45 protein-coding genes and 1 pseudogene (1 of these 46 running past the window's edge) are annotated in these 57,671 nt (G+C 54.5%); 19 read left to right on the top strand and 27 right to left on the bottom strand.

The annotated features are described in order from the left end of the window. On the top strand, nucleotides 1–362 hold the end of the coding sequence (locus HQL52_05910; protein MBF0368979.1) for a response regulator. It extends 1,273 nt beyond the left edge of the window; the window shows 362 of its 1,635 coding nt (coding positions 1,274–1,635); the start codon falls outside the window, past its left edge; its stop codon occupies nucleotides 360–362. Nucleotides 363–975: 613 nt separating this feature from the next. Continuing rightward, nucleotides 976–1,194 (top strand): hypothetical protein, encoded by a 219-nt coding sequence (locus tag HQL52_05905; protein MBF0368978.1) that lies wholly within the window; start codon nucleotides 976–978, stop codon nucleotides 1,192–1,194. A 1,107-nt stretch (nucleotides 1,195–2,301) separates the two neighbouring features. On the opposite strand, the gene HQL52_05900 is transcribed toward HQL52_05905, so the two are convergent. From HQL52_05900 to HQL52_05870, 7 genes are all read right to left on the bottom strand, one after another. Beyond that, entirely contained in the window at nucleotides 2,302–5,133 is a 2,832-nt protein-coding gene (locus tag HQL52_05900) for a response regulator (protein MBF0368977.1), read from the bottom strand. A 504-nt stretch (nucleotides 5,134–5,637) separates the two neighbouring features. Next, nucleotides 5,638–6,315 carry a hypothetical protein gene (locus HQL52_05895; GenBank protein ID MBF0368976.1) on the bottom strand — a complete coding sequence of 226 codons (678 nt, stop codon included), beginning with the start codon at nucleotides 6,313–6,315 and terminating at the stop codon, nucleotides 5,638–5,640. Between the two features lie 21 nt (nucleotides 6,316–6,336). Beyond that, on the bottom strand, nucleotides 6,337–8,067 hold the full coding sequence (locus tag HQL52_05890; GenBank protein ID MBF0368975.1) for a nickel-dependent hydrogenase large subunit: 1,731 nt from the start codon (nucleotides 8,065–8,067) through the stop codon (nucleotides 6,337–6,339). 12 nt (nucleotides 8,068–8,079) lie between these two features. Beyond that, nucleotides 8,080–9,363, bottom strand: coding sequence for a (Fe-S)-binding protein (locus HQL52_05885; protein ID MBF0368974.1), 1,284 nt, complete (start codon nucleotides 9,361–9,363; stop codon nucleotides 8,080–8,082). Continuing rightward, nucleotides 9,360–10,028 carry a hypothetical protein gene (locus HQL52_05880; protein ID MBF0368973.1) on the bottom strand — a complete coding sequence of 223 codons (669 nt, stop codon included), beginning with the start codon at nucleotides 10,026–10,028 and terminating at the stop codon, nucleotides 9,360–9,362. The genes HQL52_05885 and HQL52_05880 overlap by 4 nt, the downstream gene beginning before the upstream one ends. Further along, a complete protein-coding gene (locus HQL52_05875) occupies nucleotides 10,025–11,116 on the bottom strand; it encodes a hydrogenase small subunit (protein ID MBF0368972.1) in 1,092 nt (363 codons plus the stop codon). Before HQL52_05875 ends, HQL52_05880 begins: the two co-directional genes overlap by 4 nt. After that, entirely contained in the window at nucleotides 11,082–11,618 is a 537-nt protein-coding gene (locus tag HQL52_05870; protein ID MBF0368971.1) for a hydrogenase maturation protease, read from the bottom strand. Before HQL52_05870 ends, HQL52_05875 begins: the two co-directional genes overlap by 35 nt. Before the next feature lie 236 nt (nucleotides 11,619–11,854). Here HQL52_05870 and HQL52_05865 point away from each other — a divergent pair, with 236 nt between their 5' ends. From HQL52_05865 to hypE, 6 genes are all read left to right on the top strand, one after another. Further along, nucleotides 11,855–12,100 (top strand): HypC/HybG/HupF family hydrogenase formation chaperone, encoded by a 246-nt coding sequence (locus tag HQL52_05865; GenBank protein MBF0368970.1) that lies wholly within the window; start codon nucleotides 11,855–11,857, stop codon nucleotides 12,098–12,100. A 15-nt stretch (nucleotides 12,101–12,115) separates the two neighbouring features. Next, nucleotides 12,116–12,475 carry a hydrogenase maturation nickel metallochaperone HypA gene (gene hypA, locus HQL52_05860; GenBank protein MBF0368969.1) on the top strand — a complete coding sequence of 120 codons (360 nt, stop codon included), beginning with the start codon at nucleotides 12,116–12,118 and terminating at the stop codon, nucleotides 12,473–12,475. A 165-nt stretch (nucleotides 12,476–12,640) separates the two neighbouring features. Further along, entirely contained in the window at nucleotides 12,641–13,387 is a 747-nt protein-coding gene (gene hypB, locus HQL52_05855; GenBank protein ID MBF0368968.1) for a hydrogenase nickel incorporation protein HypB, read from the top strand. After that, on the top strand, nucleotides 13,384–14,463 hold the full coding sequence (hypD, locus tag HQL52_05850) for a hydrogenase formation protein HypD (GenBank protein MBF0368967.1): 1,080 nt from the start codon (nucleotides 13,384–13,386) through the stop codon (nucleotides 14,461–14,463). The genes hypB and hypD overlap by 4 nt, the downstream gene beginning before the upstream one ends. Then, nucleotides 14,450–16,789 carry a carbamoyltransferase HypF gene (gene hypF, locus HQL52_05845; protein ID MBF0368966.1) on the top strand — a complete coding sequence of 780 codons (2,340 nt, stop codon included), beginning with the start codon at nucleotides 14,450–14,452 and terminating at the stop codon, nucleotides 16,787–16,789. The genes hypD and hypF overlap by 14 nt, the downstream gene beginning before the upstream one ends. Beyond that, the gene (hypE, locus tag HQL52_05840) at nucleotides 16,779–17,786 is read left to right on the top strand and encodes a hydrogenase expression/formation protein HypE (GenBank protein MBF0368965.1); all 1,008 of its coding nucleotides are present in this window, start codon (nucleotides 16,779–16,781) and stop codon (nucleotides 17,784–17,786) included. The genes hypF and hypE overlap by 11 nt, the downstream gene beginning before the upstream one ends. Before the next feature lie 3 nt (nucleotides 17,787–17,789). On the opposite strand, the gene HQL52_05835 is transcribed toward hypE, so the two are convergent. The 7 genes from HQL52_05835 to HQL52_05805 all read right to left on the bottom strand — a co-directional run bounded on the left by HQL52_05835 (nucleotide 17,790) and on the right by HQL52_05805 (nucleotide 24,520). After that, nucleotides 17,790–18,656 carry a CZB domain-containing protein gene (locus HQL52_05835; protein MBF0368964.1) on the bottom strand — a complete coding sequence of 289 codons (867 nt, stop codon included), beginning with the start codon at nucleotides 18,654–18,656 and terminating at the stop codon, nucleotides 17,790–17,792. A gap of 67 nt (nucleotides 18,657–18,723) precedes the next feature. Next, nucleotides 18,724–20,565 (bottom strand): VWA domain-containing protein, encoded by a 1,842-nt coding sequence (locus tag HQL52_05830; GenBank protein ID MBF0368963.1) that lies wholly within the window; start codon nucleotides 20,563–20,565, stop codon nucleotides 18,724–18,726. Nucleotides 20,566–20,567: 2 nt separating this feature from the next. Further along, on the bottom strand, nucleotides 20,568–21,581 hold the full coding sequence (locus tag HQL52_05825; protein MBF0368962.1) for a 4Fe-4S binding protein: 1,014 nt from the start codon (nucleotides 21,579–21,581) through the stop codon (nucleotides 20,568–20,570). Beyond that, nucleotides 21,562–22,371 (bottom strand): CbbQ/NirQ/NorQ/GpvN family protein, encoded by an 810-nt coding sequence (locus tag HQL52_05820; GenBank protein MBF0368961.1) that lies wholly within the window; start codon nucleotides 22,369–22,371, stop codon nucleotides 21,562–21,564. The genes HQL52_05825 and HQL52_05820 overlap by 20 nt, the downstream gene beginning before the upstream one ends. A 75-nt stretch (nucleotides 22,372–22,446) precedes the next feature. Then, nucleotides 22,447–23,832: a cbb3-type cytochrome c oxidase subunit I gene (locus HQL52_05815; GenBank protein MBF0368960.1), complete on the bottom strand. Its 1,386-nt coding sequence runs from the start codon at nucleotides 23,830–23,832 to the stop codon at nucleotides 22,447–22,449. Nucleotides 23,833–23,845: 13 nt separating this feature from the next. Next, the gene (locus HQL52_05810) at nucleotides 23,846–24,286 is read right to left on the bottom strand and encodes a cytochrome c (protein MBF0368959.1); all 441 of its coding nucleotides are present in this window, start codon (nucleotides 24,284–24,286) and stop codon (nucleotides 23,846–23,848) included. 27 nt (nucleotides 24,287–24,313) lie between these two features. Continuing rightward, nucleotides 24,314–24,520: a DUF2892 domain-containing protein gene (locus HQL52_05805; protein ID MBF0368958.1), complete on the bottom strand. Its 207-nt coding sequence runs from the start codon at nucleotides 24,518–24,520 to the stop codon at nucleotides 24,314–24,316. An 855-nt stretch (nucleotides 24,521–25,375) separates the two neighbouring features. Between HQL52_05805 and HQL52_05800 the strand changes: the two genes are divergently transcribed. Next, the gene (locus HQL52_05800) at nucleotides 25,376–25,873 is read left to right on the top strand and encodes a hypothetical protein (GenBank protein ID MBF0368957.1); all 498 of its coding nucleotides are present in this window, start codon (nucleotides 25,376–25,378) and stop codon (nucleotides 25,871–25,873) included. 26 nt (nucleotides 25,874–25,899) lie between these two features. On the opposite strand, the gene HQL52_05795 is transcribed toward HQL52_05800, so the two are convergent. Further along, nucleotides 25,900–27,264 (bottom strand): sigma 54-interacting transcriptional regulator, encoded by a 1,365-nt coding sequence (locus tag HQL52_05795; protein ID MBF0368956.1) that lies wholly within the window; start codon nucleotides 27,262–27,264, stop codon nucleotides 25,900–25,902. A gap of 110 nt (nucleotides 27,265–27,374) precedes the next feature. On the opposite strand from HQL52_05795, the gene HQL52_05790 reads away from it, so the two are divergent. From HQL52_05790 to HQL52_05775, 4 genes are all read left to right on the top strand, one after another. Then, complete coding sequence (locus HQL52_05790) at nucleotides 27,375–28,787, top strand: cation diffusion facilitator family transporter (GenBank protein ID MBF0368955.1); 1,413 nt, start codon at nucleotides 27,375–27,377, stop codon at nucleotides 28,785–28,787. Between the two features lie 38 nt (nucleotides 28,788–28,825). Continuing rightward, a complete protein-coding gene (locus HQL52_05785; protein ID MBF0368954.1) occupies nucleotides 28,826–29,422 on the top strand; it encodes a hypothetical protein in 597 nt (198 codons plus the stop codon). Nucleotides 29,423–29,493: 71 nt separating this feature from the next. Next, complete coding sequence (locus tag HQL52_05780; protein MBF0368953.1) at nucleotides 29,494–29,718, top strand: DUF2892 domain-containing protein; 225 nt, start codon at nucleotides 29,494–29,496, stop codon at nucleotides 29,716–29,718. Between the two features lie 303 nt (nucleotides 29,719–30,021). Continuing rightward, complete coding sequence (locus HQL52_05775) at nucleotides 30,022–30,591, top strand: hypothetical protein (protein ID MBF0368952.1); 570 nt, start codon at nucleotides 30,022–30,024, stop codon at nucleotides 30,589–30,591. Nucleotides 30,592–30,996: 405 nt separating this feature from the next. Here the strand turns inward: HQL52_05775 and HQL52_05770 are convergent, their stop codons facing one another. The 3 genes from HQL52_05770 to HQL52_05760 form a co-directional block, all read right to left on the bottom strand. Continuing rightward, on the bottom strand, nucleotides 30,997–31,308 hold the full coding sequence (locus tag HQL52_05770) for a hypothetical protein (GenBank protein MBF0368951.1): 312 nt from the start codon (nucleotides 31,306–31,308) through the stop codon (nucleotides 30,997–30,999). A 482-nt stretch (nucleotides 31,309–31,790) separates the two neighbouring features. Further along, nucleotides 31,791–32,618 carry a DUF3108 domain-containing protein gene (locus HQL52_05765; protein MBF0368950.1) on the bottom strand — a complete coding sequence of 276 codons (828 nt, stop codon included), beginning with the start codon at nucleotides 32,616–32,618 and terminating at the stop codon, nucleotides 31,791–31,793. A 145-nt stretch (nucleotides 32,619–32,763) separates the two neighbouring features. Next, the gene (locus tag HQL52_05760; protein MBF0368949.1) at nucleotides 32,764–33,417 is read right to left on the bottom strand and encodes a YceH family protein; all 654 of its coding nucleotides are present in this window, start codon (nucleotides 33,415–33,417) and stop codon (nucleotides 32,764–32,766) included. A 67-nt stretch (nucleotides 33,418–33,484) separates the two neighbouring features. On the opposite strand from HQL52_05760, the gene HQL52_05755 reads away from it, so the two are divergent. Next, a complete protein-coding gene (locus HQL52_05755; GenBank protein ID MBF0368948.1) occupies nucleotides 33,485–33,640 on the top strand; it encodes a hypothetical protein in 156 nt (51 codons plus the stop codon). Here the strand turns inward: HQL52_05755 and HQL52_05750 are convergent. Beyond that, on the bottom strand, nucleotides 33,630–34,028 hold the full coding sequence (locus HQL52_05750; protein ID MBF0368947.1) for a hypothetical protein: 399 nt from the start codon (nucleotides 34,026–34,028) through the stop codon (nucleotides 33,630–33,632). The genes HQL52_05755 and HQL52_05750 overlap by 11 nt on opposite strands. A gap of 605 nt (nucleotides 34,029–34,633) precedes the next feature. Here HQL52_05750 and HQL52_05745 point away from each other — a divergent pair. Both HQL52_05745 and HQL52_05740 read left to right on the top strand, forming a co-directional pair. Beyond that, nucleotides 34,634–36,106, top strand: a complete 1,473-nt coding sequence (locus HQL52_05745; GenBank protein ID MBF0368946.1) for a hypothetical protein — start codon at nucleotides 34,634–34,636, stop codon at nucleotides 36,104–36,106. A 47-nt stretch (nucleotides 36,107–36,153) separates the two neighbouring features. After that, nucleotides 36,154–36,465, top strand: coding sequence for an MTH1187 family thiamine-binding protein (locus tag HQL52_05740; protein ID MBF0368945.1), 312 nt, complete (start codon nucleotides 36,154–36,156; stop codon nucleotides 36,463–36,465). Nucleotides 36,466–36,527: 62 nt separating this feature from the next. On the opposite strand, the gene HQL52_05735 is transcribed toward HQL52_05740, so the two are convergent. Continuing rightward, nucleotides 36,528–41,219 carry an S-layer homology domain-containing protein gene (locus HQL52_05735; protein ID MBF0368944.1) on the bottom strand — a complete coding sequence of 1,564 codons (4,692 nt, stop codon included), beginning with the start codon at nucleotides 41,217–41,219 and terminating at the stop codon, nucleotides 36,528–36,530. A gap of 396 nt (nucleotides 41,220–41,615) precedes the next feature. Here HQL52_05735 and HQL52_05730 point away from each other — a divergent pair, with 396 nt between their 5' ends. Beyond that, nucleotides 41,616–42,479: a protein-glutamate O-methyltransferase CheR gene (locus HQL52_05730; GenBank protein ID MBF0368943.1), complete on the top strand. Its 864-nt coding sequence runs from the start codon at nucleotides 41,616–41,618 to the stop codon at nucleotides 42,477–42,479. Between the two features lie 86 nt (nucleotides 42,480–42,565). Here HQL52_05730 and HQL52_05725 read toward each other — a convergent pair whose 3' ends face one another. Together HQL52_05725 and tpx are read right to left on the bottom strand one after the other, a co-directional pair. Next, on the bottom strand, nucleotides 42,566–43,153 hold the full coding sequence (locus tag HQL52_05725; protein MBF0368942.1) for a hypothetical protein: 588 nt from the start codon (nucleotides 43,151–43,153) through the stop codon (nucleotides 42,566–42,568). Between the two features lie 314 nt (nucleotides 43,154–43,467). Further along, nucleotides 43,468–43,968, bottom strand: a complete 501-nt coding sequence (gene tpx / locus HQL52_05720; GenBank protein ID MBF0368941.1) for a thiol peroxidase — start codon at nucleotides 43,966–43,968, stop codon at nucleotides 43,468–43,470. Between the two features lie 238 nt (nucleotides 43,969–44,206). On the opposite strand from tpx, the gene HQL52_05715 reads away from it, so the two are divergent. Further along, nucleotides 44,207–47,047, top strand: a complete 2,841-nt coding sequence (locus HQL52_05715) for a response regulator (protein MBF0368940.1) — start codon at nucleotides 44,207–44,209, stop codon at nucleotides 47,045–47,047. A gap of 402 nt (nucleotides 47,048–47,449) precedes the next feature. Here the strand turns inward: HQL52_05715 and HQL52_05710 are convergent, their stop codons facing one another. The 4 genes and pseudogenes from HQL52_05710 to HQL52_05695 form a co-directional block, all read right to left on the bottom strand. After that, a complete protein-coding gene (locus HQL52_05710; GenBank protein ID MBF0368939.1) occupies nucleotides 47,450–51,034 on the bottom strand; it encodes a response regulator in 3,585 nt (1,194 codons plus the stop codon). A gap of 9 nt (nucleotides 51,035–51,043) precedes the next feature. Beyond that, on the bottom strand, nucleotides 51,044–51,910 hold the full coding sequence (locus HQL52_05705; GenBank protein ID MBF0368938.1) for a hypothetical protein: 867 nt from the start codon (nucleotides 51,908–51,910) through the stop codon (nucleotides 51,044–51,046). A gap of 73 nt (nucleotides 51,911–51,983) precedes the next feature. After that, nucleotides 51,984–52,358 (bottom strand): response regulator, encoded by a 375-nt coding sequence (locus HQL52_05700; protein ID MBF0368937.1) that lies wholly within the window; start codon nucleotides 52,356–52,358, stop codon nucleotides 51,984–51,986. 237 nt (nucleotides 52,359–52,595) lie between these two features. Beyond that, nucleotides 52,596–53,252: pseudogene (locus HQL52_05695) on the bottom strand (IS6 family transposase). Between the two features lie 182 nt (nucleotides 53,253–53,434). Here HQL52_05695 and HQL52_05690 point away from each other — a divergent pair. Next, a complete protein-coding gene (locus HQL52_05690) occupies nucleotides 53,435–56,950 on the top strand; it encodes a filamentous hemagglutinin N-terminal domain-containing protein (protein ID MBF0368936.1) in 3,516 nt (1,171 codons plus the stop codon). A gap of 310 nt (nucleotides 56,951–57,260) precedes the next feature. On the opposite strand, the gene HQL52_05685 is transcribed toward HQL52_05690, so the two are convergent. After that, the coding region (locus tag HQL52_05685; protein ID MBF0368935.1) for a transposase at nucleotides 57,261–57,671 on the bottom strand (411 nt) is incomplete at its 5' end.

Here is a 57,671-nt window from a genome sequence, read left to right as displayed (position 1 = left end):
TGAAAGATATTCTCGCCACCTTGATCGTCAGCGCCAATGCCCGTTCCGCAGCACTTCAAACCACTCTGCAACTCGCCCAGCGGGAGAAGAGCCTCTCCTCCCTTCTCGACTCCCTGGAGAAGGCCGTGGTCGACGTCCGCAACAAACAGACGACCGTCCGGGATCTCAGTGTCGAGCGTTTTTCCAAAATGGTGTGGGAAATCGAGGAGTCCTTCAACCACCTGGGTATCGGCCTCAGCGATGAGCAGGAGCATGCTCTCATGCGGATCATCTCCCGCTGTGAAACGGATATTATGACGCTGAACAACATCGGTCAGGATCTGGAACACCACCTTTTCCAAATAGCCAATAAAGCGGTTTAGCCTGCATATCTGACGGTCCGATTTGACGGCGTGCCAATAGGGGTTCAAAGCGGCTATCAAGACAGGGCAAAATGGGGCCGGTTACAGGATTGGCCTGTTCCCTTTGATTTTATTCGGAAACAAAAAAATTCGCCTCCCACATGCTGGACCAGGATGACGATGGCCTCTTGGTACCAGCGGAAATAGATGGACATCAGATGTGGAAAAAAAGGTTTTTCGCTTTTTGAGCCTGTGAGGAAAAGAGGGATGGCTGTCGATGGCTGTTTTTTTTCCAACGAGGTCGTATCCGGATATGGCGTTACGCGTTTTGCATATCGGCAAACATGATCCCCTGTCCTGCTTAAAACTCAGAATTCGTTGTTTTTATTTCATTTTTATAAACATCCGTCCACCATTTCAGAGGATAAAAAGCCCCCTGCTTTTTATCCTCCAAACTCACACACTTTCCGGCGCGCTGAGTCAGATTGAGCGGCTGGTCGGAAAAAAACCGAAACGGTGTTACGTGGACCGTGGATACAAAGGGCGCGGCGTCACCGATTCCCAGGTTTTTATTTCCGGTTAGCGCCGTGGTGTAACGCCAACACTCAAGAAGAAACTTCGTCGACAAAGCACCATGGAAGCGGTCATCGGACACCAAAAGGTCGAAGGCCGGTTGAATCGGAACTTTCCACAAGGTGTGTTCGGCGACAAGGCCAATACGTTACTGGCCGGGATCGGCTACAATCTGCGCGCCGTCCTGAGGAAGCTCCGGCTTCTTTTTGCCTGGATTCTGGCACTTGCCAAGCAGACATCAGCCCGCCTTTCCTTTCAGTTACCTCTCTTTGCTGCTTGATTGCATCAAAGGCATGGAGAGTGGACGAAGGAACAGAACTTCAAAACGTGGAGAGAAAAACAGCAGGCTGGCTGAAAATCGGCTTCTGCGCGATCGACGATTTAGGATGATCAGGCTGGGGCATCACGGGGGGGGGTTACACCTGGGAATTTTTTCTGGATGCTCTCGCGTTCGAGAAAAGAGCTTTCAGGAGGGGAAATTTGGGAAGGGACAAGCGGCTATGCGTCTATCATTTTCCTGGGCAGTCACGGGGGAGAGCTGCACCAGGATCCTGGTTTGGGAGGAATGCCATAGCGCCGCCTGCTTGTCCCTTCGTTAAATTATTAGACATTTTTTCTGCAACGTAGTTCATCGATTCCCAGGTAAATATCGATGCCCACCACCGATTTTCGAGGGTAGGCATGTGATTTCAGAAGGCCTCTCCTTGTTCTCACAAGAACGTTATGAGGGGAAGGGCTATAGCAAGCACGTTAATCCCTATCAACGATATAACCACAGCCACCACAGACAATTTGTTGGCGACGGTACCATTGGGATTTTGCGTTGCTTCCCAACCCATTTGATAGAGTATGATTGGAAAATTATTTATAAACATCGTGAGGCTGTCACTTCCCCTGACAACATTTCGTGAAGCTCACAGGCAACACACCAGTCCAAAATCCCATCAAACACAAAAGATTGATTGGTGGCGTCAAAAATGCCGTAGCCGTTCTCTACGATTTCAATAAAGAATCTCTTCATGATCATCTTCTCCCATTTTGTTTGCTGTCCTATATTCGCTTGTTATCGGACATGGTAATGCAAAATTCATGCCTTCAACAAAAACAGCAACTTTTTCAATGCGATTATATTTTTTTATATGTTTATCGGTCCCACAAAGAGTCAAAAAAATCACGTCACCGGAACTCTACAGCGGCTCAGACTGCCATATCATCTGTAGGACTGACATTCCAGAATAACGGGAGAGAAAAAAACAATCTGACCACAATGAGGATGAAACAAACAAAATCCTGACATTTCAATAAAAACCATATTTCAGAAAGGATCACCCGTTTCAACGGGAGGGAGCATCTTTGAGAACCTGCTTTGGACAGGTGTGCCTGTTTTTCATGGTTGATGGGTTATAGGCTTCAAGGGTTGTGTTTCATTTTGCGTGAGAACCTCGACAATCTGAAGTACATTCAGTTCAAGCCTGTGAAAAATGTTGCAGCACGCCTCCCAATCTTCCACCTCCAACTTACCCCGGAAGCGTATCGCTTCCACTTCCACCCGAATAGCGCCAACTTCAATGGCGGCGCTCTCAAGCCACATGATTGATCTCAGAGCCAGACGCTGGTTACGCTTATCCAGAGCCTTTTTCACGTTGACTACATGAGATTGCGAGTGGTCCAAAAAGGCACACCTTCTTTCTTTGTAAACAACCGGATCCACCTCTGTCGGCTTTAAAATGATGACGCTTTGTTTTGGTTTTTCTGGCTTCTTTACAATTTTATCCTTTCTGGCAAAGGGTTCAACAGCACTCAACAATTCCTGAGCCCGATAAGGTTTCCGCAAATAGCCATTCATACTGGTTTGGATATATTGCTGCTCCTCTTCGGACAGGGTCCTTGCAGAAAGGACAAGGATGGGCACCTTGGGATCTTTGACATGAAAAGAAGAGGCTGCACGAATATGATGCGTGGTTTCCAAACCATCCATGATTGGCATTTGAAGATCCATCAAGACCAAGTCATAGGAAAATTTTTCCATAGAGCGCAATGCCTCTCTACCATGATTAGCGATGGTGACATCATGGCCTACATGTTCGAGAATGGCCGTTGCCAATTTTTGATTGTTGATTTCATCCTCCACCAGGAGGATTTTTAGAGGTTTGGTGGTACGCTTGGCCTGGATGAAAATTTCCGACTCACTCTTCTCCTCTGTTGCCTCCATAGCCATCATGCGGTTTACAGCTTTCAACAGCTTGAATTTGCGTACCGGTTTTTTCAAATAGGGGGTTCTGTGCAACCAACCGATCTCGGAATAGGACTCAATGCCGATGTTCGTGGGCAACATCACCAAAACCTTACCTCGATAATCCAGAAAACCATCCATGACGACCGGGTCTGGGGGATCTTCTTCCAAGAGACGAAAATCCAGGAGGATCAGATCCCAGGTTGAATGACTTTCTTCTGCTTCTTGCAGCGCTTCAACCAGCGCACAGCCTGTTGCCACCTCCCGGGATATGGCGCCGAATCCGACCAACATGCCTCGTAAAATGGTCCGGCTCGTTTCATTGCAATCTGCAATGAGTACGCGCATCCCGGAAAGCACCGTATCCACCACCATTTTACCCATGGCAGGGGGGATGGATCGCCGGGAATAGTGGGCACCTCCCCGATGGCCTATCGCAAAACAGGCGGTGAAATGGAATACACTGCCTTTGCCGACCTCGCTTTCAGCCCACAACTCCCCACCCATCATCTTGACCAGATGTTTGGAAATAGCCAGTCCCAGACCAGTTCCCCCAAACTCCCGAGTGGTAGAACCATCTGCCTGGACGAAGCTTTCAAAAACCCGGGAAATCTTATCCTTGGGAATGCCAATGCCAGTATCGGAAACGGAAAAATGGAGCTTGATATCCTGACTGCCAGCCATCTCATCTGTGACTGAGCCAGACGTTGTCTCTCGCTCCACCCGAACCACGATCTCACCGGTTTTGGTAAATTTGATGGCATTATTTGCAAGGTTTGCGATCACCTGTTTTAGCCGCAGAGGATCCCCAACCAGAGTCTCCGCAATGTTGTCGTCCACCTGAAAATAAAGCTCCAGATTTTTCTCATGGGCTTTGATGGCCAGGGTTTCGCAGACATTGCCGATTTGACCACTGAGATCAAAGGATATTTCCTCCAAGAGAAGCTTGCCGGATTCAATCTTGGAGAGATCCAGAATACTGTTAATCAACTCCAAAAGGGTGTCCGCCGATTTCAGGACAATTTCAAGGTTACCCCGTTGTTCTTCCTGGGAGAGCGAGGTGTTCAACACCAAATCAGTCATACCAATGATGGTATTCATGGGGGTGCGGATTTCATGGCTGATATTGGCTAAAAATTCACTTTTGGCCCTGTTTGCGGACTCTGCAACCTCCAAGGTCTCCTGCAAAGATTTGATCAATTGCTTGCGGTCGCTTATGTCATGAAGAAAAGCAGTGCAGTTGATTTTTCCATCTTTATTTGTAGAAACCAAGACGACTTCAAGATCAACTTTTTTTCCATCGGCACACTCCCCGACAACCTCCATCCGACGCTTGATCACCTCTTTGTTCTTCATCTGACTTAAATGCGAGAAAAAAGCCTTTGAATGCGCTGAACGTGATTCAGATGGAATGATGATATCAGCCACATTCCGACCCATCACTTTTTCTTTGGAATACCCAAAAATCAGCTCAGCTGTGGGGTTGAATTCTGTGACAAGACCTTCTTGATCGATTGTGATAATGGCATCCAGAGAATTATCGAGAATAGCTCGCAGGTGAGATTCTCTCAATTGTAGACGTCGCTCTGCCAAAAGCCTGGCTTTACGGGATTTATGTTCAATCATTTCACGCCGAATAGCCATCGGCAATCGAACAAGATTATCCTTTGAAAAAAAATCTTTGGCTCCAAACATGAATAGTTTAATAGCTTCGGACTCTTGCACTACCCCAGAAACAATAATGACTGGAATGTCATTTCCATTTTTATGTGCAATACCAAGAGCTTGTTCCGGGGTCAGAGCAGGCATATGAACATCGCATATCACAACATGCCATTCCTGCTCTGCCAAAGCAGTGGTCAAATCTATTTCACTGTCAACGCGTATCCAATGAATGTTGAGACCATTACTGGCAATATCCAACGCGAGCAGTTCAGCATCGTCTTGGGAATCATCAACAATTAATATATTAACCAGATCATCCATGAATATTTTGTCACCACACCGTCAAGTTGATCAAAATCTCCAGCAGATTATTTTCAAGATGTGACGCCTGAAAACCTCACCTGCCATGACATGTCAGGGCTTTTTGCATGCCTCACTTTGTACTGGAAAGGGTACTGTCATGTTGGCTCAGCCCGTCCCCATGGTAGATTTCCATCATGGACACGACCAAGTCACTCTATCAGTAATGATTCAGAGACCTCGCCATATCCCTGGCGAACGCCAACTCATACCATCTCAGGTAGCTGAAAAAGCCCCGGCAATCTGTTTTCCAGGTGCCAGGTCCTGGATCATTTCTTGACTATGAAATGGTCCATGAGGATCAGAATACCCTTCATGGAAGCCAGGATAGGACAAAGTGGGACCGGTTACAAGAACGCCAAATCACTACTGTTTTTATTCGGAAATTACAGATTCACCACCTGCAGGCTCTGAAAGCTGACTGCCTGAAGGCGGTGTCTTGAAGCTTGGGCATAAAAAATCAGATCAAACCATCAAAAACACCCCATAGCCCAAGGCCAGTCCCACCACCCCAAGCCTAACGTTGAAGACCAGCCCCTGCCCCATAGCCGAAAAAGAGATGAAGACGGCTTTGAGCAGGCCACCAAACGCCAACATGGCTATCAATGCACCGCAACTGAACAACACCAGGTAGAGCAGACCGTGCCACGGTGTCAGATCAAACAGGGGGAGCAGGCTCAACAGCGGGGCCGATCCCCCCAAACCGTGCGCCATACCGACTCCCACCGGCCAATAGCTGTGGTGGGCATGGTTGCTGCCCCCCGGGCCATCCCCCTGACCAGCAGGGAGAGGAGAAGGCCTTTTGCCAATCCCCTGGTGACTTGCGCCATCGAAATGCCCCAAAAACAAGACCCATCCCAGGCGCAGGCCAATCACCACTAACAGAACACCCACCAGACGCTCCGCCATGTCGGAGAGCGTCACGGGAATGGCCGCCCCCATGAACAACACCGGAATCCCCACCAGGGATAAGGTCAAACCATGCCCCAACGCCCAGCGTGTGCAATAGCCGACCCTCTGGCCCGGAGCCGAAGAGCCGCTGGAAAGGCCGGTCACCGCGATCAGATGATCCCCATCCAAAGCGTGGAGCAGCCCAAACCCCAACGCCATGAAACAGACCATCGGCAAGGAAAGTTCATTCATGATCTCTCACCCCCTTTTGGCTTAACGTATCCGCACCCGAATGCGCTCTTTGCCTTCCGGGTCCAGCACATGTACCGCACAGGCGATGCAGGGATCAAAGCTGTGGATGGTGCGCAAAATTTCCAGGGGCTGATCCGGGTTGTGCAAGTGGTGACCCTCCAGAGCCGCCTCGTAGGGACCGGGCTGTCCTGACGAATCCCTGGGACCGGCATTCCAGGTGCTGGGAACCACCGCCTGATAGTTGTCGATACGCCCCTCCTTGATCACAATCCAGTGGGCCAGCCCACCTCGGGGCGCTTCCATGAATCCCACCCCCCGGGCCTGATTCGGCCAGGTGTCGGGTTGCCATTTTTCGTTGTTGAAGGTGCGTGTGTCACCGGCACGAATATTGGCCATAAGCTGATCATACCAGGTGGGCAGGGTATCGGCGACAATCTTGGTTTCCAGGGTTCGGGCAGCGGTGCGACCCAGGGTGGAAAAGAGTCCTGCCAGGGGTAGATCGAGCTGCTTTAAGGCGCTTGCCGCCAGGGCCCGAGTCGGTTCGTGGCCCTTGGCATAGAGCAGCAGCACCCGGGCCAGAGGTCCCACCTCCATGGGCCGTCCCCGCCAGCGGGGCGCCTTGAGCCAGGAGTAGGATCCATCCACATCGAGATGTTCATAGGGGGGTTTGGGGCCGTCATAGTCAAAGGCAGTCTCACCGGCATAGGGGTGCAGCCCCGCCCCCTTGCCCTCCTGATAGCGATACCAGGAGCGGGAAACGAATTCGCGGATCTGCTCGGGGTCGTTGAGGTCGATGGGATGGACCGTGCTGAGATCCCGGTCGAGAATGGCCCCGGAAGGAAAGAGGAACGAAGCGGGATCGCTCATGCCCTTTTCCGGAAAATCGCCGTAACAGAGAAAATTACCCACCCCCTCCCCTTGCTTGGACCAATCTTTGTAAAACCCGGCGATGGCCAGAGTATCGGGGAGATAGACCTGATCCACAAAGGCCCGCAAGCGACCAATAATGGCGTTGATCTCCCCCAGCCCCGCCATATCGAGCGTGGTTCCAGACTGCCCCCCGGATTCCAGACCGATGGCACAGGGCACCCCCCCCACCACAAAATTGGGATGGGGATTTTTGCCGCCGACAATGGCGTGCAGGCGCGCCACGTCCCGCTGCCACTCAAGTGCTTCCAGATAGTGGGCCACCGCCATCAGATTGGCCTCCGGCGGCAACCGATATCCCGGATGGCCCCAGTAGCCGTTGGCAAAGATGCCCAGCTGCCCCCCTTCGACAAAGGTTTTGAGGGTTTTGGCGGTCTCGGCAAAATAGGCTGGGGAGGATTTATGGTAAGAGCCTACCGATTGCGCCAATTCCGAGGTAGCCTTGGGGTCGGCCTTGAGGGCGGAGACCACATCCACCCAATCCAGGGCGTGGAGATGGTAAAAATGCATCACATGATCGTGGACATATTGCGCCGCGATCATCAGGTTGCGGATCAGCTGGGCGTTGGGGGGGATGGTGATGGCCAGGGCGTTTTCCACAGCCCGCACCGAGGCGATGGCATGTACCAGGGTGCAGACGCCACAGATCCGTTGGGTAAAAGCCCAGGCATCCCGGGGATCCCGCCCTTTGAGGATAATTTCGATCCCCCGCACCATGGTGCCCGAGGAGTAGGCGTGTTGAATGCGCTGCCCCTCCAGTTGCGCTTCGATGCGCAGGTGACCCTCAATGCGGGTAACGGGATCGACGACAATACGTTTATTCATGACGGTTCTCCCTCAGGCGATCTGGTCTTCCGTGGTCTCTTGCAGATGCTGGGCGACCATTTCCGTCAACCCAACCACCTCCACCTCCATATCACAGGCTTCCAGATCCTCTTCGATGATGGTTCGACAGTTGGCGCAAGCGGTGACCAGGGTGTGGACCCCCAACGCCTCGATCTGCTCTTTTTTGCGCCCGAAAGCCTTGGCGCGCAGGGGTTCTGCCCGCTCCACGGCGCTCACCCCGCCCCCACCGCCGCAACACCAATTCCATTGGCCGCTGTCATCCATCTCCCGAAAATCAGTAGCGATCCGGGCCAGGAGACGCCGGGGCTGTTTCACCACCCCTCCCCGGCGGGCGATCTGGCAAGGGTCGTGGTAGGTCAGGGGGCGCGGATCCTTTTCCCCACGCCCCAAGGGCAGGCGTCCATCCCGTTGCAGCTCATCGAGCATTTCCAGCAGATGCAAAACCCGGAAGCGGTAGGGCCTGCCGATCAGGTCCGGCCCCTCCCAGCGCAGGGCGCGGAAGCCATGGCCACACTCCGGGGCAATCACCGTGGTGACCCCCAGGCGCTCGGCCTCCTCGACCGTACGCAAAACGATCTGGCGGGCGATATCCGGCACCCCGATCTGGATGCCGCTGTTGGTGGCCTCAAACGCCTTGGAAGAGAAGGTCCAGGAGACCCCGGCCTGATGAAAAATGTGCGCCACCGCGCCAATAATCTCCGGAAACTGCACGATCTCCATGGAGGAGAGCAGCATCAACACATCGGCCTTTTCCCGATCCAGGGGAATCTTCAGGCCGCACGCTGCTTCCTGGTGTTTGATCTGGGCCTGAAGGGTCTCGATGGAAACCCCCATGGCGCTGCCCAGGCGAACGTTGCGCCGGGTCGCCTCCACCAGAGACGACGGCGCATGCCCAGCCGCCGCCATCCCCTCACGCATGCGGCGAATCAGATAGACCAGATCAATCCCCACCGGGCAGACCAGGGAGCAGCGTCCGCACATGGTGCAGGAATCAAAAACCAACGCGCTCCAGGCTGCCAAATCCTGATCCCGGAGGGGTTTCAACAGCCCCAGCAGCTTGCCGAGCCGCCCCAGGAGGGTAAACTCCTGTTGCCAAAGACGCCGCAAGGGCTCCAGCTTGTGGACCGGGGCATATTTGGGATCCTGGGTTTCGGTATAAAAGAGGCAGCTTTCGGCACACAGGCCGCAATGGACACAGCTGGAAAAAAAGGTGGCGGCTGGCGCATCCAAAAAGGTTCGGAAGGCGTTCAGCCCTTTTGCAAAGGTGGCGCTCATGACGCAATCCCCTTTCTGCCAAACCAGGTTCCCGTATACCAACGGGCCCCAAAGGCGGTGATGGCATGGATGAGCTTGGTGAAGGGCAGCGCCACCAGCAGCGCTTCCACCGCCAGCAGATGAAGCGCCAACATGGTCTCATAGGCCAACCCCTGGTGGTGAAAGGCCAGATAGCCTGTCAGCAGTGGCAAAAAAGTCAGGGTCCAGACCAGATAATCCTCAAAGGTAGAGAGAAACCGCTTGACCGGATGGATCAAACGGTCGGCCAACAGCATGATCATCCCCGCCAAGGCAGCGATGGTGGCAAGGTCGATCCACAGGTTGGGCAACCCGGGCCAGGAGAGGCCGATCACCTCCTTGAAAAAAGCGATGTGGGGAACGAACAGAAAAATCGTGATCAACAACCCAACGTGAAACAGATAGCCTCCCAGATAGGTGATCGGCGCTCGCTTGAGCATGCCGGGGGGCACGCCAAAACGCCGCCAGAGGGTGGTAACCCCGGAGGAGGCGCTGCCATTGGTGACAGGGGGGGCCAAACACCCCCGATGGCCCATGCTGATGGTTTCCAACAGACGCACCACCAAACCACCAACCAGGATGACCAGAGCCAGGGTCATGCCCGGCCCCCGGGCCCATAACAGTAGATCCATCGGCAGGGCGTTCATGACTCTTTCTCCAGATCATCGATCCCTACCGGTTGGTGCGCTTTTTCCGCCTGGCGACGCTGCCTGAGATTGTTTCCAATCAACGCCCCCCCTACCCCGGCCCCACCCACAGCCGCTGCCCGCATGACCTGATCCACCGGTTCGATGGGGGTGGAGATCGGCTTATAAAAATCTCCGGCATCCCAAAACCTGGCTTCGGAGCAACCCAGGCAGCCGTGCCCCGACTGGATGGGAAAGCTGGTGCCATGATTCCAGCGCAGGGTGGCGCAGGCGTTGTAGGTGGTGGGGCCTTTGCAACCCAGCTTAAACAGGCACCATCCCTGGCGCGCTCCTTCGTCATCGAATGATTCAGCAAAGAGACCCTGGTCATAAAAGGGACGCCGATAGCAGCGGTCGTGGATGGTTTCGCCATAGAAGGCTTTCGGGCGCAGTTGGCCATCCAGTTCGGGCAGGGTGCTGAAGGTCAAAAAGTGGGCCACCACCGCACTGATCACAGCAGGAATGGGAGGGCAGCCCGGCAGGTGAAGCAGAGGCTTGTCCGTCACAATGGCGCTGACTGGCACCGCCCCGGTGGGATTGGGCTGGGCAGCCGGGAGTCCGCCAAAGGAAGCACAGCTCCCCACCGCAATCACCGCAGCGGCCCCTTTGGCGCTCTCCTCCAGCATCGTCCGGTTGTCGATCCCGGCGATGGTGGAATATTCGGGATGATCGAGGGGCAGGGCACCATCCACCACCAGGATATAGCGGCCAAAATTTTCCGCCATCGCGGCCTTGCGGGCCTCTTCCGCCGCTTGGCCGGAGGCGGCCTGCAGGGTGTGGTGATAGTCCAGGGAGATCAGCTGTAAAATCAGCTCCTCGATGGTCGGTGCATGGGCCCGGGTCAGGGATTCGGTACAGCCGGTACACTCCTGAAACGAGAGCCAAATGACCGAAGGCCGCCTTGCCCGCACCAGGGCATCGGCCAGGGCTGTCACGCTGGTGGTGGGCAAGGCCAGCAGAGCTGCTGCCGTCGCGCTGAAACGCAGCAGTTCCCGGCGGGTCACCCCCAGGGAATCAAAGGCGCTCCCCACTGTTGGAAGTTTGGCCATGAGTCGACTCCTTCATTGCGGGAGAGAGGCCCCCAGCCGACCACGCTTTAGCCAGGGACCAAACGGTTTGAGCCGCTTGGGGCAGAGCGGCGACCACTTCCGGGGTTGGGGCGTCGCCCCAAGCCAGATCGCCGATCTGTATACAGACGAGGGCGCGTTTTTGGGGATGTTTTCCCAACAAACGCGCCATATCCAGAAGATCGCCCATACCCACCTCATGGGCGCTGCGTTTTCCGCTGTGAAGGATGTGATCCATGGCAGCCCCGGTCAAAACACGAATGGTTCCCGGCGGGGCATTGAACAGTGCGGCATCGACCACAATCAGATGGTCGGTGCGGGTGATGGCGTCCAGGTGTTGGAAGGAGGGAATCCCCACATCCACCGGGACGATGTTTGGCAAGGAAGAGAGTTTTTCACGCAGATGTGAGATGGCGAGCAGGCCGATGCCGTCATCGGTCAAGAGGGGGTTTCCGATACCCAATATCAGGATGTTGGCGTTCATAGATCATCCTCTGTTGCTCAAACCTGGTGATGCGCCACCCCCCCCATCTTTTATAATCTCTTCAGATCATGCGTTCCCTCTCCCGGTCTGGAACTTTAGAACCTCCTGAAACTCTTATACCGTATAGAGGTGTAAATTAGCCCGATGGTTCCATGGAGAGATATAATTTTTTGTCCATGCCGACCACCTCCAGAGGGCCGAGACGTCCTCACCAGACAAAAAAAAGGATAAAAACCATGTGTCTGGGCATCCCCATGCAGATCACCCACATCGACCACCTGAACGCCACCTGTGCCGCCCGGGGCGTGGAACGCACCGTCAGCCTGTTTTTGTTACAGCATGAATCCCTCTCTGTGGGGGATCATGTGATTGTTCATGTGGGCTATGCCATCCAAAAAATGACCGAAACCGAGGCGCGCTCCTCCTGGGCACTGCTGGATGAAATGCTCGACCAGGAAACCGCTGGCAGCCCCTCTTCCTGAGAGAAAGGATGGGTCATGCATGAGCTTTCGGTGTGTCAGGCGTTGATCCAGGAAGTAAGCGAAAGCGCCCGGAGCCATGGGGCGGAAAAGGTCCTGCGCATAACGGTGCGCATCGGTCCCCTTTCCGGGGTGGAGCCAGCACTCCTGGCCAGCGCCTTTTTGATTGGTCGCGCCGGGACCATTGCCCGGGATGCCAAGCTGGAGATTGAGCCCGATCCGGTGCGGATCAAATGTCTGGCGTGCGACCAAGAGAGCGACGCCACCCCCAACGCCCTGTTGTGCCTGGCCTGCGGTGGCTGGCACACCCGCTTGATCAGCGGCGATGCCCTGCTGTTGGCATCGGTAGAGATGGAGATCAACGAAACCGTTTCCTGAGAGGCTGTTTGGTGATTGTGGATTGCGCCGCCCCGGCAAGGCAAAATCGCGCGGAAAACCGGAGCGTACTCCAGTACGTGAGGATTTGAGCACGATTTTAACGCCGCCGCGGCAAGCAGGACGCAATCACCAAACAGCCTCTGAGCAAACCAAGGGAGAAGCACCATGTGCGATAGCTGTGGATGCGGGGTGACGGTCAGGTCGGATAACAGCGCAACGGCGCAGCCGATGGATGAAGCTGGGAGATCAGCGGATGGCGCGGTTCAGATGCTGCGGGGATTGCTGGCTGAAAACGATCGGCTGGCGGCCCATAACCGCCACCACTTTGCAAAAAATGGCGTCGTGGCGATCAACCTGATGTCCTCGCCGGGTGCCGGCAAAACCGCTCTGCTGGAAGCCACCATCGATGCCTTGGGGGGGCGGCTGAAAATGGCTGTGATCGAAGGGGATCTGGAGACCGAAAACGATGCCCGACGCATTCGTGCCAAAGGGGTTGCCGCCATCCAGATCACCACCGGCGGTGCGTGTCATCTGGATGCCAAAATGGTCCATCACGCCCTCCACGATCTGGATCTGACCGAGGTGGATATTCTGTTTGTGGAAAATGTCGGCAATCTGGTTTGTCCTGCCACCTATGATCTGGGCTGCCACCAAAATGTCGTGCTGCTCTCCACCACCGAAGGGGATGACAAACCGGCCAAATATCCGGTCATCTTTCGCACGGCTGACCTGCTCTTGATCACCAAGACCGATCTACTCCCTTACCTGGAAGATTTTGACCCTCGCCGGGCTGAAAAATATTTCCGGCATCTGGCCAATCCCGCACCCCTGCTGGAAACGTCCATCAAAGATCCCGCGACCCTCACCCCCTGGGTCGACTGGCTGCTGGCCCAAACCGGCATCTCCCCATGAGCGCCCGGGCCTGGCTCAAGGGGATTCACGCCATCGCCCCGGACCACATGGTGCGGATCATGAACGTCTGCGGCGGGCACGAACGGGTTATCTCCGAGGCGGGATTGCGCTCGGTTCTGCCCAAAAACATCACCTTGATTCCCGGCCCCGGCTGCCCGGTCTGCGTCTGCCCCGAGGAGGATATTTTTGCCGCCATCCAGCTCGCCCTGAAAGAAGACGTGGCGGTGGCGGCATTCGGGGATATGTTGCGGGCACCGGTCAACGTCTCCCCCAAGGAGGCCCGCTCCCTGGAGGAAGCCCGAGCCCGGGGGGGCACCATTCTACCCATGGCTTCCCCCACAGAAGCCGCCAGGTGGGCCGAAGCACACCCCCAACGGCAGCTGGTGTTTTTGGCCGCCGGGTTCGAAACCACCACCGCCCCGGTGGCTGCCATGCTCGCGCAAAACCCCCCGGACAATCTGTCGGTTTTGCTGGCCGCCCGCCTCACCTGGCCCGCCGTGGCCGGGCTGCTGGCATCGGGAGAGGCCCACTTTGATGGCTTGGTGGCCCCAGGCCATGTAGCCACCGTGATGGGGCCTGAGGAGTGGGCATTTATTCCCCGGGATCACGGACTGCCGGTGGCGGTGGCCGGATTCACACCGGAGTCGATGCTGGCTGCCCTCCACTCTCTCCTGAAACAGATTCGGGAAGGGACAGTTTTGGTGGACAACTGCTATCCCGCGTCGGTGCATCCCGGCGGCAACCCCGGAGCCAGAAGCCTGTTGAACGACATCATGACGGTTGTGGATGCCCCCTGGCGGGGGTTGGGAATCATCCCGCAATCGGGGTTCCAACTCCGCCCCCCCTGGGATCGATACGACGCACGCAAGCGTTTTGGCATCCAACCGGACGCTGACCGCAAACGCGCCGGAGCCATGCCGCCGGGATGCGACTGCGCCCAGGTGGTGATGGGGCGCATTCCCCCCAACCTCTGCCGCCTCTATGGCAAACCCTGCACCCCCCGAACCCCCATTGGCCCCTGCATGGTTTCCGATGAAGGGGCCTGCCGCATCTGGTGGAGCCATGGCAGCCGGTGACCAGAAACGCCAAGCCCAACGCATCACCCTGAGCGGGGGTGTGCAGGGGGTGGGTTTCCGGCCCTTTGTCTATCGCCTGGCCCATGGGCACAGCCTCACGGGCTGGGTGCGCAACGTAGCCGGTCGCGTGGATATTTTTATTCAGGGGGCTCCCCACTCCCTGACCGCCTTCAACCGGGAATTGCTGGCCACTCCCCCGCCCCTGGCCCAGCCCCGGTTGGAGTCCATCATGGAGGCGGAGTGGGAGCCCCACCAGGATGAATTCATCATTCTCCCAAGCGCCCAAGGCCCCGCCACCCGGGCCGCCATTCCCCCGGACTATTTTGCCTGTGACGACTGCTTGGCCGAAATGCACGACCCCCAGGCCAGGCGTTATCGCTATCCCTTTATCAACTGCACCCAGTGCGGCCCCCGCTATACCCTCATCGAGCGGCTGCCCTACGACCGGCCCCACACCGCCATGGCCGGTTTCCCCCTCTGTGCCGACTGCCGAACCGAATATGAAAATCCCCTGGATCGTCGCTTTCACGCCCAACCCCTGGCCTGCCCGGCGTGTGGCCCCAAACTCTATTGGCACGGCCCAAGCGCCACAAACGCCACAAACGCCACAAGCCACCCCGAAGCGGTCTCCGATGCCGCCTTGGCAGCCTGTATCAGGGCGTTGCATGGGGGGCTGGTGGTGGCGGTCAAAGGCGTGGGGGGCTATCACCTTCTGTGCGATGCCCAAAACGACGCCGCCATCCACCACCTGCGCCGCCACAAACCCCGCCCCCACAAACCCCTGGCGGTGATGGTGCCCATGGCGGGTGAGGATGGCCTGGAGCAGGCCCGCACCCTGGCATCCCTGAACAACATGCACGCCCGGCAACTCTGCCATCCCATGCGGCCCATCGTCCTGGCTCCCAAACGTCCGGACGCCCCCCTCTCCCGAGCCATCGCCCCGGCTCTTGGGGAAGTGGGGCTGATGCTCCCCTACGCCCCCCTGCACCACCTGCTGTTGGAGACATTCGGCAGCGCTCTGGTAGCCACTTCCGGCAACATCAGCGGTGAACCGGTCCTCACACATTCCCAGGAGGTCATCCAACGTTTGGGCCATGTGGCTCAAGGATTTTTGCATCACGACCGCCCGATTCTCCGCCCGGCGGATGATCCCCTCTTTCGGGTGATCGAAAATCACCCCCAACCCTTGCGCCTGGGGCGCGGCTGCACCCCCCTGGAACTGGCCCTGCCCCATGCCGTCAAAACCCCACTCCTGGGGGTGGGGGGGCAGATGAAAAACAGCATCGCCCTCGCCTGGGATAATCGGGTGGTGATCTCCCCCCACATCGGCGAACTCTCCACCCCCCGGGGAATGCTGGTTTTCAAGCAGGTGATGGCTGATTTGAGCCGCCTCCATGCCATCGAACCCCAACGCATCGCCTGTGACGCCCATCCCGGCTATGACGCCACACGATGGAGCCAAAGCAGCCACTTGCCGGTCATCCCGATCTTCCATCACCACGCCCACGCCTCGGCCCTGGCTGGGGAGCATGGCTGGGGAGAGGAACCTCTTCTGGTGTTTACCTGGGATGGGGTCGGACTGGGAGCGGATGGCACCCTGTGGGGGGGAGAAGCACTATTGGGCATGCCCGGCAGCTGGCAACGGGTGGCTTCGTTCAGACCCTTCCGACCCCTGGGAGGTGATCAAGCGGCCCGCGCGCCCTGGCGCAGTGCTTTGGGGCTCGCCTGGGAAGCGGGGATTGAGTGGCCCGGAGCCCCCTTCACCACCCCCAGCCAACATGCCCTGGCCCGCCACGCCTGGGAGCGGCAGCTCAACACCCCTGCCACCAGCGCCGTTGGCCGCCTGTTCGATGCCGCCGCCGCCCTGCTGGGAGTGCTCTCCACCGCCAGTTTTGAGGGCCAAGGCCCCATGTACCTGGAAACCCTGGCCGAACAAGCCGGGCAAGGGGAAGAGGGAATCCCCCTGCCGCTCAAGCCCGACCCCAGCGGCCTCTTGATCACCGATTGGCAGCCCCTCCTCCACGCCCTGTGGCCCACCCCTGCCCGCACCACCATTGAATCCGCCCGCTTGGTTCACGCCACCCTGGCCCGGGCGCTGGTGGACCAGGCCGTGGCCATCCGAAAACGATATGGGGTGACCACCGCAGGCCTCACCGGTGGCGTCTTTCAAAACCGGATTTTAACCGAAGAGGCCGCCCATCTGCTCCAACAACACGGCTTTCAACTGCTGATCCACCGGAAGATCCCCTGCAACGACGCAGCCCTCGCCTTCGGCCAGATCATCGAAGCCGAAGCCCAATCCAGGAGAGAGCCCCATGATCGATAAACACATCACCCTGGCCCACGGCAACGGCGGACGTTTTATGCGGGAGTTGATCGACGACATTTTCGTCAAACACCTGGGCAACCCCCAGCTGAATGTCCATCAGGATGCCGCCGCTCTCCCCCTGCCCACCTCCGGGATACCGATGATCACCACCGACGGCTTTACCGTCAATCCGTTGCTCTTTCCGGGGGGGGATATCGGTTCCCTGGCCATACACGGCACGGTCAACGACTTGGCTGTGGCCGGAGCAGACCCCCTCTATCTCACCCTCAACGCCTTTATCGAAGAGGGGTTGGAATATGCCCTGCTGGATCGCCTGGTGGCCTCCATGGCCGAGGCTGCAAAAATGTGTAGCGTCTCTATCGTGGCGGGGGATACCAAGGTGGTGCCCCATGGCATGGGGGGGGGCCTTTATCTGGCGACCACTGGCATTGGCATGCGTAGCCCAAAAATCAACCTGGGCCTGGATCGTATTCAATCCGGTGATCGCCTGCTCGTCAGCGGCCCTGTGGGCGACCATGGCACGGCGGTGATGCTGGCTCGGGAGGCGTTTGGCCTGCGGGGGGATCTCCGCTCCGATTCCGCCTCTATTCATCCCCTGACCCGGAGGCTGCGCACCCTGCCGGGGGTCCGGTTCATGCGGGATCCCACCCGGGGGGGGCTGGCGACGGTGGCCCATGAGTTGGCCCTGGCGACGGGTCGGACGGTGCGTCTTGTCAGCGAATCAATACCGATACGGGAACCGGTACGGGCGGTGTGTGACATTCTCGGTTACGACCCCCTCTATCTGGCGTGCGAAGGTCGCCTGGTGGCGGTGGTTGCCCCGGAAACAGCCGAAGCCACCCTCGCCACCCTGAAAACACTGCCCGGTGGAAAGCAGGCAGCCTTGATTGGGCAGTTGGAACCGGGCGAACCCGATGTGATCGTGGTCACCCCCCTGGGCGGAGAACGCCGCCTGCTACCTCTCGAAGAGGATCCATTGCCCAGAATTTGTTGAAAGTTACCCTGAAATCGAAACGGGCGGGGCAATGGCATCGTTGTTTTGCAGCCGATACTCAATCATCGTCAACAGGTAGATCACTTCCTGTGAATAGCGAAGCATGGCTTCATAAGCCTGATCCGCTTGACGATCATTTTTTCTTTTCAGAGCGTTCAGAGACTGATCAGCCTTGAGGTGAAATGATTTATGCGCCTCATCCAATTTTTGCATAGGCGGCAGTTCACCAAACTTATGCAGTCCCACAGTACGAATCCAGACGCCCAAAGGACATGTTTCAGCAGGGCTCAATTGAACATCACGCCCCCTGTTTCGGAAAGCTTCCAGAAGATCCCGGGACCAACGAACATGGGTCAGGCGGGCATGGCTGACTTCAAGCACTTGGTGGCCGTTCTGTTTTGATACATTTTCCTTTTCAAAGAGCTGGCGCATCAGTTTTCGTATTGGATTGGGTAGAGAATGAAACCCGCGCTGTTTTTCCAAAGAGCTGAACTCAATCACAGTCAGCATAAAGATAATATCCATGCTGATGCTTTGAACCTGCTTCAAGTTTTTTTCCACACTCCCCCATTTTGAATGTTTGAGATCAAAGACAATTTTGTCAGCAACCTTGTGGAAGTTACGATGCACATCAATCAATTGGTGAATCGCTTCGATGTCCTGATATTTTTTGACCCCGACAAAATGGAGCCAGCGGCCCAAATGGCAATTTTCATGGGATTCAAGGGTGGTTGGTTCTATTCTTCCCGCGACCATTGCTTCCAGATCCAATTCCCACTTCAGATGAACCGTACGGGCCATATTGATATCAAACGTATCACTCATTATTTTCATCCCTTGATTGTTAAGCCAAAAAGCTGTGGCAGACACCTGCCTCATTCCATGAGTCAGTTTGGACGGATTTGATCAAAAACCGGGACAAGCCGTTGGACGATACCTATCCCGTTAACCGAGCGTATAGTTGCGGCAGTTTTTGCGGAAGCTCTGAAGCGCGATGAATGTGGGCAAAACCACCTGGGCCGAACAGATAGCTGACATAACGCTCCGCATCCCGATCAATGGTGACGCAAAAAGGGTGTATGCCCTGTTTTTTCGCTTCCAAAATCGCCATACGGGTATCCTCAACACCATAGCGCCCCTCATATTGGTCGATATCGTTGGGCTTGCCGTCGGTCAACAGCAGCAAGAGACGCTTTTGCGCCGGTTGTTTTTCCAAAATGGTCGAAGCATGGCGGATGGCCGCACCCATGCGGGTGTAAAAACCAGGCCGCAGCGCCTGGATGCGACCCCGGGTATCACTGCCATAGGGGGTGTGGAACGGTTTGATCTCATGAAAACGGACGTGCTCGCGGCGTCTGGAGGAAAAGCCAAACAGCCCAAAGGAATCCCGGGTGGCAGAAAGCGCTTCGGCAAACAAAAACAGCCCATCACGGATCACGTCGATCACCCGTAATTCATCGTTGACCCAGGTGTCGGTGGAGAGGGAAAGATCTGCCAAAAGCAGACAAGCCAGATCTCTCTCCTGGAGCCGAGAATCCCGATAGAGGCGATCCTCAGTCGAGGCTTGCCCCGACAGGCGTTCGCTCTGAAAATCCAGGAACGCATCCAGATCCACTTCAGCCCCATCCCGCTGCCGCCGCAGCCAGCTCCGCCCCAGGCGCAGGGATTCAAACTGGTTTTTCAGCCGATGGGCAGGCCGCTGCAGAGCGTCGGGCAGCTCACAGGCAGGCGCATTGGCTGCAACCATGGGCTGAATGTGACAATGATTGGGTCGTAGGATACGTTTGCGATAGTCCCATTCCGGCACGAGAAGGCCTTCCCCCAGAGGGGTCTCATCTTGGGCCTCCGAGGGGAGATCCAGATCAAAACGCAAACGTTTGGCAGCCGGTTTTTGGTCCCGGGTCACATGTAGCTTATCCAGATCATCAGCGCTCTTCTGAGCGGCATCCAAATCCTCCTCTTCGTCCGTAGAGCGATCCACTTTGACAAAATCGGCCCAACTAAAGATCGATTCAAAGCGGTGCAGGATCAAGCCCCCCTCCTCCTGTGGCGCATCGGTTCCTACGGCCTGTCTGGTTTTTTGGTGCGTCTCGCTTTGGCTCTGGCCCGACGGTTCACCTGGGGTCAGATCGGCATCGTTTTTCCAAGCGCCTGCGTGTGGACCCATGGGCGGATTGGGATGGGACCATAACGGCACCGGCCAGGGAGGGTAGCGTCCCATGGGCAGCGTCGCCACACAGCCAGGTTTGATCAGGGCGGTGCGGATAGCCAGTTCAATAGCCCGCTCTTGGGCTGCCAGTTGCAGTGGATCCGGTCGCTGCAGCAGATGGGCGTTGAGCAGTCGTTGATAACGGGATCGCAACCCTGGAAACATTTGCAAAAGCTGTTGCACATGCGCCTGGTTGCGAACAAACCAATCGCCCTGGCTGCTCTCCTCACCCAGAGCGGCCAGAGCGGCCAACCACAGGTAGAGTTCACGATTGAGTAAACGCTCTGGGAAGAGGTCCAGCTCTGCGGGCATACGCAACGCCCGGTCATCGCACCAAAACCAGGGGGCCTTCAAATGGCTCCCGGCGATGCGCTGCCACCAATCGCGCCGGGCGTGGTGACGCTGTTCGTCAACCGCCTCCACCGTCAGACCGCCAGCCCCGCCCATCGCCCGAAAAAGAATACCGACGGCTCTCTTGACCTCATCCAGCCTCACCCGGGCCTGGGGATAACGCCGTGTCGAACGTTGGCTGATCAAACGGTCCCACTGGAGGCCTACCCACTCTTCCATGATCAGCTCCTGTCCATCTGCTTGGCAGAGATGGAATCTGGCAGTGAAACATAGCTACCGGAAAGTGATGAAACCCTCTCACCCCGCTGCCAACCGAGGGGGGGGCTGCCGGGTGTATCCTGCCGCTCCCGGGCACACGCTTGGGTGCACAATCCGCACTGGGTGCAGGTGGCAATTCGATTTTTGCCGCCACGTGGTTTCAGGCGCATGGGGCACACCGTATCGCAGGATTGGGGACACTCTTGACAGACCACCGCACGCTGTCGCTGGAACAGGGGAGTCAGGGCGGTGCGATTGCCCATCCAGACAAGGCTTTGAAACAGACCCGCCGCACAACCGAAGCGGCAAAACAGATGGCGAAAAAATAAAAAATCCAGAAACAGCAAACCGGTGGCGACCCCTAAAAAACGCGACTGATTGGGGGTTGGGTGACCATGAAGCAGATTCTGAAAAACCACCTCCGGCGGCAAAAGATAGGTGAGCATGGATACGGCCCAAATAAAGGCCATGGCCAGCGCGGCAGCGGCTACCGGGAGCCAGGCGAGCAAACGGCCTGGTGGAGAAAAAGAGCTATCCCGACGTTCCCAAAAAGTGGGTTTTCCCAAGGTGCGTCGCATCAGGCCGTTCAACATTTCCACCACTGAAAAATGGGGACAGAGCCAACCGCAATAAAGCCGCCCAAAATGCCAGGAGACCACCACGACCAAGCCGATGATAGCCAGCACCGGCAGGATGGCATGGGTCAGAACGGAAACTCCCGCCGCCACCGGATCCATCCCCCCTTCTCTGAGGAATGGAGACAGGCCCAAGGAGAGGTGGCGACCGAAAAAGACGAACGATCCGGCGTACAGATCCAACCGAAACAGGTCCAACACCGGCGCACAGAGAAACAGGAAAAAAAACAGCCCCCGGCTCAGCAGACGCCAACGTTGCAAACGCTGGTGGAGCCGTAGAGGTCGTGCGATCGATTTGATGGAATATCGTGATTCTGGAATATCAACGACCGAAGGTGGCACGGATCACCTCCATCAGGGCATCGACGGTTTCAGGGTCGTCGCTCAACGGCTCGGCCAAGGCAGCGCGGCATGCCGCTTCTGGAGAAAAACCACCGTGGATCAGGGTGGCAGCATAGACCAGCAGCCGTGTGCTGACAGCCTCCTCCAGATCATGATCCTTCAACCCCCTCAGTGCATTGCCCAGATTGACCAGGCGTCCCGCCAAGGCGCTATCCACACCGCTTTCCTGGCTGAGAATCTTTTTTTCGAGATCCGGAGGTGGCAAGGTAAAACTCAAAGCGACGAATCGTTGTCGGGTGCTGGGTTTCAACCCTTTGAGTAAATTTTGGTAGCCGGGATTATAGGAGATCACCAGCATGAATTCCGGCGGTGCCTCCAGCTCCTCACCGGTACGCTCAACGGGCAGACTGCGCCGATGATCCGCCAGGGGGTGTAACACGACGGTGGTATCCTTGCGGGCTTCCACCACCTCATCGAGATAGCAGATACCTCCCTGGCGTACCGCCCGGGTCAGGGGACCATCGTTCCAGTAGGTTGCCCCATCTCCGATCAGATGACGCCCCACCAAATCCGGTGCAGTCAAATCATCGTGGCAGGCAACGGTAAACAGGGGACGAGCGAGACGGCTGGCCATGTGCGCGACAAAACGGGTTTTGCCACAACCAGTCGGACCTTTGATGAGCAACGGCAGTTGGTTGTGATAGGCATATTCGAAGAGTTCCACTTCGTTGCCAACCGGCTGGTAGAACGGCACTTTCCGGTTTAAATGGTCTGGGGTTTTCATGTCCATGGCAGGCTCCTGTCGGGTAGGATGGATTGCGGAGGCGGACCGGTTTCAACTTCGGGTCCGCCTCCTGGAGAGCATCTAAGCCGTTGCGACAGAGGCCTTCTTGCCGTCTGCGATAAAGCTGATGAAATAAACCACCAACCCGACCAGGAACAGCACACCCGCCCATTCACGCATCCAGAAAAACAGGCTGATCTGCTCCTGTCCTTCCATGAACGATACGGGGGTTTCAGCCATACGTTGCAGGTAGACCTGGAGAATGCCGGCACCGGTCAAAAACAGGGTGATCAGCAGCATGGCGCTGGACATCAGCCAGAAAGACCAAATCTCCAGCTTTTGGGAGCGTGCACCGCTGGTAGCGCCATGTCCACGCAGCAGGGGCATGGCGTAGGAGATGATGGCCATGACGATCATGGCATAGGCGCCGAAGAAGGCCAGGTGACCATGAGCGGCGGTCAGCTGGGTGCCGTGGGTGTAATAGTTGACCGGTGACAGGGTATGCATGAAACCCCAGACCCCCGCCCCCAAAAAGGCCATGACGGCCGTGCCCAAAGCCCAGAGGGTTGCGGCCTTGTTTGGATGGTTGCGGCGACGGCGGTTGATCATGTTGAAAGCGAACACCACCATCATGAAAAATGGAATCGGTTCAAAAGCTGAAAACACCGATCCCCACCACTGCCAATATTCAGGTGCGCCGATCCAAAAATAGTGATGTCCAGTACCGATGATGCCGGTGATCAGGGACATGGCGATGATGATGTAGAGCCATTTTTCGATCACCTCCCGGTCAACACCCGTCACCTTGATGAGAATGAAGGCGAGGATCGCCCCCAGGATCAATTCCCAAACCCCTTCCACCCACAGATGCACGACCCACCACCAAAAATATTTATCCAGCACCAGGTTGGTCGGGTTATAGAAAGAGAACAAAAACAGCAACGCCAAGCCCAACAAGCCGATGAGCAGCACCATACTGATGGCGGTTTTACGCCCTTTGAGCACCGTCATGCCGATGTTGTATAAAAACCCCAGACAAACCACGACAATCCCCACCTTGGTGATGGTCGGCTGTTCCAGAAATTCCCGGCCCATGGTCGGCAGGAGATCATTGCCTGTCGCTTCGGCCAACCGGGCATAGGGCACCAACAGATAACCCAGAATGGTGAGCACCCCGGCGGTCAGAAAAACCCAAAAGAGCACGATGGCCAGCTTCGGGCTGTGCAGGTCGGTCTCGCTCTCTTCGGGAACCAGATAGTAACTGGCGCCCATAAAGCCAAACAGCAGCCAGACGATCAGCAGGTTGGTATGGACCATGCGGGCGACGTTGAAAGGGATGTAGGGAAACAAAAAGTCTCCGATGACATATTGCAGCCCCATGATCAGCCCGAATACGATCTGTCCGGCGAACAAAACAAGGGCGGCGATAAAATAGGGTTTGGCGACGGCTTGTGATGGATATTTCATCTATATGTCTCCCTTAACCTTCAATGTTCGGCGGCCATCCGGCGGTGTCGATCTCACCGGACCACTTTAAAAATTCCGCTATCGCATCCAGCTCTTCCTCAGACAGATTGAAATTGGGCATCTGCCGCCGTCCGGGATCTTCCGTGGGCATGGCCGCGATCCACCCCTTGATATACGCCTTACCCCCATCGTCTCCGCCCCGACGGGCATAAACATTCCCCAACTCCGGGGCAAAGTAGGCCCCTTCACCGAGCAGGGTGTGGCAACCGATACAGTTGTTGTCCTCCCAAACTTTTTTTCCAAGGACCACCTGGGGGGTGATATTTTCCCGATGGTCACGCTTGGGTAGCTTGCGTACGGTGTCCAACGTCAGCCCCAAAAAGAGCAGGATGAAAAACAGGCTGCCGCCATAAAAGATGTTACGGGCCATGGATTTGGTAAACTTTTCACTCATCTTCAGGTCACTCCTCTTACAGATGGATCAGGCAGACAACGCCTGTTGGTCCGCTGGGCAGGTGTTCAACCCAAAGAGAGGATAGAATGGACAAAACTTGAAAATGCCGGTCAGCAATGGAATCAAACCGGCCCACCCAAAAATGGTTTTTGGCCCCATAAAGACCAGTAAAATCAACACAACACCAACAACGACGCGTAACAGTCGATCCACACCACCCACATTTGCCTGCATGGTTAAATCCTCCTTGATTCGATGGGTTGAACGGGTCAATCAGGCGCACTTAAGCGCTCATCGCTCATCACGCCATTTGGACCCCGTTTTTCTGCTGTTTCGTCAAACCCTTTTGCAACAGTAGTGCCAACAACGCAACGTGTTGGTTATCATAAAATTTATCTGTCTTTTGCCATTATCAGACAGCTGTCACTGTTGACTTGACTGTCCAGGTTACTGTTCAGTGTGGACAGATTGTTTTCGACCCGGACTCATGAATCCCTGTGTGGATAAAATTTGGATGCCATTTCGCGGAGCGTCCGCTTCGGCAGGTAGTGATCCATCCAAAGATTCAAGGCCTCAATGGCTTCCGGGGTTGGTTGTGCAGGAATTTGTCTGAACAACGCCAAAACCCATTTTTCTGAATTGATGCGAAAGGCCTCTATTTCAGCCTGGATATAGGCTCGGAGTTGCCGATAATTTTTCGGGGTTGCGAGTTGAGTTCCACTTTTCATAAACACCTCCGTCCCGCCATCGGCACGAATGGTTAGCTCTTGTTCTGTTGGACTGATACGGCAAGGGTTATGCCAGGCATTTGGCCAGGAGCGGCCATTTTGGTGGGGATCGTTCTATTTGATTGTAATTACGTCTGAAAATATAATTCTAGCCATGAATTAAACATTATTTTGCCCGAAAAACAGTTTGCAATAGACCAGAAAAAGGTCATTTTTGTCGCGCCACTACACGAACAAACAAGCCAACAATGACCTTATTTTGAAAAGAGTCGTGTGACAGACAAATGCTTCACCCTCTCCGCCTCCCCCAGAACAAGCCATGACACCACACCTGAAATGATCGGACGGCGAAAGCTGGTCCATGGCATCACGCCTCCCAAACAAGCCAATTGATGGAATAAACATCCAAAAATGGCGCGCCAATTTTGTCTTAATCAACAACAGCCACCCCACATCAGCTGAACGCCACCCAAATGAACGCATATTATTTTATCGTTTTAATTCAAATAGGTGGAACATAAACATACCCACCGAACGACACAAAAATGTGGCTTGGCTCAGTTCATGCGGTAGGTCAGTTTCAGTTTTGGAAATTGTATTGATGCCGCAACCACAGAAATGGAGCGTTCAGATGTGTGCATTTTCAGGAACAAGGAAGCCCGTTTGGCCTTTGATGACGATGGCACTGTTTTTGGTGGCAGGGCTTGCTTATGTTGATCTGTCCAAGACAGGGGAACAGAGTCCAAGCGCCACCCAGAGGCGGTTTAACCCTATTCAGGAGGAAAACAATAGGCTGATAACCATTCAGGTGGAAGACGACAGGCAGACAACAGGTGCGAACCAAAAAAAAGAAGGCTGAAAAAGAGAGCTGCCAACGGGTCTCTGTTACGCCTTGGCGGTTTTGATTTTGCGCACCAAGGTACGCAGACTGATGCCCAGCTTTTTTGCCAACGCCTCTCTCTTGCCGGGAAAGGTGGCTAAGATATGGCGCATATAGAGAGCCTCCACAGCTTCCAAGGTTTGAACTCCTTTGATTTGAAAAAGGCTCTCTTCATCGGTCGTGTGGTTTTGGAAATCGTGTGCCTGACTGAATGCAACTGGCGCGGCTTCCCCACAGATACCCGGAAAATGCATCGGCTTCAGCTGATGGCCACTGGCTAAAATTCTGGCCCTCTCCAGCAGGTTTTGCAGCTCACGAATATTGCCTGGAAAAGCGTATTCACCCAGGCAGCTCAAAGCCTCCTTGGAAAGAGAATAATTTTTCTTTCCTGGATAGCGTCTCAGCAGGGAGTTTGCCAGCAGACCGATATCCTCCCGGCGATCACGAAGCGCGGGCAATTGGATGGGGAATATGCTGATTCGATAATAGAGATCTTTGCGGAAAAGACCCGTTTTGACCATCTCTGCCAAATTGCGATTGGTGGCGCAAATCAGGCGGAAATCCACATATTTAGCCTCCGTACTCCCTACTCTGCGAAAAGTTTGGGTTTCCAACAGGCGCAACAATTTGACCTGAATCTGCGCGGAGACCTCGCCAATCTCATCCAAAAACAGCGTACCGCCATGTGCTGCTTCAATCAGACCGGGCTTGTCAAAATAGGCCCCGGTGAAGGCCCCCTTTTTATGGCCAAACAGCTCACTTTCAAACAGATTGTCCGCAAGCCCGGAGCATTCGACGGGAACGAAAGGCTTTTTGCTCCGATCACTTCCTTCATGAATGGCCCGGGAGATCAACTCCTTGCCGGTGCCGGACTCCCCCAGCAGCAGGACGGTTGTCTGCTCCTTGGCCACACGTTGCACCAGTTCCAGCATCTGGTTGAATGCCGGAGCCTTGCCAACCAATCCAACCGGGGTTGGTTCGGCACTGGCGACCAGTGTTGGCCTCAATATTTCCAAATAATACCGCGCCTTGCCGCGCCTGTCCCGGATGGGACGGATCTCGACATCGACAAACTCACACCCTTTGGTGGACTGATGCACATGCAGCATGCGCTCGGCATGTTCTGATTCCATACTGGCCTTGAGGGGGCAGCACTCCCCAGCTTCGTCACAGGGCCGATCAAATCCGTGTGAAACCTCATAGCAGTGCAACCCTTCAAGAGATTTTTCGCCACCGAGCTCTTCCTGGTAGGCCTCGTTGGCTGCCAAAATTTGGAAGGTTGAATCCAGAAGGATGGCCGGATCGTGAATGTTGGCCAGATCTTTCATGGCCTTTTTGGATGGCGAGGGGATGGGTTGCCGCAAGGCCATGGGGCTCTTTCCAGTTTAGAGTCAAAAATGGCCATTAAACACAAATAATGGCGTGCCAATAATAGATAAATACGGATGGTACGTCAACCCAACATACATGCAGGATTCATTTGACACAGGATCAATGTTTTTATTTTTCACATATATTTCATCATCTTGCACGCTGTCACCTCAAGCACCATCCATCATTCCAGGTGCTGGCATGGCTTATGCGCTGTCTTTACACAAGCATCCTTTATCAACGAACAACCGGAGTTCAAAATATGCCCGAAACAGCCACCCAACCGAATCAGATTCCATCCGACCAAACACTGGAGCGTGTCGGATGGATGTCCATGGGCGTGAACGTGTTGCTCATTTTTCTGAATGTCGTTTTGGGATGGTTTTCCGGGAGTATCGCTGTGATGGCGGAAGCGCTGCACAATTTCGTGGATATGGTCGGTTCGGTGGGCGTTATAGCCGGCCTCAAACTGTCACGCAAAAAATCGGCTGATTTTCCCTATGGTCTGTACAAAGTCGAAAATATCGTTGCATTGACCATTGCGGCTCTCATTTTTCTTGCTGGATACGAAATAGCCAAGGAAGCCATCCTGTCGACCAGCGACGGCGTTAAGGTGACGTGGCCGATTCTGACCGGTGTCATCCTTTCGCTTGTCATTCCCGTGCTCTTCAGCGCCTATGAGTTGCGGATTGGTAAACAGGCCAATTCACCCAGCATCATTGCCGATGGTGAAGAGTTTCGCATGCATGCGCTCTCCTCTGGGGCCGTCCTGTTGGGCCTTTGCGGGCAATATATCGGCTGGGATTTGGATCGGTGGGCCAGTCTATTCGTTGTCGTGTTTATTCTCCAAACCGGCTGGGAGCTGTCCCGTGAGGCCATGCGGGCACTGCTGGATGCCAGCCTGGATTCCGAAACCCTACACAAAATTCAATCCATTCTTGAGTCGGACCCCTTGACGGTTGAAGTCAAGTCGGTCACCGGACGCAATGCCGGCCGGTATCGTTTTTTGGAAGCAGCCGTGATCCTGCGTACCCACAATCTGGTTAAGGCTGAAACCGCGTGTCGCCGCATGGAAACAGCCATTCGGAATGAGGTTCCACATCTGGAACGGGTGCTCATCCACAGCTCGCCTGTGAGTGCGGATTATATTGTTTGTGCCATACCGGTAAGCGAGGAAGGTCGTCTGCTGGAGGATTGTTTTTGCCATGCTCACTCTTTTTATCTTTCAACCATCGAAAACTCCAGCGGAAATGCAGATGCGGGAAGCATCCATACAAACCCCTTCATAACCCTGGAACATGGCAAAGGGATTCAACTCGGCAAGTGGTTGGTCAACCATCATGTCGACTTGGTACTGACACGCACGGCTCTCGACGGTAAAGGTCTTTCTTATGTGTTGTCGGATGCTGGAGTGGAAGTGCGGGAAACGCCCCATGAGCGGGTAGCGGATGCGTTAGCCAATGCGTTGGCGGATGTGCGCCCCCTCCCCCTCCACCTTCCTGCATCGGGAAATGGCTATTAAGTGGTCATTGGGTCGAACAACCATCAGGAGGAACAGTCATGATTCACTTTTTTCCCGTTATCGCCATTGGCTACCTTGGTGCGGCAGCCATCATGCGTTTAGCTGAGAAAAAACAGCATACGGCCAAATCAATGCCCCACAAGAAAAAGAAAAAAACCGCCTTGGCACACCCAACCGCTACCGTGCGCATCATCCGAGAAACGATCCTGGAGGATAATAACGTTGCGCTCTCCACCGAAGATGTCCCGCTGGACAACCGCTTTGGTGAGAAACCCCTGGTCAGCGAGCACCTGTTTTCACGCACTGCCGACACCTCCATGGAGTTGGATCGAAGTCAGGATTTCAGCGGCAGTCTGGGGGCGAATCTCCTCTCCCTGGTGGAAGCCAAGGCACAGACAAAACTATCCAAGACATTGGGCTTTCAGATCGGCAGCAAAATCACCCGTGAAATCAAGTTGAAATTTGCTGCCGCACCGGGTCAGTTCGCCCACTATCGTGTGGTTTGGAAGCAGGATACCCGCCGGGGCATCTATGAAGTAGAGGTGGCAGGCAAACGGTATGACATACCGTTTCTGGTGACCTATGGTCTCTGCCATTCGATTGAAAGCATTGAAGAAAAAACCAATGGAAGATGATCGTGGACAAAGTCAGGCAACACTCACAGAGGGTTTCCAACAGGAATTGATGCGTCAAAGGAGATCAAACCATGAATATCAATGTCGGCGGTTGGGATCGGTTCCTACGGATCGTGATGGGCATCACGCTAATTTTCGTGGCACTAAGACTCTTCAGGCCAACGTTATGGCTGCTCGGTCTAAGCATGCTTTATACCGGAGTCTACCGATCTTGCCCCCTCTACCGATTAATCGGCTTCCATACCTCCGCTGTGATTCCGGGATTCTCGGTTTCCCGGACAGGGCTGTTTAAATAAATACGGCTTATGGCTGCCCTCCTTCATCCGACCATGGAGCCTTCATTTTGGTCAAGATGACGCAAAAAAAAGATCCGGGCCAAGCATGGCAGGCCTGGGGATAAGCGGTTCCTGGTTGGTGCTGGGTGAAAGGGCGGACTTGACCGATACAACCTACTTGCCATGCCGTTGATACGGCTTTAAGACTTTGACCCTCGATACCCTGTGGCTTACCGTAGAGAGGTTCGTTCAGATTGAAATGGGATGATTTTTCCCTTCTTCCGGTTTTTTCTGGAGAAGGCTGAGCCATGATCGGAATAAAACATGAAAACAACAATCCAGCAGCTCCATATTTGGCATGGGAAAGATCAGATCATCCGTCAGGTGGAAATAATTGCAGAATCTGACGACTGGTATCGTGGTGGGCGGAAAATTGGCAGGCTCAAACGAGAGTTAAGTAAAATGGATGAAATGTCCCCTCCATTTGAAAAACTTTTTGAAGAAAGAGTGGAGACCGCACATCAAACCTATATGGACCGGCTTTCCTTGCACAAATTAAAGGGGCCAAGGAATCAGCGCTCTCTCAAGGAGGCGGAAATTAGCCGAAATAAAGCCCAGTCGGCTCTTTTTTTGGCCAGCATTGCCCAAGCAGAGAAGATCATCGCCCATTTTCAACAGAATCTTTCCTTATGCAATGAGCAGACAAGAGAAGAACTGGATCTTGAGATGACAATGCAGATAATTGATCGAATGAAGAGGGAAATGGCAGAGAAGAAAAACAAAATTCACATGAATAAGGCTGTCGTAGAGGTGCTTGAATCTCCCGACGGCTTTGTGGGCTGTTCTGGAACCATCAGAACCGTCCAGATTTCAAAAACCCAGCCGCTCCATTAGAAAATTGGGCAAGCCATTTCAAACGGCAAGGTAGGCTGGTGCTTTCTGTGATCTTTGCTGATTTTTAAACGATTTATTAAAGGTGGGCGTTTGGGGGCATGGTCCATTTGGCGATCAACCCGCCCCTGTGGCAGATTCCCGTCATGGACACGATTCGCTCACCCTACCACGGATTCCGTTCCCGGGCGAAACGATCAACCATGGGGCCCGGCTCTACCCCATCGACAATCAATCTCTCCAAGACCATCCTCTCCATATCCGCATCCCTCTCGCTGGATCCTTCAGGGAGAGGCCATGGCAAAACAAGAGGATGTCACTGGAATTTTATCCGGGAATTGAAGCATGCCGAGCCTGCACGCCGGGCCTTGAAGATTCGTGTCTTTCCTACATTCGACAGCAGCTCTATCAGCTTCCGGCATTGCCAAATTCAGCCACTTTGTGAAATTTGGCCGTTAGTTTTGATGGCATTTTATAACCACCCTTCTCCATGCCAAACTTAAAAGCGCTCACACCAGCAATCATGATTGCCACCCAAACAGCAACTTCAATGCTGCTGCCGATGATTTTAAAAAAGCCAACCAGAGATAAAATCGCCCCGACACAGATAAACATCATTGGCTTGATATTGATCTGAGAAAACATGCCATCCATCGTTTCCTGGATATAGTCTTGAGCAGCAAGAATATTCTTTATCTGCTTGTTAATATCAATCACCATATTTTTTCTCCTCGGATATTTGTGCCTACATATACGCTCACGAACATACACGCTCACGAACATACACGCCCACGAACTAAGAAGCACAAACCATACCACTCCAAAAAGTATCCATGAAGAACTCCAAACGCCCCTATGGCTGCCCCCTCCCCTGACCCATCGAAAGCGGAAGTGCTGATGGCTCTCCTGCTTGAAAATTCCGGGTTCGTTGTCTTTAATTTTCTCTCCAAAGCCTGTTGCAACAGGTCGATTTTGCTCGCAAGGCTTGGCTTGGTGTTTTTGAAAGTATCAGCATATTCAATCATATGCGAGACTCACAGAGAGCTGTGCAACGCGGCATCAAGGCCAAAAGCGGCATATGGCGACAGACTCCTTGGTGGATCAAGAGGCTGGGGCATGTGTGCACGCCAACTGTTCGGATTTAGGATCAAGGATGGACGAAATTTACGGAAGCCAGCAGGATCAGTTTGGCCGAGTTTTGCTCAATTTGACATCCCCTCTGTCAGCCAACTTCCAGTACCTTCAGAAATCTCTGTCAGTTCAAATTCCATGGTACCGATACTCACCTTTGATTTGACCAGTATTGGCAGTCGGCGGAGATCATCACTCAACCAAACCGTGGTCCGTCCATTCCCCTTCCGTTTGTTAAACAGTCCCAGATCCAGAGAGACGGGAAAGGCCTGAAACTGGCCTGCGGCCACCTCCAACATCTGGACATCGCCCACTTCCACCGGGGTATGGTGCCACTCCCGGCTCCCCATAACGGAAATATTGATGGTAGAGGCTGGGGTTAGATCTTGTTGAAACCGCAAGAGATAAAGGGCGGTAACTGGATCGTTGACCTGAGAAGGGACACTCTCCAAGTATTCCGGCTCTCCTTGATTCAGCCTTCTGACCACCGCCTCTTTTTCCCTTTGGAAGGCATATTCAGTGAGACGCTTTCGTCCTCCTTCAGACTGTTTTTTTGTGAATGAAAGAGCATTCAAGCCTTTTTGAGACCAGACACCTTCGGCGATGAGATAATCATTCACTGGATAGAATGTTTCCACCAGACCACTTGATCTCAAGTGGATGGAAAAAGAGTATCTCTCATTTCCAACTTTATCTGCTCTCATAACCGCTTTGCCTGAGGATATTCCAGACCAGCTGACTTTAAATGTGAGTGCTTCTCCCGGTTGAGGTCCAGCAGATGAAGGCACCTCTGCCATGGTCTCACGGCTCACTGAAAACAGGGAAACCATGATCAACAGCCATGCCACCACCACGGTATGGTTCCGTTTTTTTCCTGTGGAACTCTCTAGGTTTTTCAAAAACCATCTCCCTGTTAATCGGATGTTTTGTGGCTGACAAAGGTGATTCCAAGTGGAAATGAGACACACCTTCCCATGAAGCGTCTTTCCCACGATGACGAGCCAAAAGAGCATGCCCCATTTTTAAATGGTATGGATAGACCTCTCAATCAAACTGGGTTTTGAAGGCGTCAAACTCCTCCCTGAGTTCCTGCAACTGCCGACGCAGTTGGGCAACCTCATCAGCAAGGCTTCCCGCCCTGGAGAGGGGAGATCGCTCGGCTTGTGGGGAGATGTCCGGCTCACCCATGAACAGATGCGCATAACGTGGTTCCTTGCGGCCTGGCTGGACCGGAAGCTTCACGGCCCAGGGCATGGGTTCCTCTTCCGACTGAAATGCCAGAACTTTTCCTTTTATGAGGGAAGCAAGGGTGCTCTCCACCTCACCTGTACCCTGGAAAGAGTGCAGCCGTTCACAGCGGGTGCATATTTCTCCCAGAGTCTGGGGACCACGCAGTAGCAGTACGGCTAAAATCGCCTCTTCCTTGGGAAGAATGTCGGATTTTTCACGAAAAAAATGGCCATATTTGTCAACCCGGCCGCCACTCAACTTCATGACCAGACCTTTGTCCCGCAAACCATTTATACCCGCAATCACCACCTCCTGCTCCAAGGACATCACGGGATGACGGTTGGATTTTTGGTTGCAGGCATTGATCAAGGCGTTGAGAGATAAGGGATAGACATCTGGGGTTGCCAACCTTTTTTCCAACAACACCCCCAGGATTCGGACCTCCAATTCATCAAGTGGAAATGTCATTAATCAGTGCCTCTTTAGTATGCATGGGAAACGATTTGCCACCAACAGGATGCTTACTTGGAGTTGATTGTCTCAAAACATCATTGAGCACTATCAACACATCGTCGGCAAGATGAAAAAGCTGGGTTTTTCATCTCCTCTGGGCCTCCTCTGGGCCATCTCCACCCAGGGTACAACCATGGCCCTGTTTGCTGCCAGTCATGCCAGCAAAGTCACAATTTGATCAAATACCACCCCTTGGCGGTAGGCATGGGTCGGGAATGATTCAGGATTCGGTAGGAAGAAAGCGGTTTATTGCCTTCATGAAGAAAACCAAAATCAGCCCCTAAAATATCCCCCTCATTGAAAATCAACCAAAAGGAGTCGTCATCCAGCAGATAGGCATTTTTCAGCCCCAAGGCTTCCTCCATTTCCAGAGCCTGATTGATTTTCCCCTCCTCTTCGGAAAAACGTTGGATGGCGTTGTTTATCGACAGGGATTCGGATTTGGCCAAGTATACTTTGCCATATTCCAGATTGATGCCGCGAATGCCAGTCGTCTTCTGTAGTTGCTGCAGGTGTGTCTGAAGCTGGGACAACTCCTGTTGATGTTCTCGGAAAAAAAAATCCATGTTTCGATCACGCCTTTCCTCCGCGCAGCCACTCAGCAGCCCCAACAGGAGCAGCCATAAAGAGAACCGGGCATACCTTCGGGTGGATTTTATGTAGTGCTGATGGGCTAGCTGTTTTTGAAGGTTTGGATACATCCGTTTCATCCGTCAATATGGTTGAAAGGGTTGGTTTTTTGTGTCCATGAACCAAACTTGCCTCGCTGGGCTGAGGTCCGAATGGACGGGGAGATAAAATCATCCCAACCCAAACGCCTTCACCAAAAATACCGCCATCTCGGCCCTATTGATAGTGAGGCTGGGACAGAAATGTCCAGCCTCACTATCCCGGGTCGTGTCCAGGGTGTTGCGCCAAAGATTCAGCCCATCCTCTGACTTTGACACGGATATTGCAAGATATCGCAAAATACCCAAAAGTTCCTCGGCAACTGACGATCATACGTCCACCATCTTTAATTCAACCAATTGATTTGCATATTGTTTTATGAAAATCCTCCTAAGCACAACAGCCCAAAACATCCATAAATTGATTCTTTAAAAATGCCATGCGCCAGAATTCAACCGCTTCTCTATCCAACTTGGCCAGCCAACGCCCCAGGACACACCATATGCCCCTGCGTCCCACCCCCCTGATCGTGGCTGTCATGGCCCTTCTTTCACTCCCCACCCCAGCCACAGCCACAGCCCAGGCGTTGGAAGCGGAACTGAAAGCGCTGCGCGCCGAAAGTCATTTGATTTTGCAGAGGCTGCAACAGCTGGAAGAAAAGCTGGCCCAACAAAAAATCGACGCGGCAACGGCTCACTCTTACACAGAAACCGACTTGGCAGCGGATCGATCCTCCCCAGCTCTCCCCTCACAACCAAACACGCTTACCCCAAAAACCGACGCCCCCCCTCTTCCGCCAACAGCCAACCTCTCACCCTCCGCCGCAGCCCAAGAGGAAGCACGCCACACCCCTCCTCCCACCTCCCCGGAGTTGGCACTGAAAAAAAGCCAATTTATCCTCGGTGGGCGGGCACGGATGGAGGTGATTGGCAATTTTCCCAGCACCGGTGGCAGCCATGGTGGCGACAATGCCGGGGATTATTATCTCTTCGGCTCCGCCGTCCCCATGGATTCCCAGGGAGAGGAAGGGCAGGTGACTCTGAGCGCCCGGAGCAGTCGGTTGTGGCTCAAAACCGAAACATCCACCAGCCTGGGCAGTTTCAAAACCCATACGGAGATGGATTTTTGGGGTTCCAGCGGCAACGAAAACGTCTCCAACTCCCACAACCCCCGTCTGCGCCACGTCTATGGTACCTTGGGTAACTTTACCTTTGGCCAGACCTCTTCCACCTTTATCAACGGTCGTGCCTGGCCTTCCAGCCAGCTGGATCCTGTGGGCATTCTCTATGTTCGTCAGCCCCTTTTACGCTACACCTGGGCTCTTGACGATGGGGATATTCAGGTGGGATTGGAACAGCCGGAAAGCACCTTGTTGAATTCTGCCGGAGAGTCGGTTCAGCCCGATGACGACCGCCTGCCCGATATCGCCGTCAAACGCACCTGGGAGTGGGATGAGGGACATTTTGCCCTCTCCGGGATTGTCCGGGAGCTGCGAGCCGACGGCACCATTATTCCTGATCGACGGGATTCGGTGTTGGGGGGGGCGCTCTATGCCTCGGGTGCTGTCAACCTGCTGGAAAAAGACAACCTCAGTCTGGGACTTGCCTGGGGGGAACCCTTGGGGCGCTATGCCACCTATAACGCCTTCAAGGATGGGGTGATCGATGACGCGGGAGAGATTCATCCCCTCCCCCTGGTGGATGGCTATCTTTCCTACCAGCACTGGTGGAACGACTCCTGGAGATCGGTCGTGTCCATAGCAGGGGCGGCGGCTGACAACGATCTGGATGTGGTGGCCGATACGGTTCCCAAATGGGTCACCTCCTACCATCTCAATCTGGGCATGGTACCACAAAAAAATCTCTATTTCGGTCTGGAATATGCCCACGCCCAAAAAGAGCTGGAAAACGGCGATCATGGGGATCTGGACCGTTTGATCTTCATGACCTCCTACGATTTTGAAAAAATCCTGTAGCCCCAACCAAACAGACCCCATTCCCAACTCTTTTCAGGAGAGAGCCGATGAGTGTACTACTTGAATTTTCCATGACCCCCCTGGACAAAGGGGAGAGTGTCAGCGCCTACGTATCCCGTTCCCTGGATATCATCGACAAGAGCGGTGTGGCTTACAAACTGGGCCCCATGGGCACCTGCCTGGAGGGGGAGTGGGATGAGGTGATGGCGGTGGTTAAAGAGTGCTATGAACGGATGCAGAGCGACTGCAACCGCATCACGATTTCCATTAAGGCCGACTGCCGCAAAGGTCAGCAAAACCGCTTGGTGGGCAAAATCCAAAGTGTCGAGGAAAAACTAGGGCGTTCGGTCAACTCCTGACCGCTATTCCATCCGGTCACGCCAGACCGAACGCCCTGATTACGACCGTTCTAAAAACCCGATCACTCCAACTCAAACGCCTTCACCAGCCAAACCGCCATCTCCGCCCGGTTGATGGTCAAGCTGGGACAGAAGTTGCCTGTGTCACACGCCCGGGTGGTGTCCAGGGTGTCATCCAGGATGCCATCCGAGGCGAGTTGTTCGATGTAAGACGCCGCCCAGTAGCTGGAAGAGATATCCCCATAAACCGTCCCGGTAGCGGCGGAGGGAGCGTAACCCGTGCCATAAATGGCGCGCACCAGGAAGATCGCCATCTCCGCCCGGGTGATGTTGCGGCTGGGACAAAAATTGGAAGCATCGCAACCACTGGTAATCCCCCGATCTGCAAACTCTTCTACATAGCTCCCAGCCCAATAATTGGAAACCACATCATCAAACACCGTCCCGGTAGCGGTTGGAGGGGCATAGCTCGATCCTTCGATGCCACGCAGCAGAAAGATGGCCATCTCCGAGCGCATCAGCTCATTGTCCGGGCAATAGTTTTCCGAATCACAACCACTGGTAATCGCATTTTCCCCGAGGGTTTCGATAGATGAATAGCCCCAGCGCCTGCAAGAGACATCGCTGAAGGTGGTGGGGGGATCACAGCTGGCCTCCAGAGAAATATTGGAACGCACCACATCCAACTCCGGCAGGCTCACTTCCAGGGATTGATCGGAATAACCATCCGCCACAATGGCCAAATCCACCTCCCCGGGCATTTGGGAGAGGAGATAACTGCCATAAGGCGCTTGGCTCTCGGTGGTGACAGTGGTGGTACCATCCGCCGATACCGCCTCGATTTGAGCACCAATCACCGGCTCGTTGGAATCCACGTCATAAATATTGCCGGTCAAGGTGCCGAGGAGATCGTTGGTGTTGTCGGTCTGAAAAACCCGGGTGCCGCTGGTGGTGACAGCACCATATACATCCACCGCCTCCACCCGCCAAAAATAGATACTGGAATCTTCAAGTCCCGCTGAGGCATCCACAAATGTGACCGGGTTGAGCAGCCCCTCCTGCCGATAGACCTCTTCCTCAAATTGCACATCCCCGGCAATCACCAAATTGTAAGAGAGGGCATCCCCGTCCGGATCGCTCGCCGCGTCCCATTCAAAAGCCACCGCCGTGCGCACTGTGTCGGGAAGGGTGGGTGGCGCGGTGAGATCAAAGCTCGATGGGGAGGCGTTATCGGTGTGATTTTTATAGACCACCGAGCGCACCATGGGAGAGGTGTCCAGGGTCTCCAGATCCTGCACATAATAGTACAACTCATACTGACCCGACTCACTGAATCCATCGTAGGTCAGCCGCCAGAGGCCATCGGCATCCAGATCCAAAAATTCCCAGGGCAGATCCGGATCCACCTGTCCGGTTTCGGTGCCGTCGGCTGCATCCAGTTCCTTGCCGGGCTTGCGAATCTCCACCCAGCCCCAAGCGACCTCCCCATCATCGTTGGCCCTGAACCACACCTCGCCGGAGGATTCATCGGCATCCAAATAGAGGGTTGGGGTAACCTCGGTTATTTCAGCAGGGTTATCCGCAGAGTTGGTCAAATGCCACCCCTCCCCACCCAGATAGAGAAATTCCGCCACGGCCCCATCCCCCGAACCGGCATCATCGAGATCATTGGAGCCGATGCCATCGCCGTTATCATCCAGCTGGGGGTGTTGCCTCGCACCATCATCGAGAGGGGTCAAGGCGTTGCTGCTGGCGGTGGTCCCCCGGGTGTAGGTCTCGGTGGATTCGGTAGCGGTGATAAAAGCCTCCATCAGCGTGACGCCCTGGCTCAACGCCCCGAACAGCTCCTCCAGAAAAAATTCACCCACCCGTACCGGGGTGCCATTGGGGTCTTCATCCGGGTCGGGCTGTACCAGTGCGCCTTTATAGGAGACCTCATCTTCAGCAGCGCTGGTGATCATCACCCGGCCCGACTTGGAAACCTCTTCGATAAAGCTCCCGGAATAGCACGCCCCGATGATCACCACCCGCTCTGCATCCAGGGCATCCGGGTTGGAGAGCACCAGCCCCGCTTCCAAGGTATCCAGCCAATCATCCAGCTCATCCGGGGTGATGGTTTCATCATCCAGGTGAAATTGACTGATGCTGCCGTGATCCACCATCACCAGATAGAGCGGTGCCGCCACGTCTGTCATTTTTTCCAAGGCCCAAACAGTAACGGCCTCTTCAATGGCGGTTTTGGAGGGAAGGGCCGTCACCCCCTCCTGGCTGGGGTCATAGTTGAAATATTGAATATCCTCGGTCTTGAAGCCCCGGTCGATAAAATGGTCGTAGATGTGGTTGGTGGTCAGATTATGGGATTCCAGCCCCTCCTCACTCTCGATCTTGCCTTCCACCAGGATGGCATATCCCGCTGAAGGCCCGACATAGAGTGTCGTCGATCCGGAGCTCGTCATCAGCATGGCGTTGCCATCAAAAACCGCTTCGATGGTGTAATAGCCCTCTTCGTCGAAGCCCGTGAGATCAGGAATGGAGAAGTGACCGTAGAGATTTTCCGTGGTGACCTCCTGGCTCTCCACCAGATTGCCATCGGGATCCCGTATGGTGAGGGTGATGGAGATACCGGTCAGATCCGAATCAGTGGATCCCACCCGGGTGAGATTCCCGGTGCCGCTGACGCTCTCATCAGGCAAAATGGCATTGCTGGACAGAGCGATGGAGATCTCCGTGGGATAGGCATCACCGCTGTGAATGGTAAAGGCAAAGGGCCCCACCGTGGTGATGTTGCCGACATTATCTTCCGCCTGGACACTCAGCAGATAGTCCGAGCCATCCTGAAGGCTCGCCCCGAACAGACTATATTTCCAGCTGGACCAAGCCGCGTCCTCCCCAGCACTTTGATCCGATGCCAAAGGCCAGGTGGTGGGCTCTTCATCGTCCCAATCCACGATGGTTTCATCTCCCAGGGCATAATCAAAACCATCCCAAAAGAGAACCCGAATCTCCTTGATGCCCGAGCCAACATCCTCCGCTTCGCCCTCGATATAACGCAACACCCCGTAGATCCCCCCTTCAATGGGTTCCAGCAGGGTCAATTCCGGCGGAGATTGGTCGATGATGAAGGTGCCCACCGCTACATCCCCATAATAACCGTCATCCCCCAAGGCCACATAGTGCAGAGTGGCGTTTTCCGTGAGCACAATGGGGTTGCCGTCGGTGTAGGTCAGGCGGGTGGCACTCGTCGTGGGGTCGCTGCCATCCAGGGTGTAATAGATGGCCACACAGGGAATTTCCGAATTGTGACAGGTCAGTTCAATGGATTGGCTGGTGGTAAAGGTGCCATCGGTTATCTCGTCGATGATGGGGAGGCTGGTATTAAAATAGTGGATTGAGCCGGTGGAGGTGTAGACCACGATCTCTGCCCGTCCATCCTCATCAAGATCCCCGGGAATCACCTGACTGATCGATTCTGACAGCGTGACCGACCAGACCGGGGTATAACCACTGGCCGGGTCGCCATCCAGCAGATCCAGCGTCGTGCCATCCCGGACAAAGATTTCCTTGACCCCATCCCCATCCACATCCACAACCCCTGCCAGGCTGCCACTGGTCAACCCCTCCTCACTGCGCCACAGCAAGTTGAGATTGTGGTCAAAGATATGCACGATGTCATCCGTGCGACCCGTAGCGATGATCTCCTGATCCCCATCCCCTTCCAAATCTGCAATGGCATAGGTGGGGGCGTTGTCATCCCCCATGGAGACCTCGGCCAGCAGGGTGCCATCCAGAGAGAGATGCTGGATGGTGGCTTCCCCCGGATAGGAGGAATAGTGCCCTACGGTGGCGACGATTCCATAGGTGCCGTCGTTATCCAGATCGGCCAGCACCTGCTGGCTGCCTCCCTTAGCATCACTGGTAAGCTTTTGCGACAGCAACTCCTCACCATTTTCATTCACCAAAATCGCATAGAGCCAATAATCACTGGTATAGCTCCCCGTCTCTGACACCCCGTAGCCGGTGGCTCCATTGTGGGCGGAAAAGAGATAGGGGGTCATTTCCATCACCCCATCGCCATCGGTATCCACCACCGACATTTCTCCCGACACGGGGCCGATATCGTAATACCAAAGTTCCTCACCATTCTCTCCCTGGGAGAGATCAAAAACCCCAAACCCCCTGGGATCCTTAGAGTAACCGGCAGTATAGGAGACCAACAGCCGGTCATCCCCCAGGTAGGCGACAGGACGCACCGAAGCGTCGTAACCGCTGGTAGCTGACCGGATCACCTCCTGCTGTAGGGAGCCGTCCCCGTTGTGGATGAATATCCGCAGATCCGAAGAGCTGGAGGTGCCATAGAGAATTTCCAACACCCCATCGTCATCAACATCCTCAAGAATCGATGGGTAGGGCGTCACACTCAGAGCCGCTGTTTGGTTGGTCTGGCGTCCCTCAACATCAAAAACCTGCAAACCAGCGGTGCTCACCGCCACGATATTCAGCTCGCCATCCCCGGTCACATCCCCGGTCCTGACGGAAATATTGGATCCCCCGGTGGAGACCGACCACACCTCGTTAAAACCGTTGCTCTGGGCCAGATATTCAGTCTCATCGGCAAAGGTGGCTGCCAGGTTGCCCCGGTTGTAACGCCAGCCCGGTTCAGCTGTAACCGAGGCCAAGGCCTGTGAGGTCAAACAGTGAAACAAAACAGCTGCCAACCCCATGGAAATGGCCCGGACAATATGAGACTTGATCATCTTCCCCCCCTCACACCATGAAACTTAAAATATAAATCTTCCAACAACTCCCAGCAGGAAGTTTATCGTTTTTTCCAAGACAGATTTCCATTGGCACATCCTGCCATATTATTTCAACAGCAAAAAACATAGCCAACAAAATTGTTTTATTGCCTGACACACCCCCCATTTTCAGCCCCTGTTCCACCCCCAAGGAAGAACACTATTCAGAGCATGAATCAGGCAAGTTGCCAAGATGTTCCAGAAGAGCTACAGTGGAATGTTCAGGAAATTCTGCATCATTCAGCGCAAATAACGGCCCCGGGGGAAAATCTGTCCGTGACACCCGAATAGCCCTCCAGATGCTGGAGAGGAAGCCGTTTTATTCAACTCAAAGCAGGACGCCAGAGCCGGAAAATGAATCAAACCAATCGAGTCGTACTCAATCAGGGTGGACTTTCCGACAAGGAATTCAAGCGCCTCAGCGAATTTATCGAGGCCAGCTGTGGCATTCAGATGCCCATGTCGAAAAAATCGATGCTCACCGCCCGGATTCAAAAACGCCTACGGACGTTAAATCTGCAAACCTTCACCGAATATGTCGATCTGGTGCTCAACCCCAACGACAGCAGAAACGAGCTGACCAACTTTGTCGATATCGTCACCACCAACAAAACCGATTTTTTCCGGGAGCCCAAGCATTTCGAGTTCATGACCCAAACGGCTCTGCCCGATTTGATGCAAAAGGGCGCTGGCAGCAGTCGCCCCCTCCATATATGGAGCGCCCCCTGCTCCACCGGTGAGGAGCCCTATACCATGGCGATGGTCATTCAGGAGTTTGCAGCCAGGGTGGGTAACTATCGGGCACAAATTTTGGGAACAGACCTCTCCACACGCGCCTTGAAACACGCCAGTGACGCCATCTACGACATGAAGCGGGCCGATCCGGTCCCCATGGCCCTCAAGAAAAAATATATGCTCAAAAGCAAGGACCGCTCCAACCCCAGGGTGCGGATGAACCGGGATATCCGTTCCATGGTGAAATTCAGCCATCTCAATTTTTTGGATAATGACTATCGCATCCAGCAAACCATGGACATCATTTTTTGTCGGAATTGCCTGATCTATTTCGACCGGCCCACCGCTGAATCAGTGGTCAACAAGCTCTGCCGCAACCTGATTTCCGGGGGCTATTTTTTCATTGGCCACTCCGAAACCCTCAACCGATTGGATGTCCCCCTGGTGCAGGTAGCCCCCACCATCTATCAATCCACGCTTTGATTTTGGCTGCAAACACACCAAAAAAAAAGAGCTTGGGGGAGGTCTCTTTCCCCAAGCTCTTTTTTTTAATCAGGATCCAGCTTCAGTCAAAAAATGGTCGTGCGACAGATTTCGTTGAAAACACGAGCGTGTTCAGGATGGTATCTTTTTCCTGAGAGGGATGTGGCTTCGTGTAAGCGGTCGCCATTTTTGATATCGTTCATCCGGCAATAGAAAAAGAGCCCTTTGACGGTATTTTTATTGTAGGTAAAGCGATAGACCCCCTGAATAAAGGCGGCCACCATCTCCAAAGGATGATTTTGGCGCGTCTCCCCCTCTTTTTCCAGCCGGGAAAAGGCGGCTTTTTCCTCTGGGTTGGCGTCTTGAAACAGATGCACGATGGCGTTGACCACCGGGTCCAGACGCCCCTCCATCAGAAGATCCTCCCCCACCTCCAGTCGCCAGGCTGGAATCCCCCGGGGATCCATGGGGATCACATTGGCAGGCATCTCGTCCCCTTCAAAGATCAGATCCGCTCTCTCCCCTTCGACAAAGGTGACCGGAATCGGCATCTCCCGTCCCAACACCTGGGCCTTGCGGGCTGACGGGTGGATGGGCACCCCCTTTTCCTTCATCAGTTTCAGGGTTTTGTCGATCAACTCCGGAAGCCGGTTTACGAATTGCCGTTCATTCATAATGCGGTCCACTCCTGATTGGGCAGGTCAGATTGGAAAAGAGTGATCCGTCCATCCATCCCATTCTGAAACCCGCCGTGGGATCCTTCCCTTCCCCGGGTGAGTGTCATTCTATCAAATTTTATCTTGAGCAGGACGACTTTCACGCCCTTATCAAGCAGATCCAGACCATCCCCCCAGGATGGATAAAATACCTGAAGGGGACAAAAACCCCTAAAAAATCAATCAAAAAAACCAAGAGAGTGGGATGGGTGGAGCCCCTGGATACCCACACCGGAAGCCCCACCAACATCACCCATCTCCCGCCCCAAGGGTTACTTGAGAGCGTTCATGGCCCCTTCATAATCGGGCTCTTCGACGATTTCAGGCACCTGCTGGGTGTAAACCACCTTGCCATTTTCATCGATCACCACCACAGCCCGGCTCAAAAGACCGGCCAGGGGACCGTCGGCGATCCGGCAGCCGTAGGCCTCACCAAAACCCCGGGCTCTCAGCTCGGTGCAGGGAACCACATCTTCAAGCCCCTCGGCTCCGCAAAAACGGGACAAGGCAAAGGGCAGATCCAGGGAAACACACAACACGACAGTGTTATCCATGCTGGAAAGATCGGCATTGAAACGGCGCACTGAAGCGGCGCAAATCGGGGTATCGACGGAAGGGAAAATATTGAGTACGACCTTCTTGCCCGCATAATCCCCCAGACGGACATCCGCCAGGTCGGTTTTGGTGAGCAAAAAGCCAGGAGCATCGCTACCCACGGCGGGGAGAGAGCCAACGGTGTTGATGGGATTGCCTTTGAGAGTGATTTGTGCCATGACGCCTCTACATTAGGGTTTGGAGAAAAGAGAATTTCCGACAAATGTCAAATTATGAAATTTTGAACCAATTGGCAAAGGGGGTTTTCAATTTGTTACAGACATTTCTACAAATTTGTTTTTACACCCTTCTCTTGGGCACCCACCAGATCATCCCACTTCTGAGTGTTGGATTTTTTCCTTCTGATAAGATAACGTCACGAAGGTTCAAAACCAAAACGACAAGGTTTCCTCCTTCATGCCGCGAAAAATCGGCAATATCCCCCCTGCCCCCCTCTCCCGCCACTACTATTTTGGGGCATCGATCATCGCCCTGTTTGTGGCCGGGGTGCTGCTGGCTGCCGGGGTCCGGGAATATCTCCGGGAAAGCGCCCAGGTCAGTGAAGTGACGGCGGAACGCCTGAACAACCGCACCTATCGCCTGGAGGCTGCTCTACAAGCCGCCATCGACCGGGTGGTGGAGCTTCACCACTTGACCACCATCCAGCTGCAAGACCAGGCCAACCTCCCACCCCACCCGCTCTTTGCCCGGATGGGAGAGCGCCGGGAAGAAAACTATTTTTCCCTGGAGTTTGGCCAGCATGATTTGGATCTGGCCGAAACCGGCAATCTCCACGGCTTGGGTCGGCTGGATCAACTCAATGAATTCCAGCGCCAGGAGCTGAATGCCGCCCTGGGACTCCTGCCCTTTATGGTAGCAGCAGTCAAAACCACCCCGTTTTTGAGCTATATCTACCTTCAAGGGGGCCATCCGGTCTATGGGGCGATCTATCCCCCTATTCTGGAAAAAGAGGTCCAACAGGTTTATGGCAACATCACCGGCATGGCTGGAGCCGCCTTGACCGCGCCTTACTGGACCCAGGGCCTGCCGGAAAACAATCCCCATCGACTACCCTACTGGTCCGATGTCTATCTGGATCTGGCTGGGGCGGGACTTTTTATCAGTTATGCCCTGCCGGTCTACACCGATGATCAATTTCGGGGCGTGGTGGCCGGGGATATCGCCTTGGGCTTTCTCAGTGGATTTTTGAAACATCCCCCCCATCCCGAAGGGCGTTTTTATCTGCTCAGCCAGCAAAACCAAGTACTCGGCCACTCCCACATCGATTTGGGAACCTTACCCGGCGTACGCTCATTTCAGCAACTCCTGCCGGATCAACTGGCTATTTCCTCACCCCCCCTGACCTTTGGCCCAATCCCCAAAGAAGTTTCACTAACCGGATATCGCATTTTCAACACCCCTATCTCCACCACTCCCTGGCAGCTGGTCTATGTGGTGCCGGAAGAGAGTCTGCTCAAGGATCTCCGCCGCCACCTGATCACGCCACTGCTTCTGCTCCTGGGGGTGGGGATGGCCCTGGTGGTGGTCTATATTTTCTTTGCCCGGCGTTTTATCCATCCGGCTCTGGCTCTGGTAGCCCATATCGACCAGGAAGCCGCCGGTAAAGATCCAAACCTGCCCACAGCTCCCTCAGCCTGGCAGGGCTGGTTTGAAAAAATCACCCATGCGTTTCGGGAAGCCAGGGAAAACGAAGCCCGATTCCGCCGCTTGGCCCAAAATGCCCCGGACGCCATCTATCGCATGTCCCTGCCCGATGGACGCTATGAATATGTCAGTCCAGCGATCACCAAACTGACCGGCTATACCCCCGCAGAATTTTATGCCCGCCCCATCTTGGTTCAAAAGATCATGCATCCCGACTGGCACGACTATTTTAATCGGGAATGGCGCAATCTGATTTCAGGCCACATGCCCCCCAGCTATGAGTATCAGATTATCCATCAATCAGGAGAAACCCGCTGGCTCAATCAACGCAACGTGCTGGTGGTGGATGACGACGGCCAACCGATAGCCATCGAAGGCATCGTGCGGGACATTACCGAACGCAAGCAGGATGAACAGGCCCTCACCCGGGCCAAAACCGAGGCAGAACAGGCCAATCGCGCCAAGAGCGAATTTTTGGCCGCCATGAGCCACGAAATCCGCACCCCCATGAACGTGGTGATCGGCATGGGAGATCTGCTCCTGGAGACCCCTCTCGACAGCGAACAGAAGGGCTATCTCAGCAAACAGCAGCAGGCGGGGGCCTCCTTGCTGGAGTTGATCAACAACATTCTCGATCTATCCAAAATCGAAGCGGGCCAGTTGGACCTGAAATCGATCCCCTTCGACCCCCGGCAGCTGGCGACGGAAGTGGTGGGGATGCTCACCCCCAAAGCCGCTCATAAAGGGATAGAGCTCACCCTGGAAATGGCCTCGGAAATCCCCACCCATATTGCAGGAGACTCCTCCCGGTTGCGCCAGGTGCTGATCAACCTCGTGGAAAATGCCATCAAATTTACCGACACCGGCCAAGTGAGTATTCAGATAACGCTTCTGGAAGCACCCACACCCAGGCTTCTCTTTCAGGTTCGGGATTCCGGCATTGGCATTGCCCTGGAGCACCAGGAGGCCATTTTTGACAAGTTTACCCAGGCGGATGCCGGGGTGACCCGCCGCTTTGGCGGCACTGGATTGGGGCTTGCGATCTGTCGACAGCTGGTGGCGCTGATGGGGGGCCATATCCAGGTTTCCAGCACCCCCGGGAAAGGCAGTCTCTTTCGTTTCACTCTCCCCCTGAACCCCGCAGCCCCCCCCGCCTCCCCGGCCACACTCAGCCGGGAGATGGATCCAACGCTCAGCTCACAAGGGGTGCGAATTTTGCTGGTAGAAGATTCCGAAGACAACCGGATGTTGATTCAGGCCTATTTGAAACGCTCCCCCCACCAATTGGAGATGGTCTGGGATGGGCAGCAGGCTTTGCAACGCATCCAGCAGGACACCTTCGACCTCATTCTCATGGATATGCAGATGCCGGTGATGGATGGCTATACGGCTACCCGCCGCATCCGTGCCTGGGAGGATACCCAACGCAAAACAAGCACCCCCATCCTCTCCCTCACCGCCCACGCCCTGGATGGCGACGCCCAAAAAAGCCTTGATGCCGGCTGCAACGCCCACCTGACCAAACCCATCAAGAAAAAAGATCTCCTGGCAGCCATTGAGCGCTTTGCCTCCCCCATTCTGGCGAATGAATGACCACCCCGTATCTTTGTCACAAACAGATGTACGGTGCATTCAATTTTAGAAATGACTTTATAGCCATTCAAATCAAGAATTAGACATATGCCGTTGCATTTTTGCCGTCATTCTCGCGAATGCGGGAATCCAGGGAGTCTGGCACAAACCTTTCCAAATCTTGCATCACTTTCAGCAAAATACTGGCCTTTCTTGAAGATTTGGTTTTTCCTTGAGGCAATCATCAGCTCCCTGGATCCCCGCCTTCGCGGGGATGACGAGTCAGGGAAGAGTGTCCAGTTTTGAGATAGAGCTGCTATATATTGAAGGAAGAGAGCCGGTTGCAGGCGACTGAAAAAATGGCGGCGGCGATCCAAAGATTGCAGGCGGAGGAGAAGCCTGCACGAAAAACCGACTGATCCCCTACCCATCCTCCCCAAGAGAAACACCCAACCCCGCCACCAACCCCGAAAAAATCTCCCGGGCGGATTTATAATCAAACCGATCAATAGCTTGGGCCAGCTGCTCCAACGCCCTGTCGCTCTCCTTTCCCCGCCCCACCAGGGTTGCCTGGAGAGCCTCAAACACCTCCTGAGCCTCAAAGCTGGCATTTTCCAACAATCCGGCAAGATGGTCCAAAGAAGCAGACAGATCCCTGGGAGCAGCAGGAGCCTCCCCGGAACCAGCCCCCTCCTCCCCCTCAAAGGCGACCAGATCATCCCCTTGGCTTTGATCCACAGGCACCTTCTGGCAGAAGGTCATGGGCTCAATGGCTGACATCACCACCGCCAACGCCCCATCAAACCGCTCCATCAGCTCCAACCACCTCTCCTTCTGTTCTTCCTTGATCGCCAGCTCAAGGGTTCGAGCCGCTTCAAAGAGGTGACCTGCCGACATGTTTCCCGCCATCCCCTTGATGGTATGGAGCAGGCGGGCCGCCTCGTCGGCATCCTCTTTGCGGCGCCCCAGAAGCCCCTGGCGAACCATCTCTCCGGATGCTCTGAAATCCCGATAAAATTCACACAATATCGAACGCAACAGCCGCTGATTACCGTTCAAACGGGCCAACGCTGACACCAGATCAACCCCCGGGATCGCATCGGGCAGACTGCCCGCAGGAGAGCTGTCAGCCTGAGGTGTTTTAACTACTGGAATCCGTTTGGCCGAAACCGCCATGGATTCCCCTCTCTCCCGATGGGGAATCCACTGCTTAAGACAGGCAAAAAGCTGCTTGCGGTCGATGGGTTTGGTGATGTGATCATCCATACCCGCCGCCAGGGATTTTTCCCGATCCCCGGACATGGCGTGGGCAGTCATGGCCAGAATCGGCAGGTCATCCCGCTTCAGCCCCTTGCGAATGCGCCGGGTCGCGGCATAGCCATCCATGCGGGGCATCTGAATATCCATGAGGACCAGTTCATAATCCCCTTCCGCCACCATCTCGACCGCTTGGACACCATGGACCGCCATCTCCACGTCGAGCCCCACCCCCCGCAACATTTCCCCCGCCACCTGACGATTGATGGCGTTGTCTTCCACCAGCAACACTTTGGCACCGGCAACCTGTTGGGCCACGCTGTCCGGGTCCACCCCATCCCGTTCCAGGAGGTTGCTATTTCCCAGGCTCTGGCCATAAAGGGCGAGCAAACTCTCATAAAGATCGGCATAGGTGATGGGCTTGGCCATCGTCCCGCCCACCACCTGGGATCTGGGATGGTTCTTGATCTCCTCTTCCCGACCTGAAAGGGTCAAAAGGAGGGTTTTGGGGAGGGGAGCGTCGTTTTTCTGGAAAAAATCAATCATTTGACCCAGAGTGACGACCCCATCCATACCCGACATCAGCCAGTCCACCACCACCAACTGGTATGGGGCGCCTTCCTCCAAGGAGTGCGCCACCGCCTGGATCGCCTCTTCTGGGGAGCCCACCCCGGAAACCGCCATCTCAAAGCCATCGAAAAGCGCCATCACCCCTGCCTGTGCTTTGGGATGATCATCCACCACCAGCACCTTTTGGCACCGAATCTCTTCAGGCAGAATCAACCCCCTCCCTTCCGCCTCCGGCCACCTCTGGAATGGGACGGAAAAGAAAAAAATCGAACCATTCCCCGGACGACTGTCCACCCGGATCCGCCCCCCCATCAACTCTACCAACCGCTTGCTGATGGAGAGCCCCAAACCCGTACCGCCAAAGCGACGCGTGGTAGAGGAGTCTGCCTGGACAAAAGGATTGAACAGACGTTCCACCTGCTCGCTGGTCATGCCAATACCGCTATCCTCAATCCAGAAAGAGAGTTCCACCCTCTCATCGGCCATCTCCTGCCAAGCCACACGCACCACCACCTCGCCGGATTCGGTAAACTTGATGGCGTTGCTGATCAGATTCATCAATATCTGTTCCAGCCGCAGATAATCCCCGATCAGGGCCACCCGGGCACCCTGGGCATCGTCCAGAATCAATTCAAGATTTTTTTCCGCAATCTGCTCCCGAAACAGATTACCCAACCGGGGAAAAATATCCCGCAGATGAAACCCGGTCATCTCCAGATCGAGCTTGCCAGCGTCTATTTTGGAAAAATCGAGAATGTCGTTGATGATACGCAGCAACGAACGGGAAGCGTCGGCAATTTTATTGAGATAGTCACGCCCCCTGGGGGGCAGGGTGGTTTCCAAAGCCAGATCGGTGAGCCCCATGACAGCGTTCATGGGGGTACGAATTTCGTGGCTCATGTTGGCCAAAAAATGGCTTTTGGTACGATTGGCCTCCCCCTCCCGGGTGACGGCTTCTTCCAGCTCCCGGGTCCGTTCCGCCACCCGACTCTCCAGGGATTGCAGATTTTCCTCCAGGGCAGCCTCCTTTTCCCGGAGTTTGACCGCCATATCGTTAAAAGCCTGCCCCAACTGCGCAAACACATCCCGGCTTGAAAGGGCAATCCGATGATCCAACTCCCCCCGGGCAAACGCTTGAGCCCCCTGGGCCAAAGCCTCCATCCGCTGTCCCAGCACCCGCCCCAACCACCAGGAGATCAGGATACCAACCACAAGAGCCAGCCCCGATATCCACAAAAATCGTTCCTTGCGCTGCTCATTGAGGGTGGCGATGCGCTTTTGAGTGGTCTCGCTGTAACGTTCGATGCGGTGGTTGATGACGTAGAGCTTTTCCTCAATCTGGGCCCAAACCCGGGAGGCCACCTCCTGGATCATCACCAAGGTATCGGTATGATCCCCGCCCCGCTCGATTTCATCCTGGTAACCAGCCAAAGTGATCCGGTAACGCTTCAAAACCCGTTTAAGCTCCTGAACGAATCCGCCAATACGCACCTCATCCTGAAAAACCACGGCCCCCAGGTTCATCTCTTCCAGCAGTTGACCCGCACGGGTTACCGCCTGAATAGCGTCATCAAGTTGCAGATATTCCTGAACAGAATATCTATTGAAAAGTTCGTCAAAACTCGCCAGAGATTGGGAAACGGTGTGAATAAACGGGATCAACTCAGAGTTGGGTCTATCCTTGATCATCTGATTGAGCAACCCCTGCAAAACTCCCCTCAGACGGACCGACTCGGTCTCAATGGCTTCCAGCAGGACAAGGCTGGTATCACTGGTCGGATCCCCCGTCTCTTCCAACTCCTCAAGATGAGTAAAAAGAGCCAGGCGGATGGTTTTAGCCGGTTTAACAAAGGATCCCTGGGTAAAATTGATTCCCTCATCAGCCAGCATTCTTTCCATCTCTCGCAACCGGTTGTTCAAAAAGCCCAAAGGCCCCAGAAGATCATCTCCACCAATACGCTCCAACCGGGTGTAGATCTGAAAATCTTCCCGGGCGGTATTGAGATGGGTATTGACCAGCTGCAATTTTTTATTGAGAGGGGTCAGTTCGTTGATCAGGGTGTTGAGGGATTGCGCGGAATCTTCGTGGTGACGGATGGAGGAGCCAATCACGGCGGCGAGTATGCCAAACAGCAGGATAAAACCGATATTTTTCGCCACATGGAACGGCACTCTGTTCATGGCATGGATCTACTCGAATACCAGCATCAACGCTTCACCCACCTCACCACTGCCATAGAGGGGCTTATCGATTTTGGGATTGGCTTTGCGTCCGGCAATTTCAAAAATGGACACCCCGAACTGGTAGCGCCCAGGGAGGACAAACGCCAGATCATCCCCGTGACCGGTATTGAGTTTGCGACCAAACTCAATGGTCCAGGTCCCCTCCTGCCACGCCCCCTTGGCCTGAACGTCAGCCCGGCTGCCGGTAGGTTTTTTGAAGCGAAACTGCGGGATTTCAGGACCGTTATAATTTTCCTGAAGCTGGGTTTCATAGGCGGCATCGCCTTTATCCCCCATGCGGGTCAAATAATGCAGCCGTCCCTTTTTGGTGAGCACTCTTTTGGCTTGCTTTCGACGCAACTCACTCAAAAACTGGATCTTATCGTCGGCATAACCGGCATGATCGGTCCGGGCTCCCTTCCAAAACCAGATATCTGCCCGGTAGGCGGTATCCCCGGTCAGGGTCAGATCCACGGGATAGGGTTCCATATTCCATTTAAAGACGAAGCTGTCCTCCCGTTTAGGGCCCACCCGATACATCTCAAGGGCCTCATCCCAAAGAAGATTTTTATGTTCCTGCTCCGGGGCATCATCCGCAAAGCGGGCCAGAAAAAAAACCTTCTCAGCGGTGTGAACGGATTTGAGCAGGATATGCTTTCGGGTCACCCGGTCCTGGGTGCTGATCCCTTTGGCTTGAGCCCAGGCGGGATCCTCCGCCTGACCGTCGATCACGGGGGGCTCTTCCACCCGAGTGGAAAACAGCAACTGCTCTCCCAGAGCTGATTGGGGCAGGAGAAGTGCAAAAAGTCCCACAGCCGTCAAATAGATTTTCATAACTCCCTACAGGAAAATGATGTGCCAAATAATTCAGTCTCGGCCTGAAAAAAACAGCCCCCCTCCCAAGCCATCAGGCCAGTTGGGCCACCACCGAAGCCCGTAGCAAATCGGGTTTCAGGGGCTTGCGGAGAATATCTGCAGCCCCCAGATCCAACCCCCGTCTGGTCTCAGCGTCATCGGCATGCCCAGTAATAAAAAGCACCGGAATGTCCCGGGTGGCCGGATTGTTTTTCAGTTGCTTACAAACAGCATAGCCATCCATCCCGGGCATCACCACATCCAACAAAATCAGATCCAGCTTTTGGGAGCCTGCAATTTTCAAGGCATCCACCCCATTCAAGGCGATACGCAGGTCATAGAGTCCTTGCAGGATAGCGGCGACCATTTTGATATTGGCTGGCACATCATCGACAACCAAAATGACTGGTTTGGATCCCTCCCCCATCACACACCTCTTATTCTCCGGATAGTCTCCCCCAGGGAGGATTTTCGCTTGCCCCCCTTTCCAAAAAACAAAGTAGGCTGAAACCGGATTGAAATCAATTCATGTGAGCCAAGGGTTTTGTCAAGTTGAGCAAAATACGGTCAAGCCGGTCTCCACAGCCCAGCACACAGACTTGGCTTTCTTCAGCTTTAGGACGTCATTCCGGTAATGACCTCCCACTCCGAAAAAACCACGATTCCGTAATTCCCGATAGGAGGAAGCGGACATCAGGTGACGGTCTTGGCGGCTAAGAATGTTAATCGGTCCGTGGGTTGAGAGAAAGCGCTGAGCGTGGCCTGGTGATTTAAATTTTCGCATCTGTCGTTCCTGCTGACGCGTTCGCTGGTGCGAGTTCTCAGCTCTGTTGTTCTGGTACTGGCTGGTGTCGTGGTCCACCCCCAAGTCCATTTCCTTCAGAGCGACACCATAACTGCCGAGTTTATCGGTCACGATCTTATTGGGACTGAACTGCAACCCTTTGAGCAGTTTGCGGAAAAATTTCTTGGCAGCTTTGGCGTTCCGACGGCTTTGGACCAGGATATCCAGCACATCTCCATCCTGATCCACGGCCCGCCAGAGGTAATGCTGCTTACCATTGATCTTGATAAACACTTCATCCATAAACCACTCATCCCCAGGTTGGCCCTGCCTGGCCCGGATCTTTTTGGCGTAATCCTGACCGAAATGAAGGCTCCACTGACGGATGGATTCGTAAGTCACGATAACCCCTCGTGAGGCCAGGATTTCCTCCACGTCTCGATAGCTGAGAGTGAAACGGAAGCAGAGCCAAACTGCGTGGCTGATTATTTCGCCAGGGAAACGGAATCCATGGTAGAGTGAGGGCGTCGTGTCCATGGTGAAAATCTACCACGATGGCGGGCTGGGGGCCAACTTGACAGTGCATTGGGACATCCCAACCAGGGAAATGTGAGGGTGTATATTGTTCCAAGTCATTATTTCATCGTCAGGCATTTTTTATGATAATGAACAATTGTTTTTCGTTTTTCCTTCTATCAGCCTGTCTATTTTCTGCACCCATGGTGGCTTGGGCCGGATCCGGTGACGGCATCGTTCTCGATGGTTCTCTCCATCCAGAGCAGGTGGGTGCCTTAAGCCCGGTGGCTGGGGATTATGCCATCACCTCTGATATGGGCTCCCTCTCCGGCAGCAACCTCTTCCACAGCTTTAGCGAGTTCAACCTCGAAACCAACGAATCAGCCACCTTCAGTAGTTCCGATTCGGTCTCCAACATCATCAGCCGGGTCACCGGCGGCAACGACTCCTGGATCGATGGGACCATTATTTCCACCATCGATGGGGCGGCCTTTTATCTGCTCAATCCCAACGGGGTGATGTTTGGGGAAAACGCCTCCCTGGATCTTTCCGGCTCATTTCACGTCACCACCGCTGATTATTTGGGGTTTGATGGTCAGGAGCGGTTTTATGCTGATTTGGGCAATGAGGGGCTGTTTTCCACCTCAGCTCCGGAAGCATTTGGTTTTTTAAGTGACGATCCAGCAGCCATTCGGGTGACGGGCGCTGGTGACATCACTTGGAGTTTGCGGGTCGAGGCGGGGGAAACCTTATCGATCATTGCCGGAGACTTGGAGATCGATGGCGCTGTCATCGCAGCCGAGGGCGGACGGATCAACTTGGCTGCCGTGGACTCTGCCGGGGAGGTGGTCTTAACCGGTAGTGGCCTAGAAACTGTCGATCTCGACGGTATGGGTGAGATTGAACTGTCGCGGAATAGCTATATTTATACATCCGATGATGGTGGAGGTGAGATCCATATCCAGGGCGGTCAATTGACTGTGGATGACGCCAACATCTTATCTGAAACCAGAGGTGACTTGGATGGTGGTCTGATAGCTATTCAGTTGACTCACGGGTTGAGCCTGACCTCTGGGGGAATAATATCCGGTGTGACCGATGGCAGCGGGCGAGGGTCTGACGTCTACATCACCGCGAATACCTTGGAAATGATCGGTGGTAGCAAGATCAAGACCGGATCACTGGGTGAGGGGGAGGGAGCAGATCTGTTTTTGGTGGCGGCAGATGATATCGCCATCGTTGGATTTTCGACTGGCATCACCTCTGAAGCTCTAGACAGTGGTGATGCTGGGAACATTACGCTTTCAGCAGGCAGTCTCACTCTGGCCAACTATGGGGCACTTTCCGCCAACACCTCTGGGGAGGGAGTGGGAGGGGATATCACCATGGACGTGGCGGGTGGAATGGTTGTTTCCACCTATGGGAGTGTTTCTGCGGGTTCGCTGGGGGGTGGCGATGGCGGTCGGGTGACGCTCTTGGCAGGTACGCTTTCGGTGGTGAATGGTGGATCAATTTCCACCATTAGCACAGATGCCGGGGCTGGGGGAGACATTGTCATCACTGTTGGGAATGAGGCCCTGATTTCTTCTTCTGTTTCTGCCGAGGCTTATGGCTTGGGTGCTGGTGGAGAGATTTTCCTCTCTGCCGGTCAGCTGGAGGTGTCCAATACCGGACGGATTTCTGTAAACACATATGGAGAGGGGTTGGCCGGGAATATCGATATCCAGGTGGCAAATGGGACTGCGGTTTCAGGTAGCTCGGCGGTCATTAGCGCTGATTCTCTGGGAGCGGGGGCCGGGGGGGCTATTCAGCTTTCATCCGGAACGCTGTCAATTTCGGGTGGGGGTGTGATTTCCGTCAACAGCTATAGCTCCGGTTCTGGAGGGGTGCTGAATATCGTGGGTATGGATGAAATTACCATCTCAGGTGCGGACACGGGCATTGCTGCGGCAGCTATTGGATCCGGCGATGGGGGAGATATTTCCGTCTCAGCAGAAAATCTCTCCCTTTCGAATGGCGGAGGCCTTTCAGCCACCACATTTGGCGAAGGTATCGGTGGCAACATCACCTTGGAGGTTTCAGGTGATATTTGGATTTCCGGTAATACGCCATACCCGACCGGCATCGTGGCTGAAAGCCATGGGGAGGGTGCTGGAGGTTATATTTCTATCTCCTCTGGAAACCTTTTTCTCACCGACAAGGGAAATATTTCTGCCGGAGCTACGGACCAAGGTGCCGGTGGAAATATTAACATAGAGGTTGAAGGGGATATTTCTATCTCCGGTGAAATGAGCGGGATTGCCGCTTCCACTCTGGGAGCGGGAGATGGCGGCAGCATTTATGTTTCTGCCCATAATCTATCCCTGATCGATGGAGGGGGAATCTCCGTCATTACGATTGCTGAAGGCCTGGGTGGCAACATCAGTTTGGAAGTCGAAGAGGCCATCCAAATTTCCGGTGAATTGACGGGTATCGCTGCCCAAACCCGGGGAACCGGAACGGGGGGTAGCATCCATCTCTCATCAGAGACGCTTTCACTCACCAACCAAGGGGCCATTTCCGCCAGTACCTTGGGTGAAGGTCAGGGGGGAGACATTATCATCGAGGTGGGGGATACCGTCCATATCGCTGATGATGTGTCGGCCATTTCTGCTCAAACCCAGGGAACAGGCGATGGCGGCAGCATTATACTTTCATCCGATACACTGCTGGTTACTGATGCGGGGGCGATTAGTGTCAATGCTTATGACGACGGCATTGGTGGTAGCATCAGCATCACGACTGAGGAAATGGTTGCAGTCTCTGGAACACAGAGCTTTATCGTGGCCCAATCCCATAGATCAGGTGATGGCGGCAACATCGATATCACCACGCCATTTTTACAAATCACCGATGGGGGGGAGGTTTCTGCCACTACTGTTGACCAGGGCAAGGGGGGGGATATTACCGTTACAGCTACTTCCATCACCATCACCGATGGTGGTGTCATCGTCAGCGGTAGCAGCGGTCAGGAGGAAAACAGTGGGCAGGCTGGAGATGTGGTGGTTATGTCCGACGACGCCATTATCCTGGACAATGGTGATATCGCTACCTCTACACAAAATGCCGACGGTGGCAATATTACTATCCAGGCCGTCAACCTCATTCAACTAACGGATAGCGCGATCACTTCCAGCGTGCAGGGAGGCGTGGGCAGCGGTGGCAACATCGAAATTGATCCCATTTTTGTGATTGTGGAAAACAGCACAGTCACCGCCAACGCCCATGGCGGCGCAGGGGGGAACATCACCTTGGTGGCGGACAACCTGGTGGTCGATGCAGAATCCGCCATCACTGCTTCCTCACAATTGGGTCTTCCCGGAACTGTGCAGATCGAAACTTTGGAGGATAAGTCAGGTAATGAGTTGGCGGTGTTGGCAGCTGTCTTTCAGAATGCGGATGACTTGATGCAGGACAGCTGTGCCGCCAGAGATTATGGGGAACTTGGCAGCTTGGTGGTCGTTGGCAAGGGGAGCTTCTGGGAAGAGATGAGTCTTTACCAAGCCGCTGGTTGGATGGATGTGCTCGGTGAAGGACTGGACTATTCAGCTATGAAGAATGCGGACCGATTCCTGGATTGGGATGCTCGTCAAGAGGATCACATTAGGGTGGTTTCCTATTCGATCCTGGCCTCTGCGGACTGCCGGAAAACAGGGCGTTCGAAACGAGAGGGCTACTGATTGTGCTTTCTTGTTTGTACATCCCTGTGGGTGGTGAATTCCTGATTTCTTAGCAAAAACAGTGGTGAGAGGTCATTCTTGTGACCGACCCCATTTTGCCCTATCCTGGTTCACATGAAGGATATTTGGAATGTTTCGGAAAAACAAAGTTGGAGATTAGCCATCCTAATTGGAAATTCATTTGTCTGATGGCTTGTTTTTTGGACTGAGGGTCGATTGTGATCCGGATTTCAGGATCATTTCCTGCGATCTGATCGGAAAATGAGCAAACCCCTGATTACAAGGCGCATTTCGACTCTGAAAGAGAGGCTTATGGAAAAGCGGCCTGGAGTCTCTGCTTGACCCAAAACAGCGGATTGGGCGAATGGATTGAAACGAGCTTCATGACCTTCTGGCAGATTCTGCAAACGAGAGGATCCCGCCCTTTGAACGCCATCTGCCGTTCCCTCCAATCAGGAGTTCTCTCCACACCTGGGAGGTTGCCCAACAGTTTGTCAGTGATCGTTTTGTAGATGGATTTGACCCGACTTGCCAGGATGCCGTAGTGCCTTATGACATTGAAATAATGAGGAGGAATGTGACGAGTCAGCCTTTTGATGAATTCGAAAGTCCGCACGGTGTTCAGCACCTTGCTGCCATAATTCCGGTAGTCCTTGAATTCGAAAGTGACCATGTCGCCGGTGTAATCTTTGATTCGAACCTCTGACAAGGGGGGACGGCG

This window comes from Magnetococcales bacterium (assembly GCA_015232395.1).
Taxonomy (GTDB): domain Bacteria; phylum Pseudomonadota; class Magnetococcia; order Magnetococcales; family JADFZT01; genus JADFZT01.
This window is presented reverse-complemented; position numbering and strand designations above follow the sequence as displayed.

Bases quoted from the DNA above. Each gene is read 5' to 3' on its own strand.
- HQL52_05905 (MBF0368978.1), top strand. From the start codon at position 976: ATGGAAGCGGTCATCGGACACCAAAAGGTCGAAGGCCGGTTGAATCGG.
- HQL52_05900 (MBF0368977.1), bottom strand. From the start codon at position 5,133: ATGGATGATCTGGTTAATATATTAATTGTTGATGATTCCCAAGACGAT.
- HQL52_05895 (MBF0368976.1), bottom strand. From the start codon at position 6,315: ATGAATGAACTTTCCTTGCCGATGGTCTGTTTCATGGCGTTGGGGTTT.
- HQL52_05890 (MBF0368975.1), bottom strand. From the start codon at position 8,067: ATGAATAAACGTATTGTCGTCGATCCCGTTACCCGCATTGAGGGTCAC.
- HQL52_05885 (MBF0368974.1), bottom strand. From the start codon at position 9,363: ATGAGCGCCACCTTTGCAAAAGGGCTGAACGCCTTCCGAACCTTTTTG.
- HQL52_05880 (MBF0368973.1), bottom strand. From the start codon at position 10,028: ATGAACGCCCTGCCGATGGATCTACTGTTATGGGCCCGGGGGCCGGGC.
- HQL52_05875 (MBF0368972.1), bottom strand. From the start codon at position 11,116: ATGGCCAAACTTCCAACAGTGGGGAGCGCCTTTGATTCCCTGGGGGTG.
- HQL52_05870 (MBF0368971.1), bottom strand. From the start codon at position 11,618: ATGAACGCCAACATCCTGATATTGGGTATCGGAAACCCCCTCTTGACC.
- HQL52_05865 (MBF0368970.1), top strand. From the start codon at position 11,855: ATGTGTCTGGGCATCCCCATGCAGATCACCCACATCGACCACCTGAAC.
- hypA (MBF0368969.1), top strand. From the start codon at position 12,116: ATGCATGAGCTTTCGGTGTGTCAGGCGTTGATCCAGGAAGTAAGCGAA.
- hypB (MBF0368968.1), top strand. From the start codon at position 12,641: ATGTGCGATAGCTGTGGATGCGGGGTGACGGTCAGGTCGGATAACAGC.
- hypD (MBF0368967.1), top strand. From the start codon at position 13,384: ATGAGCGCCCGGGCCTGGCTCAAGGGGATTCACGCCATCGCCCCGGAC.
- hypF (MBF0368966.1), top strand. From the start codon at position 14,450: ATGGCAGCCGGTGACCAGAAACGCCAAGCCCAACGCATCACCCTGAGC.
- hypE (MBF0368965.1), top strand. From the start codon at position 16,779: ATGATCGATAAACACATCACCCTGGCCCACGGCAACGGCGGACGTTTT.
- HQL52_05830 (MBF0368963.1), bottom strand. From the start codon at position 20,565: ATGGAAGAGTGGGTAGGCCTCCAGTGGGACCGTTTGATCAGCCAACGT.
- HQL52_05820 (MBF0368961.1), bottom strand. From the start codon at position 22,371: ATGGACATGAAAACCCCAGACCATTTAAACCGGAAAGTGCCGTTCTAC.
- HQL52_05815 (MBF0368960.1), bottom strand. From the start codon at position 23,832: ATGAAATATCCATCACAAGCCGTCGCCAAACCCTATTTTATCGCCGCC.
- HQL52_05810 (MBF0368959.1), bottom strand. From the start codon at position 24,286: ATGAGTGAAAAGTTTACCAAATCCATGGCCCGTAACATCTTTTATGGC.
- HQL52_05805 (MBF0368958.1), bottom strand. From the start codon at position 24,520: ATGCAGGCAAATGTGGGTGGTGTGGATCGACTGTTACGCGTCGTTGTT.
- HQL52_05800 (MBF0368957.1), top strand. From the start codon at position 25,376: ATGGCATCACGCCTCCCAAACAAGCCAATTGATGGAATAAACATCCAA.
- HQL52_05795 (MBF0368956.1), bottom strand. From the start codon at position 27,264: ATGGCCTTGCGGCAACCCATCCCCTCGCCATCCAAAAAGGCCATGAAA.
- HQL52_05785 (MBF0368954.1), top strand. From the start codon at position 28,826: ATGATTCACTTTTTTCCCGTTATCGCCATTGGCTACCTTGGTGCGGCA.
- HQL52_05780 (MBF0368953.1), top strand. From the start codon at position 29,494: ATGAATATCAATGTCGGCGGTTGGGATCGGTTCCTACGGATCGTGATG.
- HQL52_05775 (MBF0368952.1), top strand. From the start codon at position 30,022: ATGAAAACAACAATCCAGCAGCTCCATATTTGGCATGGGAAAGATCAG.
- HQL52_05770 (MBF0368951.1), bottom strand. From the start codon at position 31,308: ATGGTGATTGATATTAACAAGCAGATAAAGAATATTCTTGCTGCTCAA.
- HQL52_05760 (MBF0368949.1), bottom strand. From the start codon at position 33,417: ATGACATTTCCACTTGATGAATTGGAGGTCCGAATCCTGGGGGTGTTG.
- HQL52_05750 (MBF0368947.1), bottom strand. From the start codon at position 34,028: ATGGATTTTTTTTTCCGAGAACATCAACAGGAGTTGTCCCAGCTTCAG.
- HQL52_05745 (MBF0368946.1), top strand. From the start codon at position 34,634: ATGCCCCTGCGTCCCACCCCCCTGATCGTGGCTGTCATGGCCCTTCTT.
- HQL52_05740 (MBF0368945.1), top strand. From the start codon at position 36,154: ATGAGTGTACTACTTGAATTTTCCATGACCCCCCTGGACAAAGGGGAG.
- HQL52_05735 (MBF0368944.1), bottom strand. From the start codon at position 41,219: ATGATCAAGTCTCATATTGTCCGGGCCATTTCCATGGGGTTGGCAGCT.
- HQL52_05730 (MBF0368943.1), top strand. From the start codon at position 41,616: ATGAATCAAACCAATCGAGTCGTACTCAATCAGGGTGGACTTTCCGAC.
- HQL52_05725 (MBF0368942.1), bottom strand. From the start codon at position 43,153: ATGAATGAACGGCAATTCGTAAACCGGCTTCCGGAGTTGATCGACAAA.
- tpx (MBF0368941.1), bottom strand. From the start codon at position 43,968: ATGGCACAAATCACTCTCAAAGGCAATCCCATCAACACCGTTGGCTCT.
- HQL52_05715 (MBF0368940.1), top strand. From the start codon at position 44,207: ATGCCGCGAAAAATCGGCAATATCCCCCCTGCCCCCCTCTCCCGCCAC.
- HQL52_05710 (MBF0368939.1), bottom strand. From the start codon at position 51,034: ATGAACAGAGTGCCGTTCCATGTGGCGAAAAATATCGGTTTTATCCTG.
- HQL52_05705 (MBF0368938.1), bottom strand. From the start codon at position 51,910: ATGAAAATCTATTTGACGGCTGTGGGACTTTTTGCACTTCTCCTGCCC.
- HQL52_05700 (MBF0368937.1), bottom strand. From the start codon at position 52,358: ATGGGGGAGGGATCCAAACCAGTCATTTTGGTTGTCGATGATGTGCCA.
- HQL52_05690 (MBF0368936.1), top strand. From the start codon at position 53,435: ATGGTGGCTTGGGCCGGATCCGGTGACGGCATCGTTCTCGATGGTTCT.